This is a genomic window from Streptomyces sp. NPDC026500 (assembly GCF_055567635.1).
Genome location: NZ_JBVHQB010000005.1, coordinates 170,964 through 227,643, shown reverse-complemented (window position 1 = coordinate 227,643; position 56,680 = coordinate 170,964). Strand labels below are relative to the sequence as shown.

Annotated in this window: 51 protein-coding genes (2 of these 51 only partly in view); 24 read left to right on the top strand and 27 right to left on the bottom strand. The window is 71.9% G+C overall.

What is annotated here, in order from left to right; translation table 11 throughout:
- Window positions 1-337 carry the 3' portion of a TMEM165/GDT1 family protein gene (locus tag ACZ4N5_RS11680; RefSeq protein ID WP_467756910.1) on the top strand. The gene continues 245 nt to the left of window position 1, outside the view, so the window shows 337 of its 582 coding nt (coding positions 246-582); its start codon lies beyond the left edge, outside the window; the stop codon is at window positions 335-337.
- A gap of 442 nt (window positions 338-779) precedes the next feature.
- Window positions 780-1,448, top strand: a complete 669-nt coding sequence (locus ACZ4N5_RS11675) for an HAD-IA family hydrolase (RefSeq protein WP_467756909.1) — start codon at window positions 780-782, stop codon at window positions 1,446-1,448.
- A gap of 224 nt (window positions 1,449-1,672) precedes the next feature.
- Here ACZ4N5_RS11675 and ACZ4N5_RS11670 read toward each other — a convergent pair whose 3' ends face one another.
- Complete coding sequence (locus ACZ4N5_RS11670; protein WP_467756908.1) at window positions 1,673-1,819, bottom strand: peptidoglycan-binding domain-containing protein; 147 nt, start codon at window positions 1,817-1,819, stop codon at window positions 1,673-1,675.
- Here ACZ4N5_RS11670 and ACZ4N5_RS11665 point away from each other — a divergent pair.
- Both ACZ4N5_RS11665 and ACZ4N5_RS11660 read left to right on the top strand, forming a co-directional pair.
- Window positions 1,818-2,618: a hypothetical protein gene (locus ACZ4N5_RS11665; protein ID WP_467756907.1), complete on the top strand. Its 801-nt coding sequence runs from the start codon at window positions 1,818-1,820 to the stop codon at window positions 2,616-2,618. The genes ACZ4N5_RS11670 and ACZ4N5_RS11665 overlap by 2 nt on opposite strands.
- Window positions 2,619-3,225: 607 nt before the next feature.
- Window positions 3,226-5,400 (top strand): MDR family MFS transporter, encoded by a 2,175-nt coding sequence (locus ACZ4N5_RS11660; RefSeq protein ID WP_467756906.1) that lies wholly within the window; start codon window positions 3,226-3,228, stop codon window positions 5,398-5,400.
- A gap of 3 nt (window positions 5,401-5,403) precedes the next feature.
- Here ACZ4N5_RS11660 and ACZ4N5_RS11655 read toward each other — a convergent pair whose 3' ends face one another.
- Window positions 5,404-5,934, bottom strand: a complete 531-nt coding sequence (locus ACZ4N5_RS11655) for a GNAT family N-acetyltransferase (protein WP_467756905.1) — start codon at window positions 5,932-5,934, stop codon at window positions 5,404-5,406.
- 242 nt (window positions 5,935-6,176) lie between these two features.
- Here ACZ4N5_RS11655 and ACZ4N5_RS11650 point away from each other — a divergent pair, with 242 nt between their 5' ends.
- Both ACZ4N5_RS11650 and ACZ4N5_RS11645 read left to right on the top strand, forming a co-directional pair.
- A complete protein-coding gene (locus ACZ4N5_RS11650) occupies window positions 6,177-7,019 on the top strand; it encodes a hypothetical protein (protein ID WP_467756904.1) in 843 nt (280 codons plus the stop codon).
- A 77-nt stretch (window positions 7,020-7,096) separates the two neighbouring features.
- A complete protein-coding gene (locus ACZ4N5_RS11645) occupies window positions 7,097-7,831 on the top strand; it encodes a hypothetical protein (protein ID WP_467756903.1) in 735 nt (244 codons plus the stop codon).
- Between the two features lie 275 nt (window positions 7,832-8,106).
- Here ACZ4N5_RS11645 and ACZ4N5_RS11640 read toward each other — a convergent pair whose 3' ends face one another.
- Window positions 8,107-8,562, bottom strand: coding sequence for a DnaJ family domain-containing protein (locus tag ACZ4N5_RS11640; protein ID WP_467756902.1), 456 nt, complete (start codon window positions 8,560-8,562; stop codon window positions 8,107-8,109).
- 119 nt (window positions 8,563-8,681) lie between these two features.
- Here ACZ4N5_RS11640 and ACZ4N5_RS11635 point away from each other — a divergent pair, with 119 nt between their 5' ends.
- Window positions 8,682-9,086, top strand: a complete 405-nt coding sequence (locus ACZ4N5_RS11635) for a hypothetical protein (RefSeq protein ID WP_467756901.1) — start codon at window positions 8,682-8,684, stop codon at window positions 9,084-9,086.
- A gap of 134 nt (window positions 9,087-9,220) precedes the next feature.
- On the opposite strand, the gene ACZ4N5_RS11630 is transcribed toward ACZ4N5_RS11635, so the two are convergent.
- The gene (locus tag ACZ4N5_RS11630) at window positions 9,221-9,892 is read right to left on the bottom strand and encodes an O-methyltransferase (RefSeq protein ID WP_467756900.1); all 672 of its coding nucleotides are present in this window, start codon (window positions 9,890-9,892) and stop codon (window positions 9,221-9,223) included.
- Between the two features lie 342 nt (window positions 9,893-10,234).
- The gene (gene proP / locus ACZ4N5_RS11625; protein ID WP_467756899.1) at window positions 10,235-11,620 is read right to left on the bottom strand and encodes a glycine betaine/L-proline transporter ProP; all 1,386 of its coding nucleotides are present in this window, start codon (window positions 11,618-11,620) and stop codon (window positions 10,235-10,237) included.
- Window positions 11,621-12,067: 447 nt separating this feature from the next.
- On the opposite strand from proP, the gene ACZ4N5_RS11620 reads away from it, so the two are divergent.
- Entirely contained in the window at window positions 12,068-14,116 is a 2,049-nt protein-coding gene (locus ACZ4N5_RS11620; protein WP_467756898.1) for a bifunctional glycosyltransferase 87/phosphatase PAP2 family protein, read from the top strand.
- Window positions 14,117-14,291: 175 nt separating this feature from the next.
- Here ACZ4N5_RS11620 and ACZ4N5_RS11615 read toward each other — a convergent pair whose 3' ends face one another.
- A complete protein-coding gene (locus ACZ4N5_RS11615) occupies window positions 14,292-15,536 on the bottom strand; it encodes a cytochrome P450 (protein ID WP_467756897.1) in 1,245 nt (414 codons plus the stop codon).
- Window positions 15,537-15,877: 341 nt separating this feature from the next.
- Between ACZ4N5_RS11615 and ACZ4N5_RS11610 the strand changes: the two genes are divergently transcribed.
- Complete coding sequence (locus tag ACZ4N5_RS11610; protein ID WP_355848469.1) at window positions 15,878-17,047, top strand: steroid 3-ketoacyl-CoA thiolase; 1,170 nt, start codon at window positions 15,878-15,880, stop codon at window positions 17,045-17,047.
- 63 nt (window positions 17,048-17,110) lie between these two features.
- Here ACZ4N5_RS11610 and ACZ4N5_RS11605 read toward each other — a convergent pair whose 3' ends face one another.
- From ACZ4N5_RS11605 to ACZ4N5_RS11575, 7 genes are all read right to left on the bottom strand, one after another.
- Window positions 17,111-17,797, bottom strand: a complete 687-nt coding sequence (locus ACZ4N5_RS11605) for a YoaK family protein (protein WP_467756896.1) — start codon at window positions 17,795-17,797, stop codon at window positions 17,111-17,113.
- A 210-nt stretch (window positions 17,798-18,007) separates the two neighbouring features.
- Window positions 18,008-18,427, bottom strand: a complete 420-nt coding sequence (locus tag ACZ4N5_RS11600) for an aggregation-promoting factor C-terminal-like domain-containing protein (protein ID WP_467756895.1) — start codon at window positions 18,425-18,427, stop codon at window positions 18,008-18,010.
- A 378-nt stretch (window positions 18,428-18,805) separates the two neighbouring features.
- The gene (locus ACZ4N5_RS11595; protein ID WP_467756894.1) at window positions 18,806-19,666 is read right to left on the bottom strand and encodes an ECF transporter S component; all 861 of its coding nucleotides are present in this window, start codon (window positions 19,664-19,666) and stop codon (window positions 18,806-18,808) included.
- Window positions 19,663-21,465, bottom strand: a complete 1,803-nt coding sequence (locus tag ACZ4N5_RS11590; protein ID WP_467756893.1) for an ABC transporter ATP-binding protein — start codon at window positions 21,463-21,465, stop codon at window positions 19,663-19,665. The genes ACZ4N5_RS11595 and ACZ4N5_RS11590 overlap by 4 nt, the downstream gene beginning before the upstream one ends.
- Window positions 21,462-22,514, bottom strand: coding sequence for a CbiQ family ECF transporter T component (locus ACZ4N5_RS11585; RefSeq protein WP_467757125.1), 1,053 nt, complete (start codon window positions 22,512-22,514; stop codon window positions 21,462-21,464). Before ACZ4N5_RS11585 ends, ACZ4N5_RS11590 begins: the two co-directional genes overlap by 4 nt.
- A 247-nt stretch (window positions 22,515-22,761) precedes the next feature.
- A complete protein-coding gene (locus ACZ4N5_RS11580; protein WP_467756892.1) occupies window positions 22,762-23,418 on the bottom strand; it encodes an SCO2322 family protein in 657 nt (218 codons plus the stop codon).
- Entirely contained in the window at window positions 23,415-24,656 is a 1,242-nt protein-coding gene (locus ACZ4N5_RS11575) for a prenyltransferase/squalene oxidase repeat-containing protein (RefSeq protein WP_467756891.1), read from the bottom strand. Before ACZ4N5_RS11575 ends, ACZ4N5_RS11580 begins: the two co-directional genes overlap by 4 nt.
- Window positions 24,657-25,007: 351 nt before the next feature.
- On the opposite strand from ACZ4N5_RS11575, the gene ACZ4N5_RS11570 reads away from it, so the two are divergent.
- Window positions 25,008-25,670 (top strand): phosphotransferase, encoded by a 663-nt coding sequence (locus tag ACZ4N5_RS11570; protein WP_467756890.1) that lies wholly within the window; start codon window positions 25,008-25,010, stop codon window positions 25,668-25,670.
- An 81-nt stretch (window positions 25,671-25,751) separates the two neighbouring features.
- Here the strand turns inward: ACZ4N5_RS11570 and ACZ4N5_RS11565 are convergent, their stop codons facing one another.
- Window positions 25,752-26,831, bottom strand: coding sequence for a PP2C family protein-serine/threonine phosphatase (locus tag ACZ4N5_RS11565; RefSeq protein WP_467756889.1), 1,080 nt, complete (start codon window positions 26,829-26,831; stop codon window positions 25,752-25,754).
- 190 nt (window positions 26,832-27,021) lie between these two features.
- Here ACZ4N5_RS11565 and ACZ4N5_RS11560 point away from each other — a divergent pair, with 190 nt between their 5' ends.
- Window positions 27,022-29,118, top strand: a complete 2,097-nt coding sequence (locus tag ACZ4N5_RS11560; protein ID WP_467756888.1) for an ATP-binding protein — start codon at window positions 27,022-27,024, stop codon at window positions 29,116-29,118.
- A gap of 97 nt (window positions 29,119-29,215) precedes the next feature.
- Here ACZ4N5_RS11560 and ACZ4N5_RS11555 read toward each other — a convergent pair whose 3' ends face one another.
- Window positions 29,216-30,295 (bottom strand): MBL fold metallo-hydrolase, encoded by a 1,080-nt coding sequence (locus ACZ4N5_RS11555; protein WP_467756887.1) that lies wholly within the window; start codon window positions 30,293-30,295, stop codon window positions 29,216-29,218.
- A 193-nt stretch (window positions 30,296-30,488) separates the two neighbouring features.
- Between ACZ4N5_RS11555 and ACZ4N5_RS11550 the strand changes: the two genes are divergently transcribed.
- The 3 genes from ACZ4N5_RS11550 (at window position 30,489) to ACZ4N5_RS11540 (ending at window position 33,138) form a co-directional block, all read left to right on the top strand.
- On the top strand, window positions 30,489-31,946 hold the full coding sequence (locus ACZ4N5_RS11550; RefSeq protein ID WP_467756886.1) for an aldehyde dehydrogenase: 1,458 nt from the start codon (window positions 30,489-30,491) through the stop codon (window positions 31,944-31,946).
- Between the two features lie 2 nt (window positions 31,947-31,948).
- A complete protein-coding gene (locus ACZ4N5_RS11545) occupies window positions 31,949-32,182 on the top strand; it encodes a ferredoxin (protein WP_467756885.1) in 234 nt (77 codons plus the stop codon).
- A 92-nt stretch (window positions 32,183-32,274) separates the two neighbouring features.
- Window positions 32,275-33,138, top strand: a complete 864-nt coding sequence (locus ACZ4N5_RS11540; RefSeq protein ID WP_467756884.1) for a tetratricopeptide repeat protein — start codon at window positions 32,275-32,277, stop codon at window positions 33,136-33,138.
- A gap of 260 nt (window positions 33,139-33,398) precedes the next feature.
- Here the strand turns inward: ACZ4N5_RS11540 and ACZ4N5_RS11535 are convergent, their stop codons facing one another.
- A complete protein-coding gene (locus ACZ4N5_RS11535) occupies window positions 33,399-34,043 on the bottom strand; it encodes a TetR family transcriptional regulator (RefSeq protein WP_467757124.1) in 645 nt (214 codons plus the stop codon).
- 297 nt (window positions 34,044-34,340) lie between these two features.
- Between ACZ4N5_RS11535 and ACZ4N5_RS11530 the strand changes: the two genes are divergently transcribed.
- From ACZ4N5_RS11530 to ACZ4N5_RS11520, 3 genes are read left to right on the top strand one after another with little or no spacing between them, the layout of a single operon-like run.
- On the top strand, window positions 34,341-35,816 hold the full coding sequence (locus ACZ4N5_RS11530) for a glycosyltransferase family 4 protein (RefSeq protein ID WP_467756883.1): 1,476 nt from the start codon (window positions 34,341-34,343) through the stop codon (window positions 35,814-35,816).
- Entirely contained in the window at window positions 35,810-36,583 is a 774-nt protein-coding gene (locus tag ACZ4N5_RS11525) for a class I SAM-dependent methyltransferase (protein ID WP_467756882.1), read from the top strand. Before ACZ4N5_RS11530 ends, ACZ4N5_RS11525 begins: the two co-directional genes overlap by 7 nt.
- The gene (locus tag ACZ4N5_RS11520; protein WP_467756881.1) at window positions 36,580-37,662 is read left to right on the top strand and encodes a prenyltransferase/squalene oxidase repeat-containing protein; all 1,083 of its coding nucleotides are present in this window, start codon (window positions 36,580-36,582) and stop codon (window positions 37,660-37,662) included. Before ACZ4N5_RS11525 ends, ACZ4N5_RS11520 begins: the two co-directional genes overlap by 4 nt.
- Before the next feature lie 76 nt (window positions 37,663-37,738).
- Here the strand turns inward: ACZ4N5_RS11520 and ACZ4N5_RS11515 are convergent, their stop codons facing one another.
- Window positions 37,739-38,032: a hypothetical protein gene (locus ACZ4N5_RS11515; protein ID WP_355848663.1), complete on the bottom strand. Its 294-nt coding sequence runs from the start codon at window positions 38,030-38,032 to the stop codon at window positions 37,739-37,741.
- Window positions 38,033-38,127: 95 nt separating this feature from the next.
- Here ACZ4N5_RS11515 and ACZ4N5_RS11510 point away from each other — a divergent pair, with 95 nt between their 5' ends.
- Window positions 38,128-38,265, top strand: a complete 138-nt coding sequence (locus ACZ4N5_RS11510) for a hypothetical protein (protein WP_467756880.1) — start codon at window positions 38,128-38,130, stop codon at window positions 38,263-38,265.
- Between the two features lie 28 nt (window positions 38,266-38,293).
- On the opposite strand, the gene ACZ4N5_RS11505 is transcribed toward ACZ4N5_RS11510, so the two are convergent.
- The 6 genes from ACZ4N5_RS11505 to ACZ4N5_RS11480 form a co-directional block, all read right to left on the bottom strand.
- Window positions 38,294-39,304, bottom strand: coding sequence for an LLM class F420-dependent oxidoreductase (locus ACZ4N5_RS11505; RefSeq protein ID WP_467756879.1), 1,011 nt, complete (start codon window positions 39,302-39,304; stop codon window positions 38,294-38,296).
- 114 nt (window positions 39,305-39,418) lie between these two features.
- Entirely contained in the window at window positions 39,419-40,252 is an 834-nt protein-coding gene (locus ACZ4N5_RS11500; RefSeq protein ID WP_467756878.1) for a hypothetical protein, read from the bottom strand.
- A 172-nt stretch (window positions 40,253-40,424) separates the two neighbouring features.
- Window positions 40,425-41,393 (bottom strand): N-acetylmuramoyl-L-alanine amidase, encoded by a 969-nt coding sequence (locus ACZ4N5_RS11495; RefSeq protein ID WP_467756877.1) that lies wholly within the window; start codon window positions 41,391-41,393, stop codon window positions 40,425-40,427.
- A gap of 274 nt (window positions 41,394-41,667) precedes the next feature.
- On the bottom strand, window positions 41,668-42,081 hold the full coding sequence (locus tag ACZ4N5_RS11490; protein ID WP_467756876.1) for a hypothetical protein: 414 nt from the start codon (window positions 42,079-42,081) through the stop codon (window positions 41,668-41,670).
- A gap of 180 nt (window positions 42,082-42,261) precedes the next feature.
- Window positions 42,262-42,912 carry a class I SAM-dependent methyltransferase gene (locus tag ACZ4N5_RS11485; protein WP_467756875.1) on the bottom strand — a complete coding sequence of 217 codons (651 nt, stop codon included), beginning with the start codon at window positions 42,910-42,912 and terminating at the stop codon, window positions 42,262-42,264.
- A gap of 256 nt (window positions 42,913-43,168) precedes the next feature.
- Window positions 43,169-44,914: an MFS transporter gene (locus ACZ4N5_RS11480; protein WP_467756874.1), complete on the bottom strand. Its 1,746-nt coding sequence runs from the start codon at window positions 44,912-44,914 to the stop codon at window positions 43,169-43,171.
- A gap of 292 nt (window positions 44,915-45,206) precedes the next feature.
- Between ACZ4N5_RS11480 and ACZ4N5_RS11475 the strand changes: the two genes are divergently transcribed.
- From ACZ4N5_RS11475 to ACZ4N5_RS11455, 5 genes are all read left to right on the top strand, one after another.
- Window positions 45,207-47,627, top strand: coding sequence for an acyl-CoA dehydrogenase (locus ACZ4N5_RS11475; RefSeq protein ID WP_467756873.1), 2,421 nt, complete (start codon window positions 45,207-45,209; stop codon window positions 47,625-47,627).
- 7 nt (window positions 47,628-47,634) lie between these two features.
- The gene (locus ACZ4N5_RS11470) at window positions 47,635-48,828 is read left to right on the top strand and encodes a lipid-transfer protein (protein WP_467756872.1); all 1,194 of its coding nucleotides are present in this window, start codon (window positions 47,635-47,637) and stop codon (window positions 48,826-48,828) included.
- Window positions 48,829-49,099: 271 nt separating this feature from the next.
- Complete coding sequence (locus ACZ4N5_RS11465; protein ID WP_467756871.1) at window positions 49,100-50,518, top strand: MFS transporter; 1,419 nt, start codon at window positions 49,100-49,102, stop codon at window positions 50,516-50,518.
- 51 nt (window positions 50,519-50,569) lie between these two features.
- Entirely contained in the window at window positions 50,570-51,109 is a 540-nt protein-coding gene (locus ACZ4N5_RS11460; protein WP_467756870.1) for a SigE family RNA polymerase sigma factor, read from the top strand.
- Window positions 51,109-51,942, top strand: a complete 834-nt coding sequence (locus tag ACZ4N5_RS11455; RefSeq protein WP_467756869.1) for a hypothetical protein — start codon at window positions 51,109-51,111, stop codon at window positions 51,940-51,942. The genes ACZ4N5_RS11460 and ACZ4N5_RS11455 overlap by 1 nt, the downstream gene beginning before the upstream one ends.
- 95 nt (window positions 51,943-52,037) lie before the next feature.
- Here ACZ4N5_RS11455 and ACZ4N5_RS11450 read toward each other — a convergent pair whose 3' ends face one another.
- Complete coding sequence (locus ACZ4N5_RS11450) at window positions 52,038-52,670, bottom strand: response regulator (protein WP_467757123.1); 633 nt, start codon at window positions 52,668-52,670, stop codon at window positions 52,038-52,040.
- A 377-nt stretch (window positions 52,671-53,047) separates the two neighbouring features.
- On the opposite strand from ACZ4N5_RS11450, the gene ACZ4N5_RS11445 reads away from it, so the two are divergent.
- Window positions 53,048-54,541: an alpha-L-arabinofuranosidase B gene (locus ACZ4N5_RS11445; RefSeq protein WP_467757122.1), complete on the top strand. Its 1,494-nt coding sequence runs from the start codon at window positions 53,048-53,050 to the stop codon at window positions 54,539-54,541.
- Window positions 54,542-54,697: 156 nt separating this feature from the next.
- On the opposite strand, the gene ACZ4N5_RS11440 is transcribed toward ACZ4N5_RS11445, so the two are convergent.
- From ACZ4N5_RS11440 to ACZ4N5_RS11430, 3 genes are all read right to left on the bottom strand, one after another.
- A complete protein-coding gene (locus tag ACZ4N5_RS11440) occupies window positions 54,698-54,874 on the bottom strand; it encodes a hypothetical protein (protein ID WP_467756868.1) in 177 nt (58 codons plus the stop codon).
- Window positions 54,855-55,463 (bottom strand): SDR family oxidoreductase, encoded by a 609-nt coding sequence (locus ACZ4N5_RS11435; RefSeq protein WP_467756867.1) that lies wholly within the window; start codon window positions 55,461-55,463, stop codon window positions 54,855-54,857. The genes ACZ4N5_RS11440 and ACZ4N5_RS11435 overlap by 20 nt, the downstream gene beginning before the upstream one ends.
- An 84-nt stretch (window positions 55,464-55,547) precedes the next feature.
- Window positions 55,548-56,680: the 3' portion of a sensor histidine kinase gene (locus tag ACZ4N5_RS11430; protein WP_467756866.1), read on the bottom strand. The gene runs 118 nt beyond the window's last position; only the last 1,133 of its 1,251 coding nucleotides appear in the window; its start codon lies beyond the right edge, outside the window; its stop codon occupies window positions 55,548-55,550.

Here is a 56,680-nt window from a genome sequence, read left to right as displayed (position 1 = left end):
GGTGCTGCTGATGAAGAAGGGCGAGGACGAGGAAGAGATCCGCAAGCCGGAGAACCAGACCTTCTGGAAGGTCTCCGGGGCGGGCTTCATGCTCATCCTGGTCGCAGAGTTCGGCGACCTCACCCAGATCATGACGGCGAACCTCGCCGCGCGGTACGACGATCCGCTGTCGGTGGGGCTCGGCGCGGTGCTGGCGCTGTGGGCTGTCGCGGGGCTCGGGATCGTCGGCGGCAGGGCGCTCATGAAGCGGGTGCCGTTGGACCTGATCACCAAGGTCGCGGCGATGCTGATGCTGGGGCTGGGGGTCTGGAGCCTGTACGAGGCCGTGGCGGCCTGAGTCCTGTCCCGCGGGGCGCTCTTCGCGGCCGGGCACTCGCCCCCGGCGGGGCGCTCTTCGCGGGGCTCCGTGTGGTGCCGGGGTGGGGCTCGGCGGGCGCCCCGGCGGCCTGGCCTCTGTGGGTGCGTCGAGGGCCGGGCGTGGCCACTGTCCCCGTGCGAGTGCGTGCGGCCGCCTCCCCCGGAGGGGGCCGGCTGTGGGCGGATGCCGGGTCTCCCGCCGGGGGCCGGCAGTCGGTGTCCGGAGGGTGTCTCGATGGCGTCCTGGGGGTTGCGTTTGCTGTCCGGGTGGATAAAGGGCAGGTCAGGGGCAGTGGCGCCGAGGAGGCTTGTTTTGTATCTTGTAGGAACAAAGTGGTTCCCGTCCGCACCTCCCTGACCGGCGGGCGGGGCCGCCTTGTTTCCCGGGGGTGTGTCGACCCCCCATATCTGCGTTTTGGAGCATGCCGATGACGACGGCCACCACCGTTCTGACCACCCGCGCCCTCCTGCTCGACATGGACGGCACCCTCGTCAACTCGGACGTCGTGGTCGAACGCTGCTGGCGCGGCTGGGCCGACCGGCACGGGCTGGACGGGGACGAGGTCATGAAGGTCGTCCACGGCAGGCAGGGCTACGCCTCGATGGCGGTGCTGCTGCCGGACCGGCCCATGGAGCAGAACTACGCGGACAACACGCTGATGCTGGCCGAGGAGACCACCGACATGGACGGCGTCGTCGCGATTCCGGGAGCGCCGGAGTTCCTGGCCTCCCTCGCGGGAGTGCCGCACGCGCTCGTCACCTCGGCGGATGTGGCGCTGTCCGGCGGGCGGATGGCCGCCGCCGGGCTCGGACTTCCCGACGTGCGGGTCACCGCCGAGTCCGTCGGCGCCAGCAAGCCCGATCCCGAAGGCTTCCTGAAGGGCGCGGCCGAGCTGGGGATCGCGCCCGAGGACTGTGTCGTCTTCGAGGACTCCGGAGCGGGGATCGCCGCGGGGCGGGCCGCCGGAATGCGGGTCGTCGGGGTCGGTCCCCGGGCGGGATTCCACGGGCCGGACGTGCTCGTGCGTGATCTGACCGAGGTACGGGTCGAGGTCGTCGGGGACGGGACGGTTCGCCTTCACATCGGCTGAGGGCCGGGAGGGCTGGGGGAGAGGCTGGGTGGAGGGTTTCTGCCCCCTCCGTCCCCTCCGCCCCTCCGTCCCCTCCGCCCCCTCGGTCCCTGCCCTTCCCGTGCCGCTGCTCCCGCCCTGGACCCCGCTCCTGGAACGCCGGAGGGGCCGCATCCTGCCCCCGCGGACAAGAGCGCACGGCCCGTGACCCGTCGCGCACCCTGCAGGCGGTACCCGGACACCGGTTACGGCTCCGCCGTCTCCGCCTCCAGGCTCGCCCGCGTCGCCGGGCCGTACACACCCGGGTCGTCCCCGGTGATGCCTCGCGCCCACTGGTACCAGCGCACGGCGTCTTCGAGGTGATGCTCGAACTGGCCGTCGGCTTTCCGCATGTACATCCTGAGCTGGCTCAGCCGCAGCTGGAGCTCGGTCACCTCGGGCCCGCTGTCTCCGCGCCGCAGGGTCTGCGCGGTCAGTCCGCCCGAACCGCCGCCCCCCGTTGACGCCACCGATCCCGTCGCGGTCGCCGTCGCGCTGGGCGGTGCGGACGTCGGCGTCGGCGAGGCCGACCCGGACGGCGTCGGGGACGTGTCCGATTCGGACGCCGACGGCGACGGGCTCGCGCTCGGCGAGGAGGCCGAAGCCGACGGCGCCGATGACGTCGAGGACGCGCTCGCCGACGGTGACGTCGAGGCCGTGTCGGACAGCACCTCCGGCACGCTCGCCCTGGCGTCCTTCGGCAGGGCCCCGTCCCGCGCGGGAGGGTCGTACGAGAGCAGTCCGCTCGCGAACCCCGCCGCGGCCACCATCGTCACCACGACTCCGGCGACGGCGACGACCCCGGTCCGTCGGCGACGCCCCGGCCGACCGGCGGCCGAGGCTCCCGATCCGGGCTCCGGGGAGCGCTCCTGGAAGAGGCGGACGTCGGTGGCACGCGCCTCCGAGGGAAGCGCCGTCAGTCGCATGGTCGCGTCGGCCGGCATCGCTGGCGATCGCGTCGCCGCGTCGGCCGGCACCGGGGCCAGTTGCATGGTCGCGTCGTTGGGGACGGCGGCCAGTTGCATGGTCGCGTCGTTCGGAACCGGGGCCAGTCGCATGGTCGCGTCCGCCGGAATCGCGGCCGGCTGCATGGTCGTAGCGCCGGCGTCCTCTCCGTACGCGGGAGGCATCGGCGTGCCGCCGACCGGCTGAGTTCCGTCCATGGAACCCATCGGCCCGGCGCCGTCGACCGGCGCGCTGCCGCTCGGAGGTGCTCCATGGCCGCTCACCGGCGTGTAGGAGCCATCCGGCGCCCAGGTACCCGCCCCGGCGGCCTCCGAAGGCCCTCCGGCCCTGGGGGCGGCGTGCCTGGGTCCGCGTGCCGGTCCGGCCGGCCCTGGTCCGGCGGGGTCCGGATCGCCGGAGCCCCCGCCCGGCCCCCGACCCTCTCCGGGATGCCCGGAATTCTCCGTACCCAGTTCTACGTAGGGGCGTATGCGCAGCGGGTTGAAGTCCTCCGCCGCCGCGGCCTGCGCCGTGCGCTCGTCGCGCAGGGCGTCGGACGCCCTGCGGGTGCAGGCGCAGGACGGGGTGCCGTCCTGCGCCCGGTGTGCGGCGCACTCTGGGCAGACATGCCCGGTCCGTTCAGTCACGAGTGGGTCCCTCCCCCCTGAAAACTCCAGTGATTATCCGGACGACCTTCATACAACCTTCAAGCAGCCCCCCGGAATCGCGGATTCCGGTTGGCTCGACAGGCCATAACCGGACACACCGATCAGGATGGAGGGTGACCGGGACCCTCGGGGCTCAGGGAGGCCGTATGACCGGGGACGCGCACGGTTCGGACACGCAGTCCGACCGGGGGCCGGAAGGGGCGGACGCGCCGACCGGCGGCGGCCCGGGCGGACCGCCCGGACTGCACGACTCGGTCGAGGTGAGCGAGTCGGCCCTGCGCCGCCGCACCGCGGCGGCCGCCGACGCCCGGGACACCGTGCACGGCAGCGTCTTCGTGTCCATCGGCGCACTGCTGCTCGGCATGCTGCTCGCCGCGCTGGACCAGACGATCGTGTCCACCGCGCTGCCGACCATCGTCAGCGACCTCGGCGGTCTGGAGCATCTGTCCTGGGTCGTCACGGCGTACCTGCTCGCTTCGACGGCGGCGACCCCGCTGTGGGGCAAGCTCGGCGACCAGTACGGCCGCAAGAAGCTCTTCCAGACGGCGATCGTGATCTTCCTGATCGGATCGGCGCTGTGCGGCATGTCGCAGAACATGGGCGAGCTGATCGGCTTCCGGGCCTTGCAGGGCCTCGGCGGCGGCGGACTGATGGTGCTGTCGATGGCGATCGTCGGCGACCTCGTCCCGCCGCGTGAACGGGGCAAGTACCAGGGGCTGTTCGGTGCGGTGTTCGGCGCGACTAGCGTGCTGGGGCCGCTGCTCGGCGGCCTGTTCACGGAACATCTCAGCTGGCGCTGGGTCTTCTACATCAACCTCCCCGTCGGCGTCGTCGCGCTCGCGGTGATCGCGGCGGTCCTGCACATCCCGAAGAAGTCGGCCCGTCATGTCATCGACTATTTCGGTACGTTCCTCATCGCCGCCGTCGCCACCTGCCTGGTCCTGGTGGCCTCGCTGGGCGGCACCACCTGGGACTGGGGCTCGCCGCAGATCATCGGTCTGGTGATCGTCGGCGTGGTCCTCGGCGTCGCCTTCGTCGTCGTGGAGCGGCGCGCGGCCGAACCCGTCCTGCCGCTCAAGCTCTTCCGTGTCCACACCTTCACGCTGTCCGCGATCATCAGCTTCATCGTCGGCTTCGCGATGTTCGGCGCGATGACCTATCTGCCGACGTTCCTCCAGGTCGTGCAGGGCGTGTCGCCCACGATGTCCGGCGTGCACATGCTGCCCATGGTGTTCGGGCTGCTGCTGTCGTCCACGGTCTCCGGGCAGATCGTCAGCCGTACCGGCCGCTGGAAGGTGTTCCCGATCGTGGGCACCGGCGTCACCGCCATCGGTCTGCTCCTGCTGCACCAGCTGGACGAGAACAGCAGCACGGGTGAGATGAGCGTGTACTTCTTCGTGTTCGGCCTGGGCCTCGGCCTGGTCATGCAGGTCCTGGTCCTGATCGTGCAGAACGCCGTGTCGTACGAGGATCTGGGCGTCGCCACCTCCGGGGCGACCTTCTTCCGGTCCATCGGCGCCTCGTTCGGTGTCGCGATCTTCGGCACGGTCTTCGCGAGCCGCCTCGGCGACAACCTGACGAACGCGCTGGGCGGGCAGCAACTGCCACCCGGCATCACCACGGACTCCCTGAAGGCCGACCCCAAGGGGATCGGTCAGTTGCCGGCCGATCTCCAGCCGCCCGTCCTGCACGCGTTCGCGACGTCGATCACGGATGTCTTCCTGTACGCCGCCCCCGTAGCCCTGCTCGGTTTCGTGCTGGCCTGGTTCCTGCGCGAGGACAAGCTGCGCGGCTCCGTCACGGCCCCCGACGTGACGGAGACCCTGGCCAGCAACCCGGTCGAGAGGTCGTCGTACGACGAGGTGTGCCGGGCGCTGTCCGTGCTCGGCACCCGGGAGGGGCGCCGCGAGATCTACGAGAAGATCACCGCGCGCGCGGGCTACGACCTGCTGCCCGCGGCGAGCTGGCTGCTGCTGCGGATCAAGAAATACGGGTGGGCGGAGCCCGCTCTCCTGGCCGAGCACAGTGCCGTGCCCCTGAACGTCGTCCTGGCCGCCACCCGCCAGGTCGAGGAACGCCGGCTCGCCCGCCGCGAGGGCCTGGACATGGTCCTGACCGACGAGGGCCGCGTGGCCGCCGGCAATCTGTCCAGGGCCCGCGAGGAGTCCCTCGCCGAACTCCTCGGCGACTGGTGGGGACCGGACCGTCCCACCGACCTCGCCCAGCTGGTCGCGGAGCTGAACGACGAGATGTGCGGCTCCGACGCGGACCGGCCCCACGAGCGCACGCTGCTCGGCCGGCCCGAGGGGGAAATGGGCTGAGCGTCAGCCGGTCAGGTCCTTCCGGAACCAGTGCTCGGCGTAGACCTCGTCGTTGTGCGCCGCCGTCTCCTCGTAGCCGTGCCGGGCGTACAGCGCCCGCGCCTCGACGAGGTCGCCGCGGGTGTCGAGGACCAGCCGCCGGGCGCCCAGGCCGCGAGCCGCCGCCTCGGCCGCCGCCAGCAGGAGGGGCGCGCCGCCCTTGCCGCGCAGATCCGCTCGGACGAAGACGCGGCTCAGTTCGCCCGTCGTGGCGTCGAGCATCCGCACCCCCGCGGTGCCGCCGGGCTCACCGTCGTGGCGCGCGACGAGCAGCACACCCGTCGGCGGCGCGAACTCGCTGCCCGTCCGCGCGGCGACCTCCCGCTCGAGCTCGTCGGGATCCGTCGTGCGCCCTTCGTGCAGCAGGTACCACCGGTCGCTGACCTCCGTGTAGTACGCCCTCCAAAGCGCGGCGGCGACAGGGGAGTCGAAGGGTTCGGGGGCCACGCTCCAGGAAGTCGGCGGGCCGGAAGGCGATCGGATCATGCCGGCCATTGTCGTCGGGTGCCACCCCCGGCTCGCAACCGGATAGAAGTGCCGGGCCGAACAGCCCGACGAGGAGCGGGTGTTGTCGGTCCTCGCGGGTGTGCGCCGGACGGGTCGTCGGCGGGAGGTCGGGGGGGCGGCCGGTTCAGGGGTCCGGGCGGTCGTGCCGCGAGGGGGCCGTTTGAGGAGCGACTTCCGGGCAACCCGGTTCAAGAACCGGCCCGTTGGGTCGAGAACCCCGGAAGGCACCCATGTCCACAGGCGTGATCATCGCTCTGATCGTGATCGTGGCGGCCGTTGCCGTTGTCGCGGCCGCCCTGACCCTCCTCGCCCGAAGGCCGCCGGGCGGGCGCACTCTGCGGCGGCGCTTCGGACCGGAGTACGACCGAACAGTCGCCCGGCACGACGGCGACACCCAGGCCGCCGAGCGCGACCTCAGCGAGCGCGTGAAGCGGCACGGCGCGCTGCGCGAGCAGCCCCTCGAACCGGCGGCGCGGGAACGGTACGCGGCCGGCTGGACGGCCGCCCAGGAACGCTTCGTCGACTCGCCCCAGGAGGCGGTGGCCGAGGCCGACCGGCTGCTCGGTGAGCTGGCCGGAGCACGCGGGTTCCCCGAGGGGGACCGTTACGAGGAGCAGGTCTCCGCGCTCTCCGTCCACCACGGACACCACGTCCACGGATACCGCCGCGTGCACCGTGCGGCGCTGGCCCGCACCGGCGCGGGTCAGAACGGCGGCGTCGACACCGAGCAGATGCGTGAGGCCATGCTGGAGGCCCGCGACCTCTTCGACGACCTGTTGACCCCGACCCGCCAGGACACCTCCCCCGGCCGTGCGCACGCCACGGACGACGTGAGCGAGCCACCGGCCGCCCGCCCGGAGCGTGCCAGGCGGTTCAGCATGGCCAAGGACGACCGGCGCGCCGAGCCGGCGCAGACGACGCAGGGCGCCGAGCGCACGGAGCGCGCCGAAAGCGCTGAGCGCACCGGAAGCGCTGAGCGCGCCAAGAGCACCGAAAGCACCGAGACCTCCACCCCCGACACTCGCTCCCACCTGCCCTGGTCCTTCACCAGGCGTCAGGCGAAGGGGAGTTGAAGAAGGTGAGCGCCATGAAGCCAGGCCAGGATTCTGAGCGGACCCCGTCCCGTGAGGCGGCGGGCGTGAAAGGCCGCGTGACCCCGGTACCCGCCGAGCGTTCCCCGGACGACCGGGAGAGCGGGAACCGCCAGGAGACCGAGACCGAGGAAGTGTCGCGCCGCGAGGCCCTGAAGGGCCAGGTGGATCCCGCGTCCGCCGAGCCCGCCCCGGGCGACCGGGCCAGGAACGCCGACCGGGTCAGGCACGGCGACGACACGGCAGCCCGGCCGACCGGGACCGGCGCGACGCCCCGCGAGGCGACGGGTGTTGACGTCGGCGAGCGGGAGGACCGGAGCGGCGACCGTACGCCGCGTACGGGGCGTACGGGCTCGGGCGACGCACCCGGCGCGTCCGACGGCCCCGGGCCGCGTCCTGTGACCCGTGACGCCGGGGAAGCGCTCCCCAGGGGCGGCTCGGCGGACACCAAGGACCGTACGGGTACGGGTGTGGGTACGGAAGATCGTGCCGGGCGTGACGAGCGGATGCTGCCGCTGGACGAGTACGACAAGTTCTCGCTGCGGATGCGGCACGCGGTCGGCGGGTTCGTCGACGGGCCGCAGGCCTCTGTCGAGGAGGCCGACCATGTGCTGGAAGAGCTCGCGGGTCGGTTCACGGAAGCCGTGACCCGGCGGCGGCGCGCTCTGCGTACGTCCTGGCAGTCGGGCGGCGAGGGCAAGGGCGACGGCAAGGCGACGGCCTCCGACACGGAGCAGCTCCGGCTCGCCCTGCGGGACTACCGCGAGATGACCGAACGACTTCTGCGGCTCTGAGCCCGCTCGGACACCTCCCCGGTGAGGTGAGGCCGCGTCCCGGACCATGCCCCGGGACGCGGCCTCACGCCATTCGCGCGGCCTCACGGCATTCGCGCGGCCTCACGGCATTCGCGCGGCCTCACGGCATTCGCGCGGCCTCACGGCGTTCGCGCGGGCCGTCGAGTCCGTGTGCGGCCGCGGTTCACCGTGCCGCGGGTCTCGCCGGACTCCCTCCGGTATCCCCCGGGCTCCCCCCGGGACTCCCTCCGGTATCCCCGCGGTCCTCCGCGGCCTCACGCGGTTCCGGTGTTTCCCCGCCCCTCGGACTGCCCACCGCCGGGGGCCGGGTCCTCGCGGGCCGCGCGCCACTCCCGCACGATCGTCTCCACGTCGTACGGCTTGAGCCCGAGGGGAGGCCCCGGCGGCGGCTTGAACATGACCTCGCGGATCTTGGCGTTGATGTCCTCGACGATCCGTCGCACCACCCGCTCCGAAGGAGCCGCGGAGGCCGCCGCCAGGGCGTCCTCCGCCTCCTTGCGCAGGGCCAGCGTGGGCGGCAGGACCGACAGCCCCTCACGGGCCATCTTCCGCTTGATCCACCAGAGTTCGTCGTACGGGGTGTCGGTGACCTCCGGCAGCGGCTTGCCCGCGCCGGGGAGTTCCGTGAACTCGCCGCGGGCCTCCGCCTCGCGGATCTGTTTGTCCACCCAGGACTCGAAGCTGACACCCGGTGGCTTGCGCTCGGTCATGAGTCCATTGTGCCGGAGGTCACACGGTGACGGGAAAGGTCGAATTATCATGCGGCGGCGACGGGGCAACCACGTTCCGCGCCAGGACAATTGGACCAGCACCTCACGAAGGAGCGCGCGTGCTCGAACTCACCATGGCCTCGGTGTCCGGAGCGGACGCCGGTGCGACGGCCGGGATGCAGATGGCCGAGGCGCCGAGCGACCCCGGGGCCATGCTGCGGGTGGGCAGGGACCGGGCCGTGTGCCGTCTCGCGACCCCCGACGACTGGCTGTTCGTGTCCAGGGTCCACCTGGAGTTCCTGTGCGGCCCGGACGGATCCTGGCAGGTCACCTGGCTCCGGGGTTCCCACGCGGAACCGTCCTCAGAGGTCCTGCTGATCCTTGCGGGGCTGGCGTCCCAGCCGCTTCCGTACGGCGGGACGGCCAGACTCCCGGCGGGCGGCTCCGGCGAACTCGTCATCCAGGACCGCACCGGCCCCCACACCGTGAACGTGGGTTTTTATCACGAGGCCCGGAACCGATGAGCCCAGAACAGCCCATCGACCATCGCCCCCAGGACCGATGAGTCCTGGGGGCGATGGCCGATGAGCCGAGGACAGGTGGGGCGGCGCGGCGAGGGGCGGAACGGGCTGGGACAGGACAGGGCAAGGACAGGCGATCAGGCCTGTACGCGGGCCAGCGCGAACCCGTCGTAGCCCTTGCTGCCCACCGTCTGCACCGCCGTGCCGTTCAACTTCGGGTGGGAGGCGATCAGTTCGAGCGCCGCCCGGGTGCCCCGCACGCTCGGGTCGGTGCTCGCCGCGTCGGTGACCGCTCCGCCGCGGACGACGTTGTCCAGGACGATCACGCTGCCGGGCCGGGTGAGCCGGACCGCCCACTCGATGTAGTGGGCGTTGTTCACCTTGTCCGCGTCGATGAAGACGAAGTCGAACGGCTCCGGATTCTCGTCCGCCAGCTTCGGCAGGGACTCCAGGGCGGGGCCCACCCGCACCTCGGCGACCTTGTCGAGGCCGGCCCGTACGAGGTTGGCGCGCGCGACCTCGGCGTGCCGGGGGTCGTACTCGAGGGTGATCAGCTGCCCGTCGGCGGGCAGGGCGCGGCCCAGCCAGATCGTGCTGTAGCCGCCGAGCGTGCCGATCTCCAGGATGCGGCGGGCGCCCTGGATCTCGGCGAGCAGCTGGAGCAGCTTGCCCTGGTTCGGCGCGACGTTGATGCGCGGCAGTCCGGCCGCGTCGCTGTCGCGCAGCGCGGCGGTCAGGATCTCGTCGGCGGGGGCCAGGAGGGTGGTGAAGTGGTCGTCGACCTCGTTCCAGAGCTGCGACTCGCTCATGCACCGGGCCTTTCATATGCCTAGTTAGATGCGCTAAGGACTTCCGGAGACGAACCTAGCCGCAGGCGCCCGCGCGTGCCAGCGGGAATCGAGCCCTCTGGTCCCCGGCTCCCGCGCGTGTCGGCGGGATTCGGGCCCGCCGACCCCCGGCGGGCCGGCCCGGTTCGAGGGCCGGCCGCGGGAGGCGCCGAGGGGGCGTGCGACGTCAGCGGCGCGTGGGCGCCGGAAGAGGTACGACGTCGGCGACGCGGGGGTGCCGGGTGACCGGCGACATCAGCGGTGCGCGACCGCCGGTCCGGAGGTGCGACGTCAGCGGTGCGCGACCGGTCCGCAGGTGCGACGTCAGCGGCGCGCCGGTTCCACGGCGGGCGCGGAACCCGGCAGCGGGCGGCCCGCCGACTCCGCCATGAACCAGACGGCCACACCGCCGATGACGGCCGCGGCCATCATGTAGTACGCGGGCATCATCATGTTCCCGGTCGCTCCGATGAGGGCCGTGACCACCAGCGGGGTCGTACCGCCGAAGAGCGAGACCGAGATGTTGAAGCCGATGGAGAGCGAGCCGTAGCGGACCCGGGTCGGGAAGAGCGCCGGGAGCGCGGCGGGCATCGCGGCGGTGAAGCAGACCAGCAGCAGGCCGAGGGCGCCCATGCCGAGCGCGACGGCGAACAGGCTGCCCTGGCGGATCAGCAGCAGTGCCGGGACGGACAGGGCGAGGAAGCCCGCGCAGCCCGCGGCGATCACCGGTCGACGGCCGATCCGGTCGGTCAGGGCGCCCGCGAAGGGCTGCACGATCATCATCAGCGCCATCACGCCGAGGACCACGAGCAGACTGTGCGTCTCGTCGTACTTGAGTTCGCTGGTCAGGTAGCTCGGCATGTAGGAGAGCAGCATGTAGTCGGTGACGTTGAAGACCAGCACCAGGCCCACGCAGAGCAGCAGGGTGCGCCACTGGCCGGCGATCATCTCGCGCAGCGGCACCTTGGGGCGGTCGGCCTCGGACTTCTCGATCTCCGCGGCGAACGCCGGGGTCTCCTCCAGGCGCATCCGCAGATAGAGGCCGATGATGCCCATCGGGCCCGCGATCAGGAACGGGACGCGCCAGCCCCAGGACAGCAGGTCGTCGGTGGACAGCAGGGCGGTCATGAGGGTGACCAGACCCGCGCCGCCGATGTATCCGGCCAGCGTGCCGAACTCCAGCCAACTGCCGAAGAAGCCGCGCCTCTTGTCGGGCGCGTACTCGGCGATGAAGGTCGAGGCGCCCGCGTACTCGCCGCCGGTGGAGAAGCCCTGCACGAGACGGGCCGCGAGCAGCAGGATCGGGGCGCCGACGCCGATCGTGCCGTACGACGGGATCAGGCCGATCGCGAAGGTGCCCGCCGCCATCATGATCATGGTGAGCGCGAGGACCTTCTGGCGGCCGATCCGGTCGCCGAGCGGGCCGAAGACCATGCCGCCGAGCGGGCGGACGAGGAAGGCCGCGGCGAAGGCGCCGAAGGTCGAGAGCAACTGGGCGGTCGGGTTGCCGGAGGGGAAGAAGACCTTGCCCAGGGTCACGGCGATGTAGCTGTAGACACCGAAGTCGAACCATTCCATCGCGTTGCCGAGCGCTGCCGCCTTCACGGCGCGCCTGACCAGCGCGGGGTCGGTGACGGTGACCTCGGGGGAGGCCGGGCGTACGGGGGTCGGGACGGGTACGGCGGGGGTTGTCGGGGTCGCGGTCGGCAAGGGCCTTCCTTTCGCCGGGGACAAGGACGGGTTCGCCCGGGGGCGGACCGGCGGCTCGCTCGGGCGTGGACCGGTGGCTCGCCCGGAGGCGGACCGGCGGCTCGCCCGGAGCGGGCCGAAAAGCGACCTTAGGTCGGTTCGTCCACGTCACGTGTGGTGTGCGCCCCTGCACGCAGCGCACACAAAGGCCGCGTACGCAGGCGCGACGAGGTGGCCGGGACGGTCTCCTGGGAGGGTCATTTGTGATCTATGTCGCGACGTCGAGGGGGAACCGGACCCTTCGCCGACTATCGTCATTCGGGCAAAAGGGAGACGGACGTCAGGTGAAGCGGGGGTTTCCTGCGTCTCTCGACGAGGGCGGTCATGCCTCATAGGGTCCTGATATGGACTGACGTATGGGGTGTGTGCGACAAACAGGAACCAACCGGGCGGGAGAGCCGACGGGGCGTGGCGAACGTGGAGCACGGCGGACGAGCGGGCAATGCCTTCGCGGGGGCGGCGGAGACGACGCGAGCACGGCTGCGTGCGCTCCGCATCGGGCTCTGGGTGATCGCCGCGATACTGGCCGTACGACAGGTCGCCGCCGTCCTCAGTACGCCCAAGGCGGACCGGCTGACGGATCTGGAGACCTGGGTCGGCCCCAACGGCGTACTGCATGTGAAGGGCTCGCTGTACGACTCGACGCGGTTCACCGGCACCCCGTTCGGCGGACTCGTCCTCAAACCGCTCACCCGGGCGGCCGAACAGGCTCTCGGCTGGGGCTGGACCTTCGGCACCCTGCTGCTCGTCGTCGCGCTCGGCCTGGTCGCCGCGCGTGCCCTGCCGCACCCCGTGAGCCGTCGTACGTCCCTGCTCGCCGCGCCCGTCGCCGTCAGCCTGCTGATGCTGTCGCTCCCCGTACGCAACGCCCTCTACCTCGGCCAGACCAGCATCATCCCGGTACTCCTCGTCCTGCTCGGCTGCTTCGCCGTCCGCGGGGAGCGCGTCTGCGGGGTTCTCATCGGGCTCGCGGCGGCCCTCCAGCCGACCGTGCTGCTCTTCGCGCCGCTGCTCTGGTGCACCGGACGCCGCCGCGCCGCCGTCTCCACCGGGACCGCGTTCGCCGCCCTCACCGCGCTCGCCTGGGTCGTGATGCCGCACGACTCGAACACCTACTGGGTGCACCACCTGGCGGGCGTCGGCCTCGGCAAGGACGCCGACGACCTCGCCAACCAGTCCCTGCACGGAGCGCTGCTGCGGTTCGGCCTCACCGGTCCGCTGGAGATCGGCCTCTTCCTGGCGCTCGGCGTGGTCGTCACCGCCGTCGGACTCCGGCGCGCGGTGCGCTACGCACGCGACGGGCAGCTGCTGCTCGCCGTGGCGGTGACCGGCTGCGTCGCCGTCGTCATCGCGCCCACCACCTGGCAGCACCAGCTGCTGTGGGTGCTGCTCGCGCTCGCCGGCCGGGTCGGCCGGAGGGCCGCGGACCGCTATGTGTGGCCCGTCGCCGTCATCCTCGTCATGACGCTGCCCGCCAGGATGATGCTGCCGAACAAGCCGGTGCTCGAGCCGCTGCGCGACAACGTGGTGCTGATCGCCGCGTTGGCCGCCGCCACCGTCGTACCGTTCCTGTCCCGCACCTCCGAGTTCTACCGGGCCCCGATCCCCACCGACCGAGCGACGCCCGTCCCCGCCCGGTGGAAGCGCGTGCCGCTGCTCCCGTTCCTGGGCCGGGTCCTCACCCGCCCGAACCTGCTGCTCGAACTGCTCATGATCCGCGTCGGCTACTCCGCCTACGCCTCCGTACGCCTCGCCGTGACGGGCGGCTCCAACGCGGACGGCCGGGCCACCGCCGAGCACCACGGCGGCCAGATCCTCGCCGTCGAGCGGTTCCTGCGCCTCGACATCGAGCACGGGATCAACCATGCGGTGGTCAAGGTCCCCTTCCTGCGGGACTTCTTCGACTTCTACTACCAGTCGTTCCACTTCGGCGTCCCGCTCACCATCCTCGCCGTGCTCTACGTCCGCCGCCCCGCCGACTACCGCTGGGCCCGCTCCGCCCTCGGCTTCACCACCCTGCTCGCCCTCGTCGGCTTCTGGCTCTACCCGCTCGCCCCGCCGCGCCTGATGCCGGGCCTCGGCGTCATCGACACCGTGCACGGCGTGCAGGACTTCTCCAAACCGGACTACGGCACCCTGACCGAGCTGACCAACCAGTACGCGGCGATGCCCTCGCTGCACTTCGCCTGGTCCCTGTGGTGCGGGGTCGTCATCGCGATTCTGGCGCCCCGGTGGTGGATGAAGGCGCTGGGCCTGCTGCATCCGTTCTTCACGGTCTCCGCGATCGTGGCGACCGGCAACCACTGGGTCCTGGACGCGGTCGGCGGCGCGGCCGTGGTCGTCGCGGGCTTCGGCCTGACCCATCTCCTCCAGGGCCCGCGGACCCGGACACTGATGAAACCGGTCCAGGCCGACACGAAGGAGCCGGTCCCGGCGATGGGCCGCACTCCGAGCTGATCCGGTACGCCCCCGGCTCGGACGCGTGGGTGACGGGTGGGCGGGTGGTGCGGGGCGTGCCCGTGCCGGTGTGCGGGTCTCGGGGGAGGCAGGGGCGGGCGCGGGGGGATGCCCCTGCCTCCCTCGGGACGGGCCGACGGTGCCGGGAGGCCGACGGCCCGAACATGGGTGCCCGCTAAACGTGACTGACCTGGAGTTCCTTGACGCCGTTCAACCAGGCGGAGCGGAGTCGGCGCGGGTCGCCGACGAGCCGCAGGTTCGGCATCGCGTCGGCGATCGCGTTGAAGATCAGGTCGATCTCCAGGGTGGCCAGGGACTTGCCGAGGCAGAAGTGCGGACCGCCGCCGCCGAAGCCGAGGTGCGGGTTGGGGTCACGGGTGATGTCGAAGACCTCGGGGCTCTCGAACACCTCGGGGTCGTTGTTGGCGGAGGAGTAGAAGATGCCGACGCGGTCGCCCTTCCTGATCCGCTGCCCGCCCAGCTCGGTGTCCTGGGTCGCGGTGCGCTGGAAGGCGACGACGGGGGTCGCCCAGCGGACGATCTCCTCGGCGGTGGTCTTCGGCCGCTCCCTCTTGTAGAGGTCCCACTGGTCGGGGTGGGTGAGCAGGGCGTGCATACCGTGCGTGATGGCGTTGCGGGTCGTCTCGTTGCCGGCGACCGCCAGCAGCAGGACGAAGAAGCCGAATTCGTCGGAGGCCAGGTTCCCCTCGTCCTCCGCCGCCACGAGCGTGCTCACGATGTCCTTGGCCGGGCACTGCTTGCGGTCCGCCGCCATGTTCATCGCGTACGAGATGAGTTCGGTGGCCGACTCGGCGCCGATCTCCTCGGTGATCGCATACTCCGGATCGTCGTACGCCACCATCTTGTTGGACCAGTCGAAGATCTTGACACGGTCCTCCTGCGGGACGCCGATGAGTTCGGCTATCGCCTGCAGCGGCAGTTCGCAGGCGACCTGGGTGACGAAGTCGAAGGCGCCGTCGGGGGCAGCCTGCGCGAGCGCGTTCGCGACGATCGAACCGGCGCGGGCGCGCAGCGTGTCCTCCAGGGAGCGGATGGCGCGCGGGGTGAAGCCGCGCTGCACGATCTGACGGACCCGGGTGTGCTCGGGCGGGTCCATGTTGAGCATGATGAGCCGCTGGACCTCGATCTGTTCGCGCTGGATGTGCTCGTTGAAGCGGATGACGGCCGTGTTGAGGAACGAGGAGAACAGTTCGGGGTGCGTCGAGACGTACTTGACGTCCGGGTGCCGGGTGACGGCCCAGTAGCCGTCGTCCTCGAAGCCCGCGACACCGGGCTGTTGCGGGATCCAGTGGACCGGCTCGGCCCGGCGCAGCTCGGCGAACTCCGGGAGGGGCACGCGGTGGTGCAGCACATCGGGGTCGGTGAAATCGAACCCGTCGGGCAGCGCTGGACAGGGCATCGGCAACTCCAGGTCTCGCGCCTACGGTGGTGCCTGCGGTGGTGACGGTCCTTCCCCGCGGGTAGTTCTGACGGTCCATCAGGAACGTGGAACCGCCGTGAAGGTAGTAACGGGTTCTACAAGTGGCAAGAGGTGCGGGCCTATCAATTGCGTGCGGGATTCGTGCAGATCACGACTTCGGGAGCTGCAGGACCCTTGCGGCGCGGGGGGTTCGCTCAGCAAACTGCACGCAGAACTGGTACGCGTTCTAGTTCTGCGCGGTGGGTGGGCCGGGACGCCCCGCGCTGCGCGGGTCAGCAGGGCCTGGCCGCCGGGCAGGCCTGAGGAGAGGACGAGCCCCCATGGCCGCGGAACCCGTGATCGTCGAAGCCGTACGGACCCCCATCGGCAAGCGCGGTGGCGCGCTCGCCAATCTGCATCCCGCCTATCTCCTGGGCGAGACCTACCGTGAACTCCTCGGCCGCACCGGCATCCCCGCCGACTGCGTCGAGCAGATCGTCGGCGGCACGGTGACCCACGCCGGCGAGCAGTCGATGAACCCCGCGCGTACGGCCTGGCTGACGATGGGGCTGCCCTACGAGACGGCGGCGACGACGGTCGACTGCCAGTGCGGCTCCTCGCAGCAGGCCTCGCACATGACCGCCAACATGATCGCCGCGGGCGTCATCGACGTCGGGATCAGCTGCGGTGTCGAGGCGATGTCGCGGGTGCCGCTCGGTTCGGGGTCCAAGCACGGTCCGGGCAAGCCGTTCCCCGACGAGTGGAACGTGGACCTGCCGAACCAGTTCGAGGCCGCCGAGCGCATCGCGCGCCACCGCGGTCTGACCCGTGAGAACGTCGACTCCCTCGGGCTCATCTCGCAGGAGCGGGCCGCCATCGCCTGGTCCGAGGAGCGGTTCAAGCGCGAGACGTTCGCCGTGCAGGTGCCCACCACCGAGGACGAACAGCGGGCCGGGCAGGGCATGTGGCGGCTCGTCGACCGGGACGAGGGGCTGCGCGACACGTCCATGGAGGCGCTGGCGAAGCTGAAGCCCGTGATGCCGACGGCCGTTCACACGGCCGGCAACTCCTCCCAGATCTCCGACGGCGCGTCCGCCATTCTGTGGGCGTCCAAGCGGATGGCGCGGGCGCTGAAGCTGCGGCCGCGGGCGCGGATCGTGGCCCAGGCGCTGGTGGGTTCCGATCCGCACTTCCACCTGGACGGCCCGATCGACGCCACCCGGGCCGTGCTCGGCAAGGCCGGGATGTCCCTGAAGGACATCGACCTCGTCGAGATCAACGAGGCCTTCGCGTCGGTGGTGTTGAGCTGGGCGCAGGTCTTCGGACAGGACCTGGAGAAGGTGAACGTGAACGGGGGCGGGATCGCGCTCGGCCATCCGGTGGGCGCCACGGGGGCCCGGCTCATCACCACGGCGCTGCACGAACTGGAGCGCGGCGACAAGGAGTTCGCGCTGATCACGATGTGCGCGGGCGGGGGGCTGGCAACGGGGACGATCATCCAGCGCCTGTAGGTGGCGTTCAGCGGCCGTGCGACGGGTGCCGGCGCGGTGCGGCGAGTGCCTCCGGGTGGGGCTTCACTCCCGGCCGGAGGTCGTCGCCGCCAGTACCGCCGGCACGAGGGCCGCGATCAGCAGGGGGACGGCGAGGCCGTGGTGCAGGACCAGCCAGGCGCCGAGCAGGGCGCCCGCCAGCATGGCCAGGACGGAGGCGACGCGGCGCGGGGTGTTGTGCCCCACGCCGCCGCCGAGGCGGGAGTCGGCGGCCAGGCCCGTCAGGGTCATCGTCAGGACGGTCGTCGTCAGGTCGGCCACGCCGAGCTTGCGGACCGTCGCGTTGCGCAGGCCCATCGCGAAGGCCGTGACGGCGATCACGGTGTAGGCCGTGACGGTGGCGTCCGGGGCGGCGAAGGCGACTGCCGCGCATGCGGCCGTCAGGACCGCCTCGGCGGCGAACGTGCCGCGGGCCCAGGTGCGGCGTGAGCCGTTGCCGAACCGCGCGGCGATCCGTCCGCCGGTCACCGCGCCCGCCAGGAAGCAGCACAGCGAGGTCAGTGTGTGCGGTACGGAGAAGCCGGGCGCTCCGGCCGCCGCGAAGCCGAGCACCACCACGTTGCCGGTCATGTTCGCCGTGAAGACGTGCCCCAGGCCCAGGTAGCTCACCGCGTCGATGAGTCCGCTGACCACGGTCAGCGACAGCAGCGCGGATGTCAGTGGCAGACCTCGTGACTCAGGGTCGTGGGGCGTGTCCGTCTGCGTGGTCATGGAGGTCAGTCCACCACGGGGGCGCTCGCGCTCGCGTCCGGTGCGGGGTTTGTCGTGGGGCGATTCAGCCCCTCCGTTGTCCGAGGGGCGGGGTCCGGGGCGGAGCCGCGGGGGAGGCGGTCGTACCCGAGCGTGTCCGGGTACGACGAAGGCGGCAGCCCCGGGGAAGCGGGGTGCCGCCTTGCGTGTGCTGTGAGGCTCTGGGGCTGATCAGTACCAGCCGTTGGCCTGCCAGAAGTTCCAGGCGCCGGCCGGGCTGCCGTAGCGGGAGTTCATGTAGTCCAGACCCCACTTGATCTGCGTCTTGGGGTTGGTCTTCCAGTCGGCGCCGGCGGAGGCCATCTTCGAACCGGGCAGAGCCTGGACCAGGCCGTACGCGCCGGACGAGGAGTTGGTGGCGCTGATGTTCCAGCCGCTCTCGTGCTCGACGATCTTGCTGAAGGCGTTGAACTGCGAGGCGTCCGGAATCATCGCGTGGGCGATCGACTTCGCGGAGGAGGCGGCGGTCGGCGTGGCGGCCTGGGCGGGCGCCGCGGCCAGGACCATACCGGCGGTGGCAGCGGCCACGGCGGTACCGGCGAGGGCCTTCTTCGGGGAGGAGACGATGCGGCGGATGACAGAGACGGACACGGAGAACCTGTTTCTTCGGGGACATGGAGTCGCTGGTACGCCGTGACCACGTGGTGTGTGGAAGGGGCGGCGTACGTCGGCGCCGCGGCCCGTGTGGGCTCGTGGCGCCTGGCGACTGCTCCAGAGAAACAGGATCGGAGCCCGTCCGCAATGACCCCTTTTACTAGTTGTGGTCGCATCCGGGCTGAAAGTCCCTCATGTGACCTGGCTCTCAAACCCCAGGTCAGAGGGCATAACGACGCGTCCATGTCATGGCATTCGCGCTACGAAGCCGCTTCGTATGTGACGTGGGTCCTGTGGGCCGCTTCACCCCGCACCTGACGGACGGTGCGGGGGCGCCCACGGAGTGCCGCCGGGCGGTGTGACGCGGGGCGCAGCTCACCTGGGATCGAACGTGACCGGGCTCTCGAATGCCGCCCGGCGCGTGGCCCGGCGCAGCGCCTTGAGGAGGGTCGTGCCGATCGTCAGGGTCAGGACGACGGTGACGACAGCCCGGCCCAGGTCCCAGCCGAGGGACGTGGCCAGGCAGTACGCGAGGAAGCGGGCGAGGTTGGCGGGGACGGCGGCGTGCGGGTCGAAGGCGATGTTCGAGGCCAGCGCGTCCATGAAGGGCCAGCCGGCCAGATTCATGACGGTGCCGTACGCGAAGGCGGCGAGGAAGCCGTATCCGGCGAGCATCAGCAGCTCACCGCGGCCGCGCAGCCGGTCCGGGCCCGGCAGCAGCCCGGCGCCCATCGTGAACCAGCCCATGGCCAGCATCTGGAAGGGCATCCAGGGCCCCACCCCGCCGGTCAGCAGCGCCGACGCGAACATGGTCACGGACCCGAGCACGTACCCGAAGCCCGGCCCGAGCACCCGCCCGCTCAGCACCATCAGGAAGAACATCGGCTCGATGCCCGCGGTCCCGGCCCCGATCGGGCGCAGCGCGGCCCCGGTCGCGGCCAGCACGCCGAGCATGGCGACCGCCTTCGGGCCGAGCCCCGACTCGGAGATCGTCGCCGCGACGACCGCGACCAGCAGGACGAGAAGCCCCGCGAACAGCCACGGAGCGTCCTGGGCGTGCGCGCTGATCTGCGAGCCGGGCCCCGCGAAGAGCGGCCAGCCGAATCCGGCGGCTCCGGTGGCACTGACCAGGGCCAGAGCGGCGACGGAACGCGGGCCGAGGCGGACGGCCCTGGCCTGCGGCTGGGGCTGCGGCTGTGACGGGGGACGGCGGACGGAGGCGTCGGCGGCGCTCATGCGAGGGCCTTCCTGACCTGGGCGACGGTGAGCCACGGCTCGGGGGCCAGGATCTTGGCGACCTGCGGGGCGAAGGACGGGGACGCGACGACCACCTCGGCGGTGGGGCCGTCGGCGACGACCTCGCCGTCCGCGAGGATCACCACACGGTGGGCGAGCTCGGCGGCGAGTTCCACGTCGTGGGTGGCCAGCACGATGGCGTGCCCCTCGGCGGCCAGCCCGCGCAGCACGGTGACCAGCCGGGCCTTGGCCGCGTAGTCGAGGCCGCGGGTCGGCTCGTCGAGGAGCAGCAGCGGGGGGCGGGCCGTCAGGACGACGGCCAGCGCCAGCGCCAGCCGCTGCCCCTCCGACAGGTCACGGGGGTGCGTGTCGTCCGCGATGTCCGGCAGCAGCTCGGACACCAGCGCCCGGCAGGTGCCGGCGGTGGCCCCGGCGTCCTCGTCGGCCGCCGCGCATTCGGCGGCCACCGTGTCCGCGTACAGCAGATCCCGGGGCTCCTGCGGTACGAGTCCCACACGGCGTACGAGGTCGCGCGGCGCCGTGCGGTGCGGTACCGCCCCGCCGACCCGTACGGACCCGGCGGCCGGCTCGACCAGCCCGACGAGCGCCCCGAGCAGCGTCGACTTCCCGGCGCCGTTGCGGCCCATCAGCGCGATGGTCTCGCCGGGCCCCGCGGTGAGGTCGATGCGGCGTAGCGCCTCGACCCGCCCGCGCCGGACGGCCAGGGACGCGACGACCGCCACCTCGGCCGAGGGAGGGGGAGAAGCGGCGACGGGACCGCGTCCGCGGAGAAGGACGCGGCGGGTGAAGGAGGAGGCGGGGCGTGGCCGTCCAGGGGGGAGCGGCACGGCGGGTGCGGCGGGCTGTGTGGTTCCGGGGCTTCGGCCGCGTTCGATGCCTTCGGCGGGTGCGGTGGTTCCGGCGGACCCGGTCGGGCCCGTGGGTTCGGCCGGGGTGGAGGCCGTGGTGGGTTCCTGGGGTGTCGCGGAAAGCCGCTCGCGCAGGGTGCCCGCCCGGCGTCGTGCGTCGCGCACGGTCAGCGGGAGCGGGGACCAGCCGGCCAGGCGGCCCAGTTCGACGACCGGTGGGCAGACCGGGGAGACGGCCATGATCTCGGACGGGGTGCCGAGCGTCAGCGGTGCTCCCGGCGCGGGAAGGAGGGCGAGCCGGTCGGCGTACTGGACGACGCGTTCCAGACGGTGCTCGGCCATCAGGACCGTGGTCCCGAGGTCGTGGACCAGGCGCTGCAGGACGGCGAGGACCTCCTCCGCCGCGGCGGGGTCCAGGGCCGAGGTGGGTTCGTCGAGGACCAGGACCCGGGGGTGCGGGGTGAGCACCGAGCCGATCGCGACCCGCTGCTGCTGGCCGCCGGACAGCGTGGCGATCGGACGGTCGCGCAGGTCGGCCAGGGAGAGGAGGTCGAGGGTCTCCTCCACGCGGCGCCGCATCACCGCCGGCGCGAGACCCAACGACTCCATGCCGTAGGCGAGTTCGTCCTCCACCGTGTCCGTCACGAAATGGGACAGCGGGTCCTGGCCGACCGTGCCGACCACGTCCGCGAGTTCGCGCGGCTTGTGCGTACGGGTGTCCCGCCCCGCGACGGTGACCCGGCCGCGCAGCGTTCCGCCCGTGAAGTGCGGGACGAGTCCGCTGACCGCGCCCAGCACCGTCGACTTGCCGACCCCGGACGGGCCGACCAGCAGCACGAGTTCGCCCTCCGGGACCTCGAAGTCCACGCCCCGGACGGCGGGTTCGGCCGCCCCGGCGTACGTCACGGAGACATCCTCGAAGCGGATCACGACGACTCCTCGGGGGCCGGGGTTCGTTGGGCGGTCGGGGCCACGAAGGCGGGGAGCAGGCCGAGCAGGACCGCCGCCGCCGGCCAGAGCGGGAGGGCGGGGGCGACCAGGGGGACGACGCCGGGGCTCAGCGCGGCGGGGTCGTAGGACGCGGCGACGATCATCAGGGCCGCGACCGCCACGCCCGACCCGGCGACCAGCCAGGCACGGACGCCCCAGATGTCCGGCCGGTACCGCGTCCGCGGTGAGCGGCGGCCGCCCAGCCACAGGCCGCCGAGCGCCGCGCCGAGGCCGGCCAGCAGGACCGGCAGGCCGTAGGTGTCGCCCGCGGCGGTCAACAGCCCGTAGGTGCCCGCGCAGACGCCGAGCAGACCGCCCAGGGTGAGGGCTCCGGTGGTCCGGCGGACGGCGGGCGGGACCTGTGCCGTGCGCCCGTACCCGCGTGCGTCCATCGCCGCCGCCAGCGCGACCGAACGCTCCAACGCGCCCTCCAGGACCGGGAGTCCGACGTGCAGCAGGCCGCGCAGCCCCCGGTCGGGGCGGCCACGGAGCCGGCGCGCGGCGCGCAGCCGCTGGACATCGGCGATCAGATGCGGGGCGAAGGTGAGCGCGACGACCACCGCGACGCCCGCCTCGTACAGCGCTCCCGGCAGCGACTTGAGCAGCCGTGCCGGGTTCGCGAGGGCGTTCGCCGCGCCGACGCAGACGAGGAGCGCGGCCAGCTTCAGGCCGTCGTACAGCGCGAAGAGCAGGCCCTCGGCGGTGACCCGGCCGCCGATGCGGACCCCCTGGGCCCAGTGCGGGAGGGGGATTTCGGGGAGCGTGACGATCACGTGGGTGCCGGGGACGGGGGAGCCGAGGAAGACGGCGAAGGCCAGGCGGATGACGAGGACCGCCGCGGCCAGTTTCACGAAGGCGGTGTAGGAGCGGGCCCAGGGGGCGTCGGTGCGATGGGTGGCCACCACGAAGCCCGCCACTCCTATGAGGAGGGCGAGCAGGAGGGGGTTGGTCGTGCGGGAGGCCGCCGTGCCGAGCCCCAGGGCCCACATCCACCAGGCACCCGGGTGCAGGGCGCCCGCTCGGGTCGCCCCCGGTGTGCCGGAGAGGGAGATGGAGCGGGAACGGGAGTTCGGCGGTCGCCCGGTCGGGCCGGCGTCCGGTGCCGGGCGCTGGGCTCCCACCGTCCCGGGTTCCCGGTCCTGCCCGGACAGGGGGGATCCCCACCGCGCCGCGGGGCGGCGGCGCGCGGCGGTGGCGGTGGGGCGTTCGTGGTCGCCCTTGGTCATGATCGGCGCCTCAGCCCTTGCGCCGACGGGCCTGCCGGACGGCCGCCGCACCCAGCACGGCCACCGCCGCCGCGCCCGCCAGCAGGCCCACCGAGGGGCCGTGGTGGGCCGGTTCGGAGGCGTGCGGGCGGGCGGACGCGGTCGGTCCGTCGGCCGCGACCGGGTCGCCGCAGCCCGTTCGCGGATAGCCCGCGATGGCGCACAGCAGGGCGTTGGTGTCGTACCGCAGCGGTTCGGCGACCGTGGCCAGGGCCTCCGCGGTGCTCGCGTCGGGGGCGACCCGGGCGCAGGCGGTACGCGGGGACGGCGGCCGCTCGCCGGACGGCGCGTCGGCGGCCGTACCGGCGTCGATGACCAGGGCCACCCGCTTCTTGCCCTGCTGGGCGGGTGTCCTGGCGCATATCGCGGCGAACTCCCGCTCCCCGCGCGGCTGCACGGCGTGCTGGGAGTCCTCGCTCACCGCGAAGCGGAAGCCCTGGACATCGCCGTCGGACGGCCGCGCGGTCGACGGACCCTGGGTGGCGTACGTCCACTTCCCGCCGGTCAGGTCCCAGAAGGACCAGTAGCGGTAGCCGACGGCCCGCGCCTGCCCCGCGCCGCCGAGGACGAGGAGCAGGAGAGCCAGCGCGAGTGCCAGGGCCGGCGCGGTCGTCCGACGGCCGGTCACAGCTGCTGCTTCTTGTTGCGGCCGCTGATCAGGAAGCCGATGCCGATGCCCGCGACCAGGCCGACACCGATGATCCACCAGACGCCGAGCCCGTTGCCGTCGTCCTTCTTCTCTTCCTTCTTCTTCTCGCTCGGGGTGGCCGAGGCGCCGGCCGCGCTCGGTGCCGGGCCCGTGGCGCCCAGCTGCGCGACCAGGTCCTTGCCGCCGAAGTCACGCGGGTCGGTGCCGGTGGCGTGCGCGGCGAAGATCAGCTGCGCGTACGCGGCGGGGCCCGACTTGGCCGCCCAGTCACCGGAGTTCTTCTCCAGCCAGGCGAGCGGCTTCTGCGCGGGCTTCGTCGCACCGATGGCCGACAGGGCCACGACCGCGTCCGCCGTGTTGCCGTAGTCGGGCTGGTCCGCGGCACCGGGGAGCGCGGACTTCAGGTACGAGGTCTTCGCCAGCGCCTTGACCAGATAGCCGGCGCCGTTCGCCGCCGCGTCCGTCCGGTTGGGGGTGTCGGCGATGACGCAACCCGTGAGGTCGAACGGCTTACCGGCCTCCGCCACGAAGCCCTGGCCCAGGCCGGCCGTCACGCCCGCCGCGGTCGCGTCCGCGTTCGCCACCAGCTTGCCCCTCTTGTCGGGCTGGTAGGCGAAGGCGCCGCCGCCCTCTTCCCCGCAGACCTTCGACAGCTTCACCAGGGCGTCGTACGGGGACTTGCCGTCCTTGGAGACGCTCTCGGGCTTCTTGCCGACCGCCTTCAGCGCTCCGATCACGACGGACGTCGAGTTCGCGTCGCTGGCCCCGCCGGCCATGTAACCCCAGCCGCCGTCTGTGTTCTGCACGGACTTCAGCCAGGTCACGGCCTTGCCGGCGGCCTCGACGTGCCCGCCGAGCGCGCCCAGGGCCTGGACGGCGGCCGCGGTGCTGTTGGTGTCGACCTGCGTCTTGGCGTCGCACGCGGCGGTCGCGTCGGCGCGGTACGCGGCGAAGGCCCCGCTCGCGCACTGCTGACCGGTCAGCCAGTCCACGGCCTTGTCGGCGGGGCGTACGCCGACGGTGTGCTGGGCGAGCAGCGCGAGCGACTGCCGCCAGACGCCGTCGTAGGTCGGGTCGGTGGAGCCGAACAGCCCCGAGGGGAGCGCCGCCGAGGGCGACGGCGACGGGGACGAGTCGGCGGCGGAAGCGGCCGGTGCGACGACCGCCCCGATGACGGCGGTGGCGGCCAGTACCGCTGCGGTGCGGCGAACAAACATGACTCTCCCTGCGGGGAGCCGGGCAGCACCGGGCACGCTGAGGCATCCGGGCGGCTCCGGCTCCGTATCCCTCGACGGTGCCGGCCGTCGGCGGGCTGCCGAGGGCGCGAGCCGGTCACGTCCCGTGCGAGGCGATCCGGCTTACCACCGAAGTGGCTCACGGTTGCGGGTCAGCGCCGGATTTGCACCGGCTTCTCCTCGTACGGGTGTGATGACGACGCGCTCACTCTACCGGCCGCCCGGAATTCCCCGAGTGCCGCCTGTGGAGCGGGTGTGGGAACGGCAGGCGGGTGTCGTTCGGATCACCCGCGGACCCGGGTCGAGCCGGAGCGCATCCGCTAGGTTCGGGCCATGCGAACGGGGAGACTGCTCGGCTCGGGGCGTTCGGCGGACGTCTACGAGATCGACGAGGCGTGGGTGCTGCGGCGGGACCGCTCGGGCTGGGGCGACGCGACGGCCGAGGCGGCGGTGATGCAGCACGTGCGCTCGCACGGCTATCCCGTGCCGGGTGTGCGGGCGGCGACCCGCGGCGATCTGGTGATGGAACGGCTGTCCGGCCCGACCATGCTGGAGGCCTTCGGCCAGGGCCTGCTCTCCGCCCAGGAGGCGGGCCTCACCCTGGCCCGGCTGCTGCGCAAGCTGCACGCCGTGCCCGCCCGGCTCTCCGCCGACCCCGCCGTCCGGGTCCTGCACCTGGATCTGCACCCCGACAACGTGATGCTCACCCCGGACGGACCGAAGGTCATCGACTGGTCCAACACCGAGGAGGGTCCGCCGGGCCTCGACTGGGCCATGTCCGCGGTGATCCTCGCCCAGGTCGCCGTCGGCGGCGAGGCGATCGGGGACGTGGCCGAGGAGACGCTGGACGCGCTGCTCGACGGGAACGAGGACCGGATGACCGAGGAGGGGCTCGCGGAGGCGGGACGGCGCCGGGCGGCCAACCCGACGATGAGCCCGCACGAGGTCGAACTTCTGGGCGAGGCCGACGAGTTGATCCGGGCACTGCTGGGCTGAGCGGTGGCCGTCCGACGCGGGTCGCGGCACGCCCGGCGAACCGTGGTCCGAGCCGTTCGGCACCGGCGCCCGGCTCGGAGGTCACAGGACGTGCGCGGGCACCGCGGCCTCCACCGGCTGGCACAGCACCAGCGCGAGATCGTCGGACAGGGGTGCGCCGGTGTGCCGCAGCAGGCTGGCGTGCAAGGTGTGCAGGGCGTCCTCGGGGAGGGGCTCGCGCAGTGCGAGGGCGGCCTCGCCGAGCAGCGGGAACGGGATGCCGTCCTGGTCACGGCCCTCGGTCAGACCGTCCGTGTAGAGGAGCAGACGGTCACCGGGCTGGAGCCGCACGCGGTACTGCTGGGGTTCGGGGCGCAACCCCAACGGCGGTGTGGGGACCTTGGGTTCGAGGAACTCGACGCTCCGGCCGGAGCGCAGGGGCGCGGGGTGACCGCAGTTGACCAGCCGCACCTCACCGGGCGCGAACTCGGCGAGCAGGGCGGTGACGAAGTCCTCCGGTCCCAGTTCCGGTGCGAGACGGGTGTCGAGACCGTCGGCCAGGGCCGGCAGATCGGGCGCGGTGTAGGCGAGTTCACGGAAACCGGTGATCGTCTCGGCGGTCAGCCGTAGGGCGTCGACGCCGTGACCGCGTACGTCACCCACCAGGACCCGTAGTCCGTACGGGGTCACCGCGACGTCGTACAGATCGCCGCCGACCGTCGACTCGGAGCCGGCGCAGTGGTAGCGGGTGCACACCTGAGTGCCGCCCAGCGTGCGGGAGATGGGCCGCAGGATCGCCTCCTGGGTGACCCGGGCGACCTCGCGGGCCCGCGCGAGCGCGTCGCTCAGGCGCTCGCGCCGGCCGGCCGCGTACACGGTGATCGCGCAGCCGAGCAGCAGCCCGCCGAAGGGGACCCCGAAGTCGAAGCCGGTCGCGTCACCGTCGACGAGACCCGTCGCGAGCCCCAGCAGCGCCGACCAGCAGCAGACCAGCAGGGTCCAGCGCACCCCGAACAGCGCGCAGGCGAGCAACGGCCCGATCAGCAGCAGCGTGACCAGGGGCGGCACCCGGTCGTCCAGCAGATGCGGCAGGACCGCCGCCGGACAGACGGCCGGCGGCACGAGCATCGGCCACGAGAACCCGGCTCCGACCTGCCCACCGCCTCCGTCGTCGGCGGACATCCGCTCGCTCCGTTGCTCCCTCTCGCGCATCACCCGACAATCCCCGAAAACCGCCCTCGTCGCCCACGCCGACGGAGAGTTGATCACATCCCGTCGGAAGGTGCCCGGAAGTGGCGTCGCGATGTGGGTCTTTTGTCCGAGTCGTGGGAGCGGGGCATCGCACGTGTGCGATCCGGTCACACTGGTGCGCGTGTCCGACAACACGGCCGGTGGACGGCCCGGCAGCACGTCCGGTGGGCGGCCCGGCAACCTGCCCTCACCGACGCGGAGTTTCATCGGCCGACTGGACGAACTCGGCCGGCTGGCGCGGGCGCTGGATCCGGGTACCGGAATCGACCGGCTGGTGAGCCTGGTCGGCGTCGGCGGAGTCGGCAAGACGCGGCTCGCGCTCCAGGCCGCCGACCGGATCGACGGCGCGTACCCGGACGGCGTCTGGCTGGTGGAGCTCTCCCCGCTGCGCAGCGCCGGACTGGTGGGCCTCGCCGTCGTGGAGGCGCTGCGGCTCTCCGACCGGTCGATCCGGCCGGTCACCGAAGTCGTCGCCGAATGGGCCGAGGGCAAAAGGCTGTTGCTGGTCCTCGACTCCTGCGAGCACCTCCTCGCGGACTGCGTGACCTTCGTGGCGACGCTGCTGCCCCTGCTGCCCGGCCTGCGGGTCCTCGTCACCAGCCGCGAGCCGCTCGGTCTGCCGGGCGAACGCGTCCTGCGTCTGGATCCGATGCCGGTCGCGGGCGACGCGGTGGCCCTGTTCGCCGACCGCGCGACCGACAGCGGATTCACCCTCGACGACGCCGACCGCCCCGCCGCGGAGGCCGTCTGCCGCCGCCTCGACGGCATCCCGCTCGCCATCGAACTCGCCGCCGTCCGGCTCGGCGAACTCACCCTGGACCAGCTGAGCGGCCTGCTCGGCCGGCGGCTGCCGTCCCGGCTCGACCTGCTCGCCGCGCGCGACGGCGATGGACCGCCCCGCCACCAGACCCTGCGGACGGCCATCGGCTGGAGCCACGAGCTGTGCGCACCGCTGGAACGGCTGCTGTGGGCCCGTCTCTCGGTGTTCGCGGGCGGCTTCTGCGCGAGCGCCGCCGAGGAGGTCTGCGCGGGCGGTCCGCTGCCCGCCGGCCGGATCCCCGGCCTGCTCGACCGGCTCGTCGAGCAGTCCATCGTGGGCCGCCACCACGCCGACCCCGTCCGCTACCGACTCCTCGACACCGTAGGGGAGTTCGGCGCCGACTGGCTGCGCGCGCTGGGCGAGGAACGCACCCTGCGGCTGCGTCACCGCGACCACTACCGGCGGCTGGCCCGCGCGGGCTGCGCCGAATGGAACTCCGGACGCCAGGCGGCCTGGTGCGAGCGCATCCTCACCGAGCACGCCAATCTCCGCGCGGCCATGGACTGCGCGCTGACCGAGCCCGACGGACGGGTCGCCCTCGAGATGGCGGCCGACATCGGCTTCCTGTGGCGGCACTGCGGCTATCTGCGCGACGCCCAGCACTGCCTCGACCAGGCGCTGGCGAACGGCGCGCCGCCCGGCCCCGACCGCATCCGCGCGGTGTGGACACGAGGTGCGGTCGCGCTGCTCCAGGGTGATCTGGAGGCCGCGGCCAACTGGGCGGTGCGCTGCGCCGACGCGGCGAGAGAGCAGGGCGATCCGGTGGCGGTGCTGGCCGCCAAGTACATCCGGGGCGGCCAACTCGCCCTGAGCGGACGCCTGTCCGAGGCGATCCAGGTGCTGGCCGGAGCGCCTCGGCTGCCCGTCCGGCGGGACTGGTTCGGGGCGGCGCAGCTCCAGGTCCGGGTGGCACTGGCCTTCGCCTACCTGTTGAGCGGGGACCACGGGCGGGCGCGTGCGGTGGCCGAGGAGGTGCGTGCGGCGAGCGTGGCATGCGGGGAGTCGTGGGCGGGGGCCTTCGCCGACAGCGCGGTGGCCCAGACCGACCTGGTCCGCGGGGACATCGGCGCGGCCGTCGGCAATGCCCGCACCGCGCTGGCCGGGCACGGGCTGCTGCACAACACCGTGGGTGCCGCGATGGCCCTCGACGTGCTCGCGGCGGGAGTCGTCGCCGCGGGCGACGGACACCGGGCGGCCCGCCTCCTCGGCATCGGCGAGCGCGTGTGGGAACTCACCGGGCGTGCCCAGATGGACTCGCCCGACCTGATGGCCGCCCGCCGCTCGCACGAACTCCGCGTCCGCGGCGAGATCGGCGACCCGGCCTACGAGAAGGCGTACGAGGAGGGGCGCGTCATGCCGTACGAGGAGGGGCTGGACTACGCGGTCCACAGCTACTGAGGCGCACCTCCGGAGTTCGCGACCGGCGACGGGTGGCTCGCGGCCGGCGGCCGGCGGCAGGCGACCCGTGACCCGTGGCTCGCTCGACGCGAGGGCGTCACACCGCCACGTATGTCACCGGATCGCTGCCCGTCACCGCCTCCGCCCTCCCCAGTTTCACCAGTCGGCGTACATGGGCCTCGGCCTCCGAGACCGCGATGTTCCGTGATCCGTAGGGGATGTCGGCCCAGGGGCGGTTCCACTCCATGCGTTCGGCGAGCTGCCAGGGCGTGAGCGGGACGGAGAGCAGGGTGAGCAGGCCGGTGAGCCGCTCCTCATGGTGCGCGAGCAACTCGGCCACACGGGAGGGGGCATCGGTGAACACGTGCTGGTGGGCCGGGAGCACCTCGGCGGGGTCGAGACGGCCGACACGCTCCAGGGAGTCGAGGTAATCGCCGAGCGGATCGGCGATCTCCCCGAGGCTCTCGATCCCGTTCGCGTAGGGAGGACGCCCGTGGGTGCCCGGGTCCTCGTAGAGCCCGATGTGCGGGGTGATCCTCGGCAGCAGGTGGTCGCCGGAGAACAGGCGTCCGTTCCCGCGCAGTCGGTCCGGGTGGGCCTCCTCCAGGTGGAGGCAGACGTGCCCGGGGGTGTGGCCGGGGGTCCAGACGGCGCGCAGCCGGCGACCGGGCAGGGCGACGAACTCGCCGGGGACGATCTCGCGGTCGGGCAGCGCGGGGGAGAAGCCGGGCAGGGTGCTGGGGCGGCGTACGGACGTGCTTGCCTCGCGCAGCGGGGCGACGTGCTCCTCGGGGGCGCCGGAGGCCGCCAGCTTGGCTGCCATGTAGGCGAACCAGCGCTCGGGCCGGTTCTCCCGGGTGCGCCGGACGATCGCCGTGTCGGCGGCATGCATGGCGATCCAGGCGCCGGAGGCCTCGCGGACCCGGCCCGACAGACCGTGGTGATCGGGGTGGTGGTGGGTGATGACCACGCCGTGGATCTCCGCGACGGAGGTTCCGCAGCCGCTGATTCCCTCGACGAGGGTGTCCCAGGAAGCGGGGTCGTCCCAGCCCGTGTCGATGAGCACGGGTCCCGCGTCGGTGTCGACCAGGTACACCAGCGTATGGCCGAGCGGGTTGTCCGGGATGGGGACCCTGATGGACCGTACGCCCCCGCCGTGATCGGTCACCTGCGTCATGCGCTTCCACCCATCGCCGAGTTCTCGCCACTATAACTAGAACGAGTTCCAATGGGAGCCCAAGTCGACTGTTCTGTCCGCGTGGACGGCCGCGTCCGCGCCGTGGACTCATCCGGCCGGAACTGGTATCAGTTCTCATATCTGATGAAGCGTCAGAAGTGGTGGCGGAGAGCGTCCTTGGAGGCAGTCGGCCATGACCGAGCTCGTGGAACACGGACAGCTGTTCATCGGCGGGGAGTTGACCGACCCCCTCGGCAAGGACGTCATCGAGGTGATCTCGCCGCACACCGAGGAGGTCATCGGCCGGGTGCCGCACGCCTCTGCGGCGGATGTCGACCGGGCCGTCGCCGCCGCCCGCCAGGCGTTCGACGAGGGCCCCTGGCCGCGGATGAGCCTCGACGAGCGGATCGCGGTCGTGACGCGGATCAAGGACGCCATCGCCGTACGGCACGAGGAGATCGCCCGCGTCATCTCCTCCGAGAACGGCTCCCCCTACTCCTGGAGCGTCCTCGCGCAGGCCCTCGGCGCGATGATGGTGTGGGACGCGGCGATCACGGTCGCCCGCGGCTACACGTACGAGGAGACGCGCGACGGAGTCCTCGGCAAGCTCCTTGTCCGCCGTGAGCCGGTGGGCGTGGTGGCGGCCGTGGTGCCGTGGAACGTCCCGCAGTTCGTGGCGGCGGCCAAGCTGGCTCCCGCGCTGCTGACCGGCTGTACCGTCGTACTGAAGCCGTCGCCCGAATCGCCCCTGGACGCCTACCTGTTGGGTGAGATCGCCAAGGAGGCCGGGCTGCCCGAAGGGGTGCTGTCGATCCTCCCGGCGGACCGCGAGGTCAGCGAGTACCTGGTCGGACATCCCGGCATCGACAAGGTCTCCTTCACCGGCTCGGTCGCGGCGGGCAAGCGGGTGATGGAGGTCGCCGCGCGCCATCTCACCCGCGTGACCCTGGAGTTGGGCGGCAAGTCGGCCGCCGTGGTGCTGCCGGACGCGGACCTCGACACCTCGGTTCCCGGGATCGTCTCGGCGGCCTGGATGAACAACGGCCAGGCCTGCGTGGCCCAGACCCGCATCCTCGTACCGCGCTCGCGCTACGACGAGTTCGCGGACGCCTTCGCCGCGGCGGCGAACGCGCTGGTCGTCGGCGATCCGCTCGACCCGGCCACCCAGGTCGGCCCGCTGGTCGCCGAGCGGCAGCGGCGGCGCAACCTCGACTACATCCGCATCGGCCAGGAGGAGGGCGCCAAGATCCTGGCCGGCGGCGGGCGTCCGCAGGGGCTCGACCGCGGCTGGTACGTCGAGCCGACCCTCTTCGGCGACGTCGACAACTCGATGCGCATCGCCCGGGAGGAGATCTTCGGCCCGGTGATCTGCCTGCTCCCCTACGGCGACGAGACCGAGGCCGTGAAGATCGCCAACGACTCCGACTACGGGCTGAGCGGCAGCGTGTGGACGGCGGACGTCGCCCATGGCATCGACATCGCCCGCCAGGTCCGAACCGGCACCTACTCCGTCAACACCTTCAGCCTCGACATGCTGGGCCCCTTCGGCGGCTACAAGAACTCGGGCCTGGGGCGGGAGTTCGGGCCCGAGGGATACGGCGAGTTCCTGGAGCACAAGATGATCCATCTGCCGGCCGGCTGGGAGGCCTGAGGATGGGCGACCGCTGGCAGGTGGAGGTCGACCGTTCCGTGTGCATCGGCTCCGCCCAGTGCGTCCATCACGCCCCGGACGCCTTCCGCCTCGACGCCGCCATGCAGTCCCATCCGGTCGAGGCGGAGACCGACGCCAACGAGAAGATCCTCGAAGCGGCCGAGGGCTGCCCGGTCGAGGCCGTCATGATCTCTCTGCTGGGCAGTGGCGAGCCGGTGTTCCCGCCGGAGGAATAGGCCCGCAGGTCCGGGGCCGGGCCGGATCAGGGGATGCCCCGCTCCCCGGATACCCTCCAGCGGATTCGACGGATCGACCGGGGCGGGGAAGCATGCGCAAGTCCGAGGCCAGGAAGCTGATCGAGCAGGCGGGTTCGGCATGGCGGGACGAGGAGTGGCAGCGGGCCGCCGACCTCTACGAGCAGGTGCTCGCGCACTTCCCCGACGAGGGGCCGAGCGCGGTGTGGTGGTACGACGCCGCGCTCGCCCACAAGTTCCTGCGGAACTGGGAGAAGGCGCTCGACCTCGGACGCGGGGCGGCGGCCCGTTCCCCGCGCGGCGAGGGCGATCCCGCGTACTGGAACCTCGGCATCGCCGCCACGATCCTGCGCGACTGGGCGACGGCCCGCGACGCCTGGACCGGCTTCGGCATCGAACTCCCGGACGGGGAGGGTGAGATCGCGGGCAGCTTCGGCGCCGCCTGCGTACGGTTGGACACCGACGGGAAGCGGGAGGTCGTGTGGATCGAGCGGTTGTGCCCGACGCGGGGGCGCGTGGTGAACGTGCCCGTCACCGGCGGGCGGCGGTACGGCGAGATCGTGGTGCACGACGGCGAACCCAAGGGGGAGCGGGTCTACAACGGCACCACGTATCCCGTCTTCGAGGAGCTCACGCTCTTCGAGGCGTCCGGACTGCCCACCCTGGAGGTGACGGTCGGCGCGGGCGACGCGACCGACCTGGAGGCCCTGCTCGCCCTGTTCACCGAGCACGGCTTCGGCGCCGAGCCGGCCAGTGCCGTACGCGTCCTCTGCGCCTGTTGCAGCGAGGGCACCCATCAGCAGGAACGCGATGTGCGGTCGGGCGCCCAGGCGGTGTCGCTGGCCGCCCCGGAGCAGGAGGCGCGGCGGCTGCTGGAACGCTGGGCCGGGCAGACGGTGATCGGGCGCAGCTGGAGCGGGCTGGAGCGGGTGGGCTAGCCCCGGCGCCCGCGGCCGACCTGGGCCTTCTGGCCGTCCCGGCCGTCCTGGCCGTCCTGGCCGACCGAGTACTCCTGGCCGCTCTGGCCGTCCGTGCAGTCCTGGCCGTCCCCGCCGTCCCCGTCGTTCCGGTCGCCGTGGCAGCCCCGTTCGTCCCGGTCATGCCGTTCGTTCCGGTCGAGCTGATCGAGCTGGCCGTTCCGGTCGATCAGGCTCGCCCGGTCGGCTGGGTTCTACCGGCTCTACCAGCTCTACGGGCTCTACGGGCCCTTCGGGTCGGTCAGGTCGATCAGGCGGCAGACCGTCTCGATGTCTATCTTGACCTGGGCGATGGACGCGCGGCCGGAGAGCCAGGTGATCAGGGCGGAGTGCCAGGTGTGCTCGATGACGCGGACGGCGGAGAGCTGGGCCGGCGTCGGGTCGTCGAGGCCCATCGCGTCCAGGATGATCACCGTGGTCTGCCGCGAGACCTGGTCGACCTCGGGGCTGACACTGCGGTCCGCGAACGTCAGCGCGCGGACCATGGCGTCGGCCAGGTGCGGCTCGCGCTGGAGCGCGCGGAACGCCCGCATCAGGGTCTCCGCCACCCGCTCCGCCGCCGTGTCCCCGGCCGGCGGCTTCTTGCGCAGCGTGCCGTGCATGCGCTCCAGCTGGTCCTGCATCGTGGCGACCAGCAGATGCACCTTCGAGGGGAAGTAGCGGTACAGGGTGCCGAGAGCCACCTGCGACGACTCCGCGACCTCGCGCATCTGCACGGCGTCGAAGCCGCCCCGGCTGGCCAGCTGCGCGCTCGCGTGCAGGATCCGGCGACGGCGCGCCTCCTGCCGCTCGGTGAGCGGGGGAGAGGCGGGATGCGAGATGGGGTGCGGCCTGGAGGGCGCGGTGCCGGAAGGCGCGGCGGGCATGCCGGCCCCCGGCGCAGGTCGCGCGTTCTTCGAGTCCGCCTTGGCTTCCGCAGGCATGGGTCCGTTCCGTGACATCAGCGAGAGGGAGCGACGAGTCGGCAGGGCACGGTGGGGCACCACCGTGCGGACCAGCCGACCACGCCGCGCCGTCGTGGCGTGAATCACCTGATCCACCGCTCACACTGGCGCTACCTGCCGGTAGATTCAATGCTCCTTGAACGATCAAGTCTGAAACTTGTTCTAGATTAGCGTCCCGGCGTAATCTCGCGGGAAAGTGCAGGGAGAAGGGGACCGGAAGTGACCGCTGAGGCCATGGAGGCGGGCCCCGGGAAGGGTGCGGCTGCCGACGGGGACCGACCCCTGCGCATCGCGCTCCTCACCTACAAGGGAAACCCGTTCTGTGGCGGCCAGGGTGTGTACGTACGACACCTCTCGCGCGAGCTCGCCCGCCTCGGTCACCGTGTCGAGGTCATCGGATCCCAGCCCTACCCCGTCCTCGACGAGGGCCTCCCCGAGCTGAGCCTCACCGAGCTGCCCAGCCTCGACCTGTACCGCCAGCCCGACCCCTTTCGCACCCCCGCGCGCGACGAGTTCCGGGACTGGATCGACGCCCTCGAGGTCGGCACGATGTGGACCGGCGGCTTCCCCGAGCCGCTGACCTTCTCGCTGCGCGCCCGCCGCCATCTGCGCGCCCGGCGCGGCGAGTTCGACGTCATCCACGACAACCAGACCCTCGGATACGGCCTGTTGGGGGATGTCGGCGCCCCGCTGGTGACCACCATCCACCACCCCATCACCGTCGACCGGCAGCTGGAGCTGGACGCCGCCGAGGGCTGGCAGCGCCGCGCGTCGGTCCGCCGCTGGTACGCCTTCACCCGCATGCAGAAGCGCGTCGCGCGCCGCCTGCCGTCCGTGCTCACCGTCTCCGGCACCTCCCGCAAGGAGATCGTCGACCACCTGCGCGTCGAGCAGGATCGCGTCCATGTCGTCCACATCGGCGCGGACACCGACCTTTTCTCGCCGGATCCGTCCGTGCGTCAGGTGCCGGGCCGCATCGTCACCACCTCCAGCGCGGACGTGCCGCTCAAGGGCCTGGTGTACCTCGTCGAGGCGCTCGCGAAGGTGCGCACCGAACACCCGGGCGCGCACCTCGTCGTCGTCGGCCGGCGCGCCGAGGACGGTCCGGTTGCCCAGGCCATCGAGCGGTACGGCCTGGACGGCGCCGTCGAATTCGTGAAGGGCATCTCCGACGCCGAGCTCGTGGACCTCGTCCGCTCGGCCGAAGTCGCCTGCGTGCCCTCCCTGTACGAGGGCTTCTCGCTGCCCGCCGCCGAGGCGATGGCCACGGGGACGCCGCTGGTGGCCACCACCGGCGGAGCGATCCCGGAGGTCGCGGGCCCCGACGGCGAGACCTGCCTCGCGGTCCCGCCGGGCGACTCGGGCGCGCTGGCGACGGCCCTGATCCGGCTCCTCGGCGACGCCGGACTCCGGGCGCGGCTCGGCTCCGCCGGACGGGAGCGCGTCCTTGCGCGCTTCACCTGGGCCAGAGCGGCCGAGGGCACGGTGGCCCACTACCGTGAGGCGATGGCCCTCCCCGCGTCCCGGCTCCGCTCGCGCGGGGCCGCCTCCGCCACGGGCACCGACGAGCACGGCGGCGCGCCGGGCACCGGCCTCGCGGCGACCCCGGGCCCCGACCGCTCCGAGGCCGCGGAAGAGACTCTCGCCGCCGAAGAACTAGTTGCAGCCAACCGCGAAAGCAGGGCCACGTGCTGACCGTCGACTTCTCCCGGTTCCCGCTCGCCCCGGGCGACCGCGTTCTGGACCTCGGATGCGGTGCCGGCCGGCACGCGTTCGAGTGCTACCGGCGCGGCGCGCAGGTCGTGGCGCTGGACCAGAACGGCGAGGAGATCCGCGAGGTCGCGAAGTGGTTCGCGGCGATGAAGGAGGCCGGGGAGGCGCCCGCGGGGGCCACCGCGACGGCCATGGAGGGCGACGCGCTCGCGCTGCCCTTCCCCGACGAGTCCTTCGACGTCGTGATCATCTCCGAGGTCATGGAGCACATCCCGGACGACAAGGGCGTCCTCGCCGAGATGGTCCGCGTGCTCAAGCCGGGCGGCCGCATCGCCATCACCGTGCCGCGCTACGGGCCGGAGAAGGTCTGCTGGTCACTGTCCGACGCCTACCACGAGGTCGAGGGCGGCCACATCCGCATCTACAAGGCGGACGAACTGCTCGGGAAGATCCGCGAGGCCGGGCTGCGGCCCTACGGCTCCCACCACGCGCACGCGCTGCACTCGCCGTACTGGTGGCTGAAGTGCGCGTTCGGCGTCGACAACGACAAGGCGCTGCCCGTGCGGGCGTACCACAAGCTGCTGGTCTGGGACATCATGAAGAAACCGCTGGCCACCCGGGTCGTCGAACAGGCGCTGAACCCGCTGATCGGCAAGAGCTTCGTGGCGTACGCGACCAAGCCGCACCTGCCGAAGCTCGCCGGCGCGACGGATTCCGCGACGACCGCTCCCGAGGCGGACGCCACGTGACCACTCCCCGGCGGACAGAACACCTCGTCCTGCCCGGGGTCCTCACCGCCGAGGAGGCCGCCGCCACGGTGCGCGGGATCCTCGGGGTGCAGCGCCCCGACGGAGCCATTCCGTGGTTCCGCGGCCACCACCTCGACCCGTGGGACCACACCGAGGCCGCCATGGCGCTCGACGCGGCCGGGGAGCACGAGGCCGCCGAGCGGGCCTACGCGTGGCTGGCACGGCATCAGAACGAGGACGGATCCTGGTACGCGGCGTACGCCGACGGGGACTTCGAGGATGTCACCGACCGCGGCCGGGAGACCAACTTCTGCGCGTACATCGCGGTGGGCGTCTGGCACCACTACCTGGCGACCGGCGACGACGTCTTCCTGGACCGCATGTGGCCCACCGTCTTCGCGGCCGTGGAGTTCGTGCTGCGACTCCAGCAGCCCGGCGGGCAGATCGGCTGGAAGCGCGAGGACGACGGGACCCCGGTCGACGACGCGCTGCTGACCGGGAGTTCGTCGGTCCACCACGCGCTGCGCTGCGCGCTCGCCATCGCCGAGCAGCGCGAAGAGCCGCAGCCCGACTGGGAGTTGGCCGTCGGCGCGCTGCGGCACGCGATCCGGCTCCACCCGGAGCGGTTCCTCGACAAGGACCGCTACTCCATGGACTGGTACTACCCGGTGCTCGGCGGCGCGTTGACGGGCGCCGAGGCCAAGTCCCGTATCGAGGAGGGCTGGGACCGCTTCGTGGTGCCCGGCTTCGGGGTGCGCTGCGTGATTCCCAACCCATGGGTCACCGGTGGCGAATCGGCCGAACTCGCCCTCGCGCTCTGGGTGGTGGGCGAGTCCGACCGCGCCCTGGAGATCCTCCAGTCCATCCAGCACCTGCGCGATCCGAAGACCGGTCTGTACTGGACGGGCTATGTCTTCGAGGACCGGGCCATCTGGCCCGAGGAGCTCACCACCTGGACGGCGGGCTCCCTGCTGCTGGCGGTCGCCGCACTGGGCGGCGACGAGCCCACCTGCGCGGTCTTCGGCGGCGAGCGCCTTCCGACCGGCCTGGACCCGGACTGCTGCACCCAGACCCGCTGAACCGTCCGGACGGTCCGGGCCGTTCGGGCCTTCGGGACCGTCCGGACGCTCCGGACCTTCGGGGTGCTCCGGGCCGTCAGTGCCGGTGCATGCGGTTGGCGATGGCGTGGCCCAGGAACAGGTAGACGACGGCGGCGAGACCGTAGCCGGCGACGACGCGCGCCCATGCCTTGTCGAAGGTGAACAGGTCGCGCGACCAGCCGGCCAGCCAGCTCGCCGTGTTGTGGATGAACTGCACGAGGTCGTTGCCACGATTGGCGTCGAGCAGATACATCAGAATCCAGAGACCGAGGATGACGGCCATAACATCCGCGACGATCGCGATGACCGTCCCCGCCTGATTCGAGCCGTTGCGATATCTAGGGGACATGTCCAGCGGGTTGCCCGTCAATGCTGGATGAAACCCGAACGGGTTCTCTCAACTGGCGCGGCCGCCGGGGCCGGGTGAGGCTGCCGGGGAGAGCCGTGTTCCCCCGCGAGCGGGAAGAACCGGCGGACCGGAGCGCGGGCGCCGAGGTGAAGGACAAGGTGCCGTCGGCGTCCCAGCTCAGCGGCGGCCAGGCCGGTCCGGCGGACCCGGAGGACCTGGCCGACCCGGCGTGATCCGGCGTGTTCCGGTCCGCCGGTGCTGCTAGGAGTTCAACTCGGCGAGCACGCGGAGCGTGTGACGGTCCGGGGAAAGGACCAGCAGGTCGGTCACCGGGCCCTTGCGCCACAACTCCAGCCGCTCGGCGATGCGTTCACGCGGTCCGACGAGCGAGATCTCGTCCGCGAAGGCGTCCGGGACGGCCAGTACGGCCTCCTCCCGGCGCCCCTCCAGGAACAGCTGCTGGATCCTGCGGGCCTCCTCCTCGAAGCCCATCCGGGCCATCAGATCGGCGTGGAAGTTGCGGGCCGCGTGCCCCATCCCGCCGATGTAGAAGCCGAGCATCGCCTTGACCGGCAGCAGCCCCTCGGCGAGGTCGTCACAGACGTGGGCGCGGGCCATCGGCGCCACGAGGAAGCCCTCGGGCAGGTCGGCGAGCGAGGCCTCGTACGCCTGAGGACGCGTCGGCGACCAGTACAACGGCAGCCAGCCGTCCGCGATCCGGGTCGTCTGCGCGATGTTCTTCGGGCCCTCGGCGCCGAGCAGGAGCGGCAGTTCGGCCCGGAGCGGGTGCGTGATCGGCTTCAGCGCCTTGCCGAGTCCCGTGCCGTCGGCGCCCCGGTACGGGTGGGAGTGGAAGCGTCCGTCCAGCTCGACCGGCCCCTCGCGCCTGAGGACCTGCCGTACGACATCGACGTACTCCCGGGTCGCGGTCAGCGGCGACTTCGGGAACGGCCGCCCGTACCAGCCCTCGACGACCTGAGGTCCCGACAGGCCGAGCCCGAGCATCATGCGCCCGCCGGAGAGATGGTCGAGGGTGAGCGCGTGCATCGCGGTGGTGGTGGGGGAGCGGGCGGCCATCTGCGCGACGGCCGTGCCGAGTCGGATGCGCGTGGTGTGCGCGGCGATCCAGGTGAGCGGGGTGAACGCGTCCGAACCCCATGACTCGGCGGTCCACACCGAGTGATAGCCGAGCCGCTCCGCCTCCTGGGCGAGCGGAACATGGTCCGCCGAGGGGCCGCGCCCCCAGTAGCCGAGCGCGAGACCGAGCCGCATGTCGCCTCCAGAAGCAGAGTTCTGACGGTCCGTCAGTTCTTGGCGTGCTGCGACTGTACGACAACGGCCCCCCGCCGGAAAGGGCGAGGGGCCGTCGCTGCGACGATGAGCGGATCAGCCGCGCTGGATCCCCGAGGTGTCCTGAAGCACACCACGACGGCCGTCCTGCGTCTGCGCCACCAGGGTCGCACCGCGCTGCTCGACGGCCAGGTACCAGGTGCCCGGCGCCAGTTCGGCGATCGGCCCCTGCGTGCCGTCCTCCGAGAACAGCGGACGCGCGACCGGCACGGCGAACCAGAACGGCGAGAAGTCCTGAGCGGGCTGCTGCGTCTGCTGGGCCGGCGGCTGACTCGGCTGCGCGCCGAACGGCTGGCCCTGCTGCGGCGCCTGAGCACCGTAGGGCTGCTGACCGGGCTGGCCGGGCTGACTCGGCTGCGAGGCGCCCGGGTACCCGTAACCACCCTGCGGCTGACCGCCGTAGGGCTGGGGGGTGGGGGGCTTCGGGGCACTGACCAGGGCGGCGCCCAGGGCCGGGACCAGCGGGGTGGCGATCGCGGCCGCCGCCAGGACCAGGGTGCCGATCAGGCCGAGGATGAGACCGGCGCCCGCGCCGACGCTTCCGAGGCCGAGGGAACCGCTGAACGGGCCCAGCGGGTCGACGATCGTCCAGAACGACGTCCAGACGGCAAACAGCGTGAGCGCGACACCGAGCTGGCCGAGGTCGAGTCCGATGACCTTGCGCGGCTGCGGAAGGGCGCGGGAGACAACGATCAGAGCCGCACCGGCGATGCCACCCACATACATGCTCATCACCAGGCCCAGGTTGTCCCAGGCGTTGGGGGCGTCGCTGCCGGCGCTGTCGAACGTGTGCAGGAACGACGCGATGAACAGCAACACCGCTGCTCCGATCACCACGCCGTCGCCTCGAGTGAGGGAGCGGATATTCACTTCAGGTCCTTCGTCAGTCGTCTCGTCATCGATGAGGCATCGCTGTTCGCCGTGTCGCCGTCATGGTGTCGCCGTCGGGACTCGGTGTGAAGCGCGGGGGTGGCCCTTTATCGTACGGACGACACTATCGCCCGGACGATCAGGGTGTCCGCCGGGTTGGGACCGTAGATCACTACCCGTGCAGGAAACCAACGATTCCTTCAGAGATCCCCCGTGCCGCCTTCTCTCGCCACGCGCCACTGGTGAGCAGCGCAGCGTCCTTGCTATCGCGCATGTTGCCGCACTCGATGAACACCTTGGGAACCGTTGACAGATTGAGACCGCCGAGATCCTTCCGGACCACCAGTCCGGTGCCGTCACCGACGTAGTTGGAGGGCGCGCTGCCCGTCTCGCGGACGAACAGGCCCGCGATGCGCTCGCCCAGGTCGCGGGAGGAGGCCACGATCGGACGGGTGTCGGCGGCGTGGGCGTGCACCGAGGCCGGGAGGATCACATGGAAGCCCCGGTTGCCGGCCGCCGATCCGTCGGCGTGGATGGACACGACCGCGTCCGCGTGCGCCGCGTTGCCGATACGGGCCCGCTCGTCGACACAGGGGCCGAAGGAGCGGTCGCCGTCCTGGGTCAACTTCACCGTGGCGCCCTGCTTTTCGAGGATCGCCCGCATCCGGTGCGCGACGTCGAGGGTGAACCGGGCTTCCGTGTAACCCGCGTTGGTCGACGTGCCGGTCGTGTCGCACTCCTTCCAGTTCGTGCCGATGTCCACCTTGCGGTTGATCTCGGACGTGTGCTGGAAGTTGTCGGGGTTGTGCCCCGGGTCGATGACGATGACCTTGCCCTTGAGGGAGCCGGAGGCGCCGGGCGCGGAGGAGGAGGGTGCCGGGGCCGACGACGTACCCGGCCTGCCGTCGTCCGTCGTCGAGGCGGACGCCCGGCCGGAGGGAGAGGCGGAGCCGGGCGCGGAGGACGACGACCCGGGAGCGGCCCGGTCGGACCCGCCCCCCGAATCGTCTCCCACGGCCTGGTACACCAGCCAGCCGGCCAGCGCGCCCGGTACGAGCGCGGCGAGCGCGACGGTGAGCGGTCCGCGCCGGAAACGGCGCGGCTGCTGGGGCGGATCGAAGTCAGGGCCTACGTACGACACGTCAGCCACCCTAGCGGGCGTCCATGTGAGGCTGAGAACGGACAGGCCGCGGCCGGTGAGCCGCCTCCGGCCCCGGCTGAGAACGGACAGGCCGGGGCCGGTGAGCCCCCTCCGGCCGTCAGGTCTGTGAGATGCGCACCCACCAGGACCGGAGCCGACCCCGAGAACCGCTGAGGGAACCGGACAGGCCCGCACCCGGAGTGGGGTGCGGGCCTGCGGACCTCCGGGGCGCTGTCGTTCCTCGCCGCTCAGGAGATGTCGTTCCGTGCGGTGCTCAGGAATGTCCGTCCCAGTAGACGGGGTGGTACCTCGTGTCGCCGTTGACCTTGGTGACCTTCATGCGAATGGGAGTGTTCTCGGCGATGTTGCCGCTGTCCCAGCCCGAGCAGTAGGGCGACGCGTGGCCACGCGTGGAGATGGTGCGTTCGTAGCTGCCGTCACGGTTGATGTCGAGCTTCACCTCGATGCCCCAGCCGTCGGCCTTGATGTCACAGGCCTTGATGGCGTCCCCCGGAGCGGGACTGTCGAGTTCGTCATAGCCCGGGTCCTGCATCCAGACCCCGTAGCCCCCGCCCTCGTAGGCCCCGTAGGACTGCACGGCAGCTGCCGAGTTCGCCGTGAACAGCACCAGTCCGAGCGCGCCGAGCAAGGCGTAGGCGGACCGAGTCCGCCTCTTGGTCAACTTCACGTGTGGTTCCTTCCCTGATTGCCGGCCGAGCCCTCCCGTAGCCGCCGGTCGCCTGCGGGGCGAACGGCGGCGGGCTGCCGGTTGTCCAGGAATGGTAGACGTTTCATGATCCCAATGCGCCAACTGGCCTGTTCCGAGGCATCGATTGGCCGAGAATCCGGGAGTGAGGAGCCCGGGTGCTCAGATCCCTGTGCCGGTTCGCCGCAGGATGCGCAATGAGTCGGTCACCGCGATCTCGGTGAACGCGCCCGATTCCAGGGCTCGGAGATATACGCGGTAGGGGGCCTGGCCGGTGAACTCGTCGGCCGGGTCCGGGAACACGTCGTGGATGACGAGGAGGCCGCCCTCGGCGACATGCGGCGCCCAGCCCTCGTAGTCGCCGCTCGCGTGCTCGTCGGTGTGGCCGCCGTCGATGAAGACGAGACCGAGGGGCGTGCGCCAGAACGCGGCGATCTGCGGCGAACGGCCGACCAGCGCGACCACGTGGTCCTCCAGGCCCGCCCGGTGGAGGGTGCGGCGGAAGGTGGGGAGCGTGTCCATCAGGCCGATCTCCGGGTCGACCGTGGACGGGTCGTGGTACTCCCAGCCCGGCTGCTGCTCCTCGCTGCCCCGGTGGTGGTCGACCGTGATCGCCGTCACTCCGGCCTCGCGCGCCGCGTCGGCGAGCAGGATCGTGGAACGGCCGCAGTAGGTGCCGACCTCCAGGAGCGGCAGCCCGAGCCGCCCGGCCTCGACGGCCGCCTCGTACAGCGCGAGTCCCTCACCCCGCGGCATGAACCCCTTCGCTGCCTCGAAGGCGGCGAGGATCTCGGGCTTGGGTGCCGCGGGCATGGGGTCTCCTCCATCGTTGCGATCAACGGGGTGCGTGGCGCAGGTGCAGAAAAGGGTATTCAGATCGGGGGCCTGCGTCCGGCGCGTGTGTCCGGCGCGGAAGAGCGAGCCGCGCGGACGTCCGGCGTGGACACCGGGCGCGTACGACCGGTGCGAACGAACCGGGTGTACGGGACCTGGCCGCCCCATCGTGCATCACACCCCCGCCGCGTGGGCGGCGGGGGTGTCAATGATCACTTCGGGGCGGGTCCGGGCGTCAGGCGGTGACCTCGGCGTTCTCGCCCGGCAGCGACAGGTCGAGGGCGACCGGCCTGTCGTCGCCCGTGTGCGTCGCCGACGAGGCGAGCGGGCCGTGACCGGTGGCCCGCGCGGCGAGCACGTACGCGCCCTGGGTCGGCACGGCGAGCGCGTAGCTGCCGTCCTCGGCGGAGAGGGTGGCGCCCGCCTGGCGGCCGCGCCGGTCGATCAGGGTGACCTTGGCGCGGGGGACAGGGCCGCCCTCGGCGTTCAGGACCCGGCCCTGGAAACCGCCGAGCACCTCGTGCGCCCGCTCCATCGCGGCGTCCTCCTCGCTGCTGGCGAGCAGGTGGGGCTTGGTGGCCGGCGGGCGGCCCGGCAGGAACAGCGCCATGAGCAGGCCGACCGCGACCGCGCCCGTCGCGATCAGGAAGGACACGTGGAAGCCGTGCATGGTCGGGATCGCGACACCGCCGACGTGGTTCGCCGTGTTGGCGAGCACCATGCCGATGACGGCGCTCGACACGGACGTGCCGATGGAACGCATCAGGGTGTTCAGGCCGTTGGCCGCGCCGGTCTCCGAGGCCGGGACCGAGCCGACGATCAGGGCGGGCAGCGAGGAGTAGGCGAGGCCGATGCCCGCGCCCAGGACCACCGCGATGACCAGGGACTGCCAGGCGGCGCTCATCAGGCCGAGGCCCGCGCCGTAGCCGATGCCGATGATCACCATGCCGATGATCAGTGTGACCTTCGGGCCGTACTTCGCCGACAGCCGGGCGTACACGGGGGCGGTGACCATCATCGTCAGGCCCAGCGGCGCCACGAGCAGACCCGCGGTCACCATCGACTGGCCGAGGCCGTAGCCGGTGGACTTCGGCAGCTGGAGCAGCTGGGGCAGGACCAGCGAGACGACGTAGAAGGAGACGCCGACCATGATCGAGGCGAGGTTGGTGAAGAGGACCGCGGGGCGGGCCGTGGTGCGCAGGTCGACCAGCGGAGCCTTCAGGCGCAGCTCCATCACGCCCCACAGGAGGAGCACGGCGAGCGACGCGCCGAACAGGCCGAGCGTGGTGGGCGCGGTCCAGCCCCAGTCGCTGCCCTTGGTGATCGGCAGCAGGAAGAGCACGAGCCCGACGGACAGGCCTATCGCGCCCAGTACGTCGAAGGTGCCCTCGGCGCGCATCGGGGACTCCGGCACGACGAGGAGGGTGAGGACGATCGAGAGGACGCCGAGGCCGGCGGCGCCGTAGAACAGGGCGTGCCAGTCCGTGTGCTGTGCGACGAGGGCCGCGGCGGGCAGCGCGAGTCCGCCGCCGACGCCGATCGAGGAACTCATGAGGGCCATCGCGGAGCCGAGCTTCTCGCGGGGCAGCATGTCGCGCATCAGGCCGATGCCCAGCGGGATCGCGCCCATCGCGAAGCCCTGGAGCGAACGGCCCACGATCATCGGCACCAGGGCGCTGGTCAGCGCGCTGATCAGGGCGCCGACCACCATCACGGCCAGGCTGGTGAGCAGCATGCGCCGCTTGCCGAAGAGGTCGCCGAGGCGGCCCATGATCGGCGTGGCCACGGCACCCGAGAGCAGGGTCGAGGTCAGCACCCAGGTGGCGTTGCTGGGCGAGGTGCCCAGCAGCGTCGGCAGGTCCTTGATGACCGGGACGAGCAGGGTCTGCATCACCGCGACAACGATGCCCGCGAAGGCGAGCACCGGAACGGTGGCGCCGCTCGGCCTCCGCGCGGGCTGGTCGGTCGTCGTGTGCGTCATTGCGGGGGGCCTCCAGGCCGTAAGGAAGGGAGCTCTCGGGAGAGGAGCGAGGGGTGATCCGTGCGGATGCGGGGACGGGCGGTCGGGCGATCCATGGGGACGCGGGGACGTCGGTCGGGTGATCCGCGCGGGATACGTGCAGGGGGAACCCGGTGCGCCTGGGCAACTATTCCGATGCTTCGGCGTACTAACGAATTCTTGACCGATCCATGGGTATCTGACCTATCGTCAGAATGGAACGTGTTCTAGTCTGGCGCGGATCCACGCACCTTGGGCCTTTGGGGAGGCACGCATGGGGATCGCGATCACGCCGGAGCAGCGGGAGCTGGCCGAGGCCGTACGCGGCTGGATCGCCCGCGCCGTGCCGCCCGAGGAGGTCCGCAAGCTCCTGGACACCCCCGGAGGCGGCAGGCCGCCGTTCTGGGACGCGCTCGCCGCCCAGGGGCTCCTCGCCGTGCACCTGCCCGAGACGTACGGCGGTGGCGGCGGCGACCTCGTCGACCTCGCCGTCGTCGTGGAGGAGGCCGCGCGGGCCGCACTGCCGGGACCGTTCGCCGCGAACGTCCTGGCGTCGGCCGTGCTGGCGGCGGAGCTTCGCCGCGAAACGGACGATTCGGTACGGGCATCGGGGCGCGACCATCCGGTACGGGCGCCGGAGCGCGGCCATCCGGTAGGGGCCGCGGGGCGGGGTGATCTCGTCCATGCGTCGGAGCGCGGTGATCTCGTACGGGCGCTGGCGTGCGGGGAGCGGATCGGCGCCGTCGCGTTCGGCGCGGGCTCCCTGACGGCCCTGGCGGTGGACGGCGGCTATCTGCTCGACGGGACGGCACCGCCCGTGCTGTCCGGCGCCGACGCGGACGTGCTCGTGCTGGCGGCGGCCTGCGAGGGGGGCACGGCGTCCGGCGGGGACCTGGCGGCGGGAGGGGACACGCCGCCCGGCGGAGGCGCGGGTGCGGGCGCGGAGACGCCGACAGGTGGTGCCGTGCCGCCGGGAGAGGGCGGCTGGTCCGGCGCCGCCGGAGTGTCGGACGGAGGCAGCGCGTCCGGCGGCACGCTCTGGCTGGTCGTGGACGCCGTCGATCTCGTCGTCCGGCCGCACGAGAGCGCCGATCCGACGCGGGCGACCGCCGAGGTCCGGGCGGCAGGGGTGCGGGTCCCCGCCGACCGCGTCCTCGCGGTCGATCCGTCACTGGTCCGGGACCTCGCCGCCGTCGTCCTCGCCGCGGACGCCTGCGGCACCGCGGCATGGGCGCTGGACACGGCCGCCGGGCACGCCAAGGTCCGCGAGCAGTTCGGCCGACCCATCGGACGCTTCCAGGGCGTGAAGCACCTGTGCGCCGACATGCTCGTACGGCTGGAACAGGCGCGGGCGCTCACCTGGGACGCGGCGCGCGCCGGGCAGGAGCCTTCCGGCGTAAGGGAGTTGGTGGCCTCGCTCGCGGCCGGTGCCGCCCTCGACGCCGCCTGCTCCTGCGCCAAGGACTGCGTCCAGATCCTCGGCGGCATCGGGTTCACCTGGGAGCACGACGCCCATCTCTATCTCCGACGAGCCCTGGTGGCACGGCAGTTGCTCGGGGCCGGGAGCGGACACCTGCGCAGGGCCGCGCGGCTCGCGCGCGACGGCGTACGGCGGGAGCTGCGCCTGGAGCTGCCGCCCGAGGCGTCCGGGTACCGGGCCGAGGCCCGTCAGGTGATCGACCGGGCGCGCGGGCTCGGTCCGGCGGCCGCCCGCCGGTCGCTGGCCCCCACCGGGTACGCCGCCCCGCATCTGCCCCCGCCGTACGGACTCGGCGCCGGACCCGTCCAGCAACTCGCCGTACAGCAGGAGTTGGCGGCGGCCGGGGTGCGGATCAGCGATCTGGGGATCGCGACCTGGGTCGTACCGTCCCTCATCGCGTACGGGACCGGGCCGCAGCAGGAGCGCTATCTGCTGCCCACCCTGCGCGGCGACCTCCTGTGGTGCCAGCTCTTCTCCGAACCGGGCGCCGGATCCGACCTCGCCTCGCTGCGGACCCGCGCCGAGCGCACGGCCGACGGGCGGTGGCGGATCAACGGGCAGAAGGTGTGGACGAGCGCGGCACAGTGGGCCGACCACGGAATCCTCCTCGCCCGGACGAACCCGGCCGCGCCCAAGCACAAGGGGCTCACCTACTTCGTCGTCGACATGAAGAACACGGACGGCATCGACATCCGCCCCCTGAAGGAGATCACCGGGGACTCCCTCTTCAACGAGGTCTACTTCGACGACGTGCTGCTGCCCGCGGACGCGGTCGTCGGCGAGGTCGACGACGGCTGGCGGGTCGCCCGCAACACGCTCGGCAACGAACGCGTCCACATGGCCGACCAGTTGACCTTCGACACCGGCCTCGAGGCGCTCATACCGGCCGACGTGGACGGCTCCCGGCTCGGGGCGCTGCTCGCCGAGGCGCACGCCCTGGCCTGCATCACGCTGCGCACCACCCTCCGCCAGGTCTCCGGCGTGGAACCGGGCGCGGGCGCCTCCGTCCGGAAACTGGTGCAGACCGCGCACCAGCAGAAGGTGGCCGAACTCGGACTCGAACTCCTCGGCCCCGAAGGCGCGTTGTGCGAAGGCCCGGGGGAGCGGGCCGTGCACGGATTCCTGCTCTCCCGCTGCCTGACCATCGCGGGCGGCACCACCCAGGTCCAGCTCAACGTCGTCGCCGAGCGCATCCTCGGCCTGCCGCGAGACTAGGAGTGCCATGAAGACGTACGTCGTCGGTGTCGGAATGACCAGGTTCGAGAAGCCCGAGACCCGGGAGTGGCAGTACTGGGACATGGCCCGGGAGGCCGGCTCCAACGCCCTCGGCGACGCGGGGATCCCGTACACGGACGTGGAACAGGTCCCCGTCGGCCACTGCTTCCAGGCCTCCACCGCCGGCCAGCGCGCCGCGTACGAACTCGGCCTGACCGGCGTCCCCGTCTACAACGTCAACAACAACTGCGCCACCGGGGCGAGCGCGTTGATGCTGGCCCGGCAGTTCGTGGCGGGCGGGATCTCCGACTGCGTCCTCGCGCTGGGCTTCGAGAAGATGAAACGGGGGGCGCTCGGATCGGGCGCCGACGGCGGGGACTTCTCGACGTCACCCGTCGCCCGCCACTACGGGATCATGGCCGCCCGGCACGGCTTCGAGATGACCCCGCCCACCGCGCAGATCTTCGGCGACGCGGCCCGCGAGCACATGGAGCGGTACGGCACCACGGAGGCCCAGCTCGCCGCCGTCGGCGCCAAGAACCACCGGCACTCGGCGCACAACCCGTACGCCCAGTTCCAGGACGTGTACTCCGTCGACGAGATCCTCGCCGCCAAGGCCGTGCACCGGCCGCTGACCAAGCTCCAGTGCTCGCCCACCTCGGACGGAGCGGCCGCGGCCGTCGTCGTGTCCGAACGGTTCGTCGAGCGGCACGCGTTGGAGGACAAGGCCGTCGAGATCGTCGCCCAGTCGATGACCACCGACACCGAGGAGTCCTTCGCCTCCGGCTCCTGCATCGACGTCGTCGGACAGCCGATGTCGAGGGAGGCCGCGCGCCAGGTGTACGAACGCTCAGGACTCGGCATCGAGGACGTGGACGTCGTGGAACTCCACGACTGCTTCTCGATCAACGAACTGCTGACCTATGAGGCGCTCGGCATGTGCGGGGAGGGGGAGTCGGGCGAACTCGTCGAGTCGGGGGCCACGACGTACGGGGGACGCTGGGTGGTGAATCCCTCGGGCGGGCTGATTTCCAAGGGCCATCCGCTGGGCGCGACCGGCATCGCCCAAGTAGCCGAACTCGTATGGCAGTTGAGGGGAGAGGCCGAGGAGCGGCAGGTGCCGGGGGCACGGGTCGGGCTCGCCCACAACATCGGACTGGGCGGCGCGGCGGTGGTCACCATGCTCCGCGCGGGGACCTGAGCGGAGCGCCGGATCGGACGGCACTCGAACCGGACGGCACCCGAACCGGACGGCACCGAACCGGACCAGGTCGCACCGGACGGCACCGCACCGGACGGCACCGACCACCCGGCTTCAGCCGGCCTGGCGCCGAGCCGCGCGGTCCGCCGCCGACGGCGCAAACGGTCCTGGTTCCCGCTGACCCGCGTGTGGTCCCAGGACCCGTGACGCACGCCCGCCTGCGTCGAAATCCTGATGCAAGGACCGTAAGCCGGTTGAGAGCATGACACCCATGCTCCGAGCCGCTGAAGACACCCGGATATCAGCCCGTACCGCGCCGCCGACCTGGGTGGTGATCGCGCTCGCCTGTGCCGGACAGTTCCTGGTCGTCCTGGACGTGTCTGTCGTCAACGTGGCCCTGCCCTCCATGCGGACCGACCTGGGCCTGAGCGGCCCGGGGCTGCAATGGGTGGTGAACGCCTACTCGATCGCCTTCGCCGGATTCATGCTTCTCGGCGGGCGGGCCGGGGACCTGTACGGGCGCAAACGGATGTTCCTGGTGGGTCTCGCGCTCTTCACACTCGCCTCGGTCGGCGGCGGCCTCGCCCAGGAAGGCACCCAACTGCTGGTCGCGCGGGCCGCGCAGGGACTGGGGGCCGCGGTGCTCGCGCCCTCGACCCTGACGATCCTGACGTCGGCCGTCCCGGAGGGCGCCGCACGCGCGCGGGCCATCGCGACCTGGACCGCCGTCGGGGCCGGTGGCGGCGCGGCGGGCGGACTCGTCGGCGGACTGCTGGTCGACGGGCTGTCGTGGCGCTGGGTTCTCCTCATCAACGTGCCCATCGGCGCGGTGGTGCTGGCCGGCGCGGCGCTCTGGTTGGTGGAGAGCCGGGCCGGGGACGGGCGACGGCTCGACCTGCCGGGCGCGCTGCTGGTGACGGCGGGACTCGCGACCCTGGCGTACGGGATCGTGCAGACGGAGGCCGAGGGGTGGACGGCGGCGGCGACGCTCGTTCCGCTGTGTGCCGGAGCGGCTCTCATCGGGGTCTTCCTGGTCGTCGAGGCGCGGACCGCGGCGCCGCTGATGCCGTTGAAACTGCTGCGGCTGCGGTCGGTTTCCTCGGCGAACGCGGCCATGTTCGTCTCCGGCTCCGCGATGTTCTGCATGTGGTTCTTCATGACGCTGTACGCGCAGAACGTGCTCGGCTACTCGCCGCTGGGCGCGGGCCTCGCGCTCGTGCCGAGCTCGCTCGCCGTGGTCATCGGCTCCAAGTCGGCACCGCGCCTCATGCCGGTCCTCGGGGCGCGCAATGTGGCGGTCCTCGGCACCCTCCTGGCCGCGGTCGGCTTCGGCTGGCAGTCGACCATGACGGCGGACGGCTCGTACCTCACGGCGATCATGCTCCCCGGCATCCTGATGATGGCCGGCGCGGGGCTGGCCGCGACACCGCTGGCCGCGCTCGCGACCTCGGGCGCGGCGCCGGAGGACGCGGGGCTGGTGTCGGGCCTGGTCAACACCTCACGGGTGATGGGCGGTTCGCTGGGACTCGCGATCATGTTCACGATCGCGGCGAACCGTACGGGGGGAAGCACGTCCGGGGAGGCCCTGACCGCCGGGTACGCGCTGGCGTTCCGGGTCAGCGGGGTACTGCTGCTGGCCGGGGCGGTCCTGATGCTCGTATGGCTGCCGCGGAGGATCTCGCGGCGGTGAGGCAACGAAATCCGATGCTCGCGGACTCCTTCAAACATCTAGGAGGTGCTCATGGGGGATCGGAAACAGGCTCGGGACGAGGAGTTCCAGAGTTTCGTCGTCGGCCGCTGGCCGCGGCTGATGCGTACGGCATTTCTCCTGACGGGGGAGCAGCACGCGGCGGAGGACCTGGTCCAGACGACTCTGGAGCAGGTGTACGTGGCATGGCGCAGGGTCGGCGCGGCCGACGAGCCGGAGGCGTATGTGCGGCGCGTGATGATCAACGCGCACGCTCGCAAGCACCGCAGAAAACTCAAGGAGTTCCTCGCGCCGAAGGACGACTCGGGCCTGGCACGCGAGCTGCCCGACAGCGGTGACCCGATCGCCCGCGCCGACGACCGCGGCGCCCTGATCACCGCACTCGCCCAACTGCCCCCGCGCCAGCGCCAGGCGGTGGTCCTTCGCTACTGGGAGGACCTGAGCGAGAGCCAGGCGGCCGAGGCGATGGGCTGCTCGGTGGGCGCGGTGAAGAGCAACGCGGCCAAGGGGATCGCGAAACTCCGTGTCATACCGGGCCTGGCCGACACAGTGACGCACGGAGGGCGGAAGTGATGAGCGCGAACCGGGAGACGAATCACGACATGGCGACGGACACGGACATCGCCTTCCTGCTGGCCGAGGCGGCGGACGAGGTCGAGATCGGCATAGCCCCCTACCAGGCGGTGCTGCGCGGCGGCCGACGCCGCAGGGCGCGCCGCTGGGCGATGGCGGCAGCGGCGGCCCTGGTCATCGCGGGTTCCACTGGGACGCTGGCGCTGGCGGGGGGGACGGAGAACGACGACCGGAAGGCCGTGCCGGCCGTCACCGCGCCGTCGACGCCCGAGAAGCGGCATGTGTACGAGCCGCAGGCGACCAACCTGGCGGGCGGGACCGAGCACGGCAAGGAGTGGAGTGTCGAGGTCATCGTCTGGGGGGCGCCGAAGAACGAGATGGAGGCGCAGTACCAGCGGTCCAAGATGAGCGAGTACGCCCTCACGCCGACGGGCACGGAAGTCGCCTCGGACCTCGTCGGCAGGGGCTGGGTCTTCGTCCGCCTCCACGCGGGGGACGCCGGTGGGATGACGCTGCTGGACGGGGCGGTCGAGAAGGGCGATTCGTTCTCGGGCACGGACCTCGAGTCCGCTTCGACCCCGCTGAGGTTCGACGCCGCTTCGTCGGACACGTCTCAGCGGCTCGTGATCGGCAAGGTCGCCCCGACCGCCCGGGAGGTCACCTGCTCCTGGGACGACGGCACAACGATGAAGGCCGGGAAGGCCGCCCCGGAGGCGGACCTCGCGTCCCACGCGGTGATCCGGCCGGTGGACGGCTCCCAGCCGAACTGGTTCCTGTGCCTGGCGCCGGAGGGCAAGCACTACAAATCCGGGTGGGCGAAGGTGACGAGGTAGCGGCGGCGGACGAGGAGTGACCTGGCGGGTGGCCGTCGCCGGACCCGGCGGCGGCCACCCGGGTGATCCCCCGCGTGGTGCCGGACGAACAGGCCCTACAGCCAACCCTGTTGGCGGGCCTCCCGCATCGCCTCCATGCGGTTGCGGGTGGCCGTCTTGCCGATGGCGGAGGAGAGGTAGTTGCGGACGGTCGATTCGGAGAGGTGCAGCTTGCCGGCGATGTCGGCGACGGTGGCGCCGTCCACCGAGGCCTTCAGTACGTCGCACTCGCGGGCGGTGAGCGGATTGGGCCCGGCGCTCAGCGCGGCGGCGGCGAGCGCCGGATCGATGACGGTCTCCCCGGTCAGCACCCGCCGGATCGCCTCGGCCAGTTCCTCCACGGGCCCGTCCTTGACCAGGAACCCGGCGGCCCCCGCCTCCATGGCCCGCCGCAGATATCCGGGGCGGCCGAAGGTGGTGAGGATCAGCACCCGGCAGTCGGGCGCCTGCTGACGCAGTTCGGCGGCGGCGTCCAGCCCGCTCATTCCCGGCAACTCGATGTCCAGCAACGCCACATCGGGCCGGCTGATCAGCGCCGTGTCCACGATCTCGTCCCCCGCGGACACCTGCGCGACCACCTCGATGTCCGGCTCCATTCCGAGCAGCAGGGCGAGCGCCCCGCGCATCATTCCCTGGTCCTCGGCGAGCAGGACACGGATGGACTTGGCGGGCCGGTGGTCCTGGGGCATCTCGTTCACGGGGCAAGCGTAAGGCGGACAGGTCCCCGGCCGACCGCCGTGCACGCGTCGGAGCTGGGGCGGGGTCCGTGTCGGGGCCGATAGAAAAATCGCCCTCGTTCGAGTCCGCGAGTCTTGACGCCCCCCGGCTGCGGGCAAATAATCGCCTCGGAATTCAGCGCTCCCCTTTGTAATTCCTGAGCCGGGTCGATTTTCAGAAACGTTCGGCATTTCGACCGGGAATTGGTTCGGTATTTCGATCGAACGTTGTCCGGTATCTCGACCAGGCACCCGCACTGTCCTACCAGGAACGGAAGAGGTGCACCGTGTTGTCATCCTTAGTGCCGTTGCGGCGTCTCAGAAACGCGGCCCTGGCCGTGCTGTCGGTGATGGTGGCCGTCGTCGCGCTCGCCGTGGGCTCGCCGCGGGCCACCGCCGCAGGTTCGCTCCCCTGTGACGTCTACGCCACCGCGGGCACGCCCTGCGTCGCCGCGCACAGCCTCGTCAGGGCGCTCTACTCGTCGTACAACGGCTCGCTCTACCAGGTGCAGCGGGCCTCCGACAGCGCCACCGCGAACATCGGTCTCCTGGCGGCCGGCGGGTACGCGAACGCGGCGGCGCAGGACTCCTTCTGTACCGGCACCACCTGCATCATCACGAAGATCTACGACCAGTCCTCGCGCCACAACGACCTCACCGTCGAAGGTGCGGGCGGGGCGGGCGCGGCCGATGTCGGGGCGCCCGCGGACGCGCTGCCGGTGACCGTCGGCGGGCACCAGGTCTACGGTCTGGAGATCTCGGCCGGCATGGGCTACCGGGACAACTCCACCTCGGGCGTGGCCACCAACGGGGCGGCCGAGGGGATGTACATGGTGACCTCCGGCACCCACGTCAACGGCAGCTGCTGCTTCGACTACGGCAACGCCGAGACCAACAACAAGGACACCGGCAACGGCCACATGGACGCGATCAACTTCGGCACCGAGTGCTGGTTCTCGCCCTGCTACGGCCAGGGCCCGTGGGTGCAGGCCGACCTGGAGAACGGGCTGTTCCAGTCGGACTCCGGATACAGCAAGAACACGTCGAACACCGGCACCGGGGCGATGCCGTTCGTGACCGCTTTGCTGAAAAACAACGGTCAGGACCATTTCGCGCTGAAATACGGCAACGCCCAATCGGGCAGTCTCACCACCACCTATTCCGGGGGTGAACCCACCACCAGTGGTTACTCGCCCATGCATCAGGAGGGCGCGATCGTCCTCGGTACCGGCGGAGACAACAGCAACGGCTCCATCGGGTCCTTCTTCGAGGGCGTCATGACCTCGGGCATCCCGACGGACGCCGCCGACAACCTGGTGCAGTCGAACATCGTCTCCGTCGGCTACGGCGGCTCGACCGGGACCACCGGCTCCCTGACGGCCGGGTCGGAGATCTCGCTGCGCGCGACCACCTCGTGCTGCACGACCGACTACATCCGCCACCAGAACAACGCGGCGGTCGTCTCGGCCATCACGTCGAGCAGTTCGGCGCTCGACAAGGGCGACGCCACCTGGATCGTCCGCAGGGGCCTCGCCGGCAGCTCCTGCTACTCCTTCGAGTCACGGAACTACCCGGGCGACTTCCTGCGGCACTCCAACTACCAGCTCTACCGGCAACCCATGGTCGGCACCGCGCAGTTCAGACAGGACGCCACGTTCTGCGCCGGGACCGGAAAGAGCGGTACGGGAACCTCGTTCTCGTCGTACAACTACCCGACGAGATACCTCCGGCACTACAACTACAACGTCTACATAGCGAGCGACGGCGGCTCGAACGCCTTCGACAGCGCCACCTCGTGGACGGACGACGTGAGTTGGGCGGTCACGGCTCCCTGGGCTCCGTAGTCATCGGGGAAGACGCCAAGTCGGCTCATTTCCCAGGGGAGTTCGGAGGCTGACGGGAAACGGCCGCGCGGCGACGGGTCGGCCCGCAGGGCCCCGCCCGCCGCCGCGCGGTGTTCCGTCGAACCCGTCGGCCGGTGCCGCCCGGCCGGGGCGGGGTCAGCGGCCCGTGGGCAGGTTGGCTCCGCCTGTGCAGTCGAGGACGACACCGGTCATGAAGCCGTTGGTGGCCAGCAGGTGGAGAGCGCGGGCCACGTCGCCGGGGCGGCCGACCCGGCCCACCGGGGTGGTCTCGGCGAGCCCCTGGAACAGGGCCTCACGCTGCGCGGCGGGCACGGCGTCCCACCAGGGCGTGTCGACGACCCCGGGGGGAGACGGCGTTGATCCGCAGCGGCGCCAGTTCGACGGCGAGCGGCGGGACCATCGCCTCCAGTGCGCCGTTGATCGCGGCGAGCCCCGCCGTCCCGGGGAACGCGGCGCGCGCCGAGGCCGCGGTCACCAGCGTCACCGAGCCGTCCGCGCGCAGGTGAGGGAGGGCGGCCTGCAGGATCCGTACGTAGGGCCAGAACTTCGCGGCGAACCCGGTCTCCAGCTCGGCGAGGTCCAGTGCGGCGAAGGGGCCGGCACCCGCGGCCCCGCTGAGTGCGAGGACCAGGTGGTCCACCGGGCCCGACTGCGCGAAGAACGCGTCGATCTGCGCCGGGTCCGTGCCGTCGAGACGGTACGTGGTCGTCTTGCCGCCGATCCGCTCGGCCGCAGCGTCCAGCTTCTCCCGGTCGCGGCCGGTGACGACCACTTCGGCGCCGTCCGCGGCGAAGAGGGCCGCCGTGGCTTCGCCGATGCCGGAGCTGCCGGCCATGACGACGGCGCGCTGCCCGGCGAGGGGGAGGGCCGGGGAGGCGCCGGCCGCTTCCTGCTGGGCCACGCGCCTCTCGACCGGGCGACCGCCGAACGCCTCACGGACTCCCTGCTCGGAAACGACGGCCAGTAGATTCCGCGGTGCCGCCGCTCAGATCGACGCCTCCGTCAAGTCGGCCGCCTCCACCGGAAGTTCGGCTCTCACCTCGAAGCCGCCATGAGGAGTCCGTCCCGCGCTCAGGGAGCCGCCGGCTGTGGAGAGGCGTTCGGTGAGGCCCTTGAGGCCGGTGCCGCCCATGCCCGGCACGGGATCGGTGGGGGAGGCGTCGGTGCCGTTGTCCGAGACGGTCAGACGGACGAGGTTCGGGGTGCCGTCGACGGTGATCTCGCAGCGCGTCGCGGCACTGTGGCGGACGACGTTGGTGACGGCCTCGCGGAGCACCCAGCCGAGCAGCGCCTCGGTCTGCGGGACGAGAGGCGGCCCCGACTGCCGTACGACCGGCTCCACCCGCGCCGCGGACAGCGCCGAGCGGGCGCGGTCCAGCTCCGTGGCGAGGCTGCCCTCGCGATAGCCGGTGACCGCCTCGCGGATCTCCGTCAGGGCCTGCCTGCCGACCGACTCGATGTCCGTGACCTGCACGAGTGCCGCGTCCAGATCGCGGGGGGCCAGCCGGCGGGCCGCCTCCGACTTCACCACGATGACGGAGAGCGTGTGCCCGAGCAGGTCGTGCAGGTCGCGGGAGAACCGCATCCGTTCCTTCTCGACGGCCCGGCGCGCCAATTCCTCGCGGGCTTCGCGCAGTTCACGTACCGCCTCGGAGAGGGAGAGGATCGCGGCGGTCACCATGGTGGACAGGAAGGTGCCGTAGGCGATGTTCACCGCGTCCCAGCCCGCCCGGACGGCCGAGACTGCCGCGGCGAGTGCCGTCAGACCGAGGCCGATCTTCCCGAGCCAGGGGCCGCGCAGCACCGCCCCGGTGGCCAGCCCGAGCAACGGGAAGAAGTACAGCCAGCTTCCGCCGTACCCGAGGGCCAGCGCGCAGGTGACCACGCCCATCAGGACGAGCGCGACCCGGGTCGAGCGGGCCTCCCGCTTCGATCTCACGAACGCGCGGAACGTCACGTAGATGTACAGGGAGTTGAAGACGAACAGGCCCAGGCCGCCGATCCAGGGCTGCGGTGTCGTGCCCTGGAAGAGGTTGGAGAACGCGCCCATCCCCAGCAGCAGCCACGGCAGCAGCGCGAAGCCCGTCGGCGGCGGGCCCGGGTTCTCCGGCATCTCGC

Coding starts and splice junctions, on each gene's coding strand:
- ACZ4N5_RS11675 (WP_467756909.1), top strand. CDS start 780: ATGCCGATGACGACGGCCACCACCGTTCTGACCACCCGCGCCCTCCTG.
- ACZ4N5_RS11665 (WP_467756907.1), top strand. CDS start 1,818: ATGTACATCCTGAGCTGGCTCAGCCGCAGCTGGAGCTCGGTCACCTCG.
- ACZ4N5_RS11670 (WP_467756908.1), bottom strand. CDS start 1,819: ATGCGGAAAGCCGACGGCCAGTTCGAGCATCACCTCGAAGACGCCGTG.
- ACZ4N5_RS11660 (WP_467756906.1), top strand. CDS start 3,226: ATGACCGGGGACGCGCACGGTTCGGACACGCAGTCCGACCGGGGGCCG.
- ACZ4N5_RS11655 (WP_467756905.1), bottom strand. CDS start 5,934: ATGGCCGGCATGATCCGATCGCCTTCCGGCCCGCCGACTTCCTGGAGC.
- ACZ4N5_RS11650 (WP_467756904.1), top strand. CDS start 6,177: ATGTCCACAGGCGTGATCATCGCTCTGATCGTGATCGTGGCGGCCGTT.
- ACZ4N5_RS11640 (WP_467756902.1), bottom strand. CDS start 8,562: ATGACCGAGCGCAAGCCACCGGGTGTCAGCTTCGAGTCCTGGGTGGAC.
- ACZ4N5_RS11630 (WP_467756900.1), bottom strand. CDS start 9,892: ATGAGCGAGTCGCAGCTCTGGAACGAGGTCGACGACCACTTCACCACC.
- ACZ4N5_RS11615 (WP_467756897.1), bottom strand. CDS start 15,536: ATGCCCTGTCCAGCGCTGCCCGACGGGTTCGATTTCACCGACCCCGAT.
- ACZ4N5_RS11610 (WP_355848469.1), top strand. CDS start 15,878: ATGGCCGCGGAACCCGTGATCGTCGAAGCCGTACGGACCCCCATCGGC.
- ACZ4N5_RS11605 (WP_467756896.1), bottom strand. CDS start 17,797: ATGACCACGCAGACGGACACGCCCCACGACCCTGAGTCACGAGGTCTG.
- ACZ4N5_RS11595 (WP_467756894.1), bottom strand. CDS start 19,666: ATGAGCGCCGCCGACGCCTCCGTCCGCCGTCCCCCGTCACAGCCGCAG.
- ACZ4N5_RS11585 (WP_467757125.1), bottom strand. CDS start 22,514: ATGTGGGCCCTGGGGCTCGGCACGGCGGCCTCCCGCACGACCAACCCC.
- ACZ4N5_RS11575 (WP_467756891.1), bottom strand. CDS start 24,656: ATGTTTGTTCGCCGCACCGCAGCGGTACTGGCCGCCACCGCCGTCATC.
- ACZ4N5_RS11570 (WP_467756890.1), top strand. CDS start 25,008: ATGCGAACGGGGAGACTGCTCGGCTCGGGGCGTTCGGCGGACGTCTAC.
- ACZ4N5_RS11565 (WP_467756889.1), bottom strand. CDS start 26,831: ATGTCCGCCGACGACGGAGGCGGTGGGCAGGTCGGAGCCGGGTTCTCG.
- ACZ4N5_RS11555 (WP_467756887.1), bottom strand. CDS start 30,295: ATGACGCAGGTGACCGATCACGGCGGGGGCGTACGGTCCATCAGGGTC.
- ACZ4N5_RS11550 (WP_467756886.1), top strand. CDS start 30,489: ATGACCGAGCTCGTGGAACACGGACAGCTGTTCATCGGCGGGGAGTTG.
- ACZ4N5_RS11545 (WP_467756885.1), top strand. CDS start 31,949: ATGGGCGACCGCTGGCAGGTGGAGGTCGACCGTTCCGTGTGCATCGGC.
- ACZ4N5_RS11540 (WP_467756884.1), top strand. CDS start 32,275: ATGCGCAAGTCCGAGGCCAGGAAGCTGATCGAGCAGGCGGGTTCGGCA.
- ACZ4N5_RS11535 (WP_467757124.1), bottom strand. CDS start 34,043: ATGCCCGCCGCGCCTTCCGGCACCGCGCCCTCCAGGCCGCACCCCATC.
- ACZ4N5_RS11515 (WP_355848663.1), bottom strand. CDS start 38,032: ATGTCCCCTAGATATCGCAACGGCTCGAATCAGGCGGGGACGGTCATC.
- ACZ4N5_RS11505 (WP_467756879.1), bottom strand. CDS start 39,304: ATGCGGCTCGGTCTCGCGCTCGGCTACTGGGGGCGCGGCCCCTCGGCG.
- ACZ4N5_RS11485 (WP_467756875.1), bottom strand. CDS start 42,912: ATGCCCGCGGCACCCAAGCCCGAGATCCTCGCCGCCTTCGAGGCAGCG.
- ACZ4N5_RS11480 (WP_467756874.1), bottom strand. CDS start 44,914: ATGACGCACACGACGACCGACCAGCCCGCGCGGAGGCCGAGCGGCGCC.
- ACZ4N5_RS11475 (WP_467756873.1), top strand. CDS start 45,207: ATGGGGATCGCGATCACGCCGGAGCAGCGGGAGCTGGCCGAGGCCGTA.
- ACZ4N5_RS11470 (WP_467756872.1), top strand. CDS start 47,635: ATGAAGACGTACGTCGTCGGTGTCGGAATGACCAGGTTCGAGAAGCCC.
- ACZ4N5_RS11465 (WP_467756871.1), top strand. CDS start 49,100: ATGCTCCGAGCCGCTGAAGACACCCGGATATCAGCCCGTACCGCGCCG.
- ACZ4N5_RS11460 (WP_467756870.1), top strand. CDS start 50,570: ATGGGGGATCGGAAACAGGCTCGGGACGAGGAGTTCCAGAGTTTCGTC.
- ACZ4N5_RS11455 (WP_467756869.1), top strand. CDS start 51,109: ATGAGCGCGAACCGGGAGACGAATCACGACATGGCGACGGACACGGAC.
- ACZ4N5_RS11450 (WP_467757123.1), bottom strand. CDS start 52,670: ATGCCCCAGGACCACCGGCCCGCCAAGTCCATCCGTGTCCTGCTCGCC.
- ACZ4N5_RS11445 (WP_467757122.1), top strand. CDS start 53,048: ATGGTGGCCGTCGTCGCGCTCGCCGTGGGCTCGCCGCGGGCCACCGCC.